The organism is Allobosea sp., from assembly GCF_017308075.1.
Taxonomy (GTDB): Bacteria; Pseudomonadota; Alphaproteobacteria; order Rhizobiales; family Beijerinckiaceae; genus Allobosea.
Genome location: NZ_JAFKFX010000030.1, coordinates 272,894 through 329,542, shown reverse-complemented (window position 1 = coordinate 329,542; position 56,649 = coordinate 272,894). Strand labels below are relative to the sequence as shown.

Here is a 56,649-nt window from a genome sequence, read left to right as displayed (position 1 = left end):
GCAGGCCTCCGACCTCAAGCCGGTTGCGCTGTCGATCGACCTGCGGGTCCAGCACCTGCTGCGCGACGAGCTGGTCAAGGGCATCGAGAAGTATCGGGCGATCGCCGCGGCCGGCGCGATCATGGACGTGAACACGGGCGAGATCATCGCCTCGGTCTCGCTGCCCGATTTCGACCCGAGCAACCCGGTCGATGCGCTCGAGAAGGACCGGATCAACCGGATCAATGTCGGCGTCTACGAGATGGGCTCGACCTTCAAGGCGCTGACCGTCGCGATGGCGCTCGATACCGGCAAGGCCAACATCAATTCGAGCTATTCGACCGCCGGCGGCATGATGCGCTTCGGTCGGCAGGTCATCCGTGAGTACCGGGGCGGCACCGGCCGCACGCTGACCGTGCCGGAAGTGTTCGTCCACTCGTCGAACATGGGCACGGTCAAGATGGCGCTCTCGGTCGGCGTCGAGGGACACAAGGCCTTCCTGCGCAAGATGGTCCAGCTCGACCGCTTGCAGACCGAGCTGCCGGAAAGCGCGGCCCCGATCGTGCCGCAGCGCTGGGGCGAGCTCAACACCGCCACGATCGCCTTCGGCCACGGCCTCGCCGTCGCCCCGATCCAGGCGCTGGCGGCCGTCGCGGCGCTGGTCAATGGCGGCAAGCTGATGACGCCGACCTTCATCAAGCGCTCGGTCGAGGAGGCGGAAGCGGTCAGCACCCGCGTCATCAAGCCCGAGACCTCGGAGGCGATGCGCTACATCATGCGCCTCAACGGCGAGCGCGGCTCGGCCCGCAAAGCCGATGTCGCCGGCTATTTCGTCGGCGGCAAGACCGGCACGGCCGAGAAGGTGATCAACGGCCGCTACGCCAAGAACAAGAATTTCACGACCTTCATGGCGATCGTTCCGGCCGACAAGCCGCGATATCTGTTCCTTTCGATTTATGACGAGCCTAAAGGCTATGCCGAAAGCGGCGGCTATTCGACGGCTGCCTGGAACGCCGGCATCACCACCGGCAAGGTCATCGAGCGGGCGGCGCCGATTCTCGGCCTGCCTCCGCGCTTCGAGCCGCCGGTCGCGCCCTTCCCCTTGATGGCGAGGCTCGGCGCCTGGGGCACACGCTAGAGCCGGATCCGATCAGATCGAAGCGGTCTGATCGGTGAATCCGTCTCTGAACATGAGTGAGAGACCGCTTTTACCGATCGGCTTGCGAAGCAAGCAGATCGGAACGGGCTCTAGGCGGAAAAAGAGATGGACAATACCGGTTTCAGCCTCGGCCAGCTCTTTCCCGGGGCGTTTCCGGACGATGCCGAGCGTCGCGTCACGGGCCTCGCCTTCGACAGCCGCAAGGTCGCGCCGGGCGAGGCTTTCGTCGCTCTCGCCGGCGCCAAGGCCGACGGCGCGCAGTTCATCGCCGACGCGGCGGCGCGCGGCGCGGCGGCGATCGTCTCCGGCCAGCCCCGGCCAGCGGGCCTCGCGCCCGGCATCGCCTTCGCCGAGGTCGCCGACCCGCGCCGGGCGCTGGCGCTCGCCGCGGCGAAAGTGCATCCGCGCCAGCCGGCGACCATCGTCGCTGTGACCGGCACCAGCGGCAAATCCTCGGTAGCGGAATTCACCCGCCAGATCTTCATGGCGCTGGGGCGCGAGGCGGCGAGCCTCGGCACGATCGGCATCGTCACCGCGGCGGGTGCCGATTATGGCTCGCTGACCACGCCCGATCCGCTCTCTCTGCATGCCTCGCTCGACCGGCTGGCCGGGCAGGGCGTCAGCCATGTCGCGATGGAAGCCTCCTCGCACGGGCTCGACCAGCGCCGGCTCGACGGCGTCCGGCTGACGGCCGGCGCCTTCCTCAATCTCGGGCGCGACCATCTCGACTACCACCCGAGCGTCGAGGACTATCTCGCCGCCAAGCTCCGGCTCTGGGAGCTGCTTCCTGCCGGGGCGCCGGTGGTGATCAACCGCGACGAGCCGTACGCGGCCGAGGCGGCGCAAGCCGCCGCCGGCAGCGGCCATCCGGTGATCGGGATCGGCCGGGGCGGGGACCGGCTCAGGCTGCTTTCGGTCGCGCGCGAGGGCTTCTCGCAACGCCTGCGCGTTGCCGTCGACGGACAGGATGTCGAGGTCGTGCTGCCCCTGGTCGGCGATTTCATGGCCGGCAATGCGCTGGTTGCCGCCGGGCTCGCCATCGCGGCGGGCGAGGAGCCGAAGGCGGCGGTCGCGGCGCTCTCCGGTCTCAAGGGCGTGCCGGGCCGGCTGGAGCGCGTGGCCGAGCAGAATGGCGGCCTCGTCGTCGTCGACTATGCCCATAAGCCCGATGCGCTGGCGGCGGTGCTGCGCACCCTGCGCCCCTATGCAAGCGGCCGGCTGATCTGCGTCTTCGGCTGCGGCGGCGACCGCGACCGCGGCAAGCGCCCGCTGATGGGCAGGATCGCGGCCGACGGCGCCGACATCGCCATCGTCACCGACGACAATCCGCGCAGCGAAGACCCGGCCGCGATCCGCGCCGAAATCCTCGCCGCGGCACCCGGCCTGCGCGAGATCGGCGACCGGGCGCGGGCGATCGCTGCGGGCGTCGCCGAGATGCGGCCGGGCGATCTTCTGGTCGTCGCCGGCAAGGGCCATGAAACCGGCCAGATCGTTGGCGACCGGACCCTGCCGTTCTCCGACCATGAGACGGTGCGCCAGGCGATCGCCGAGATCAGCGGAGGAAGATGAGCATGACGGCTGCGCCGCTCTGGACCGGGGGCCGCCTGATCGAGGCGATGAAGGCGCGGGCGCAAGGCCCGCAGCCAGCCGCGATCGGCGGGGCCTCGATCGATACCCGCACGCTCGAGCCGGGCGACGCCTTCTTCGCCATCCAGGGCGAGAAGCGTGACGGCCATGATTTCGTCGCCGCCGCGCTCGAGAAGGGCGCGGCGCTCGCCGTCGTCGACGAGGCGCATGCCGGAGACTTCCCGGCGGACGCGCCGCTGGCCGTGGTTCCGGACGTGCTGCGCGCCATGGAGCAGGCCGGCATGGCGCGGCGCGCCGAGCTGCATGCCGGCGTCGTCGCGGTTACCGGCTCGGTCGGCAAGACCGGGACGAAGGAGGCGCTGCGCCTCGTGCTCTCGCGCCAGGGCAAGACGCATGCGCCGGTCGCCTCCTACAACAACCATTGGGGCGTGCCGCTGACGCTGACCCGGACGCCGGCGGATGTGCGCTACGGCGTTTACGAGATCGGCATGAACAGCCCCGGCGAGATCCTGCCGCTGGCGAAAATGGTCTCGCCCGATGTGGCGATCGTCACCACGGTGCAGCCGGTGCATCTTGCCGCCTTCGAATCGATCGAGGGCATCGCCCGCGAGAAGGCTGCGATCTTCAGCGGGCTGAAGCCCGGCGGCACGGCGATCATCAATGCCGACATCGCCCAGGCCGGCCTGCTGCGCGAACTCGCCGAGGCGAGCCCGGCCGGTCGCATCATCAGCTTCGGCGAGAGCGCTTCGGCGGATGTCCGCCTGCTCGGCTGCTCGCTCAAGCCCGAGATCTCGACGGTCGAGGCCAATGTGCGCGGCCGGCCGGTGACCTACAAGCTCGGCAGTCCCGGCAAGCACATCGTGATGAATTCACTGGCGGTGCTCGCGGCGGTCGACGCGCTCGATGCCGATCTTGCCCTGGCGGCACTGGCGCTCGCCGAGCTGAAGCCCCCGGCCGGGCGGGGCGCGCGCCAGATGCTGCACGCGCCTTCCGGCCCGTTCATGCTGATCGACGAGAGCTATAACGGCAACCCCGCCTCGATGCGGGCGGCGATCGAGAATCTCGGGCGGATCGAGGCGCAAGGCCGCGGAAGGCGGATCGCCGTGCTCGGCGACATGCTGGAGCTCGGCGAAAGCGGCCCAGCGCTGCACAAGGGGCTGGCCGAGGCGGTCACCGGCAACGGGGTCGATCTCGTCTTCGCCTGCGGACCCCTGATGCGCTCTCTCTACGATGCCTTGCCTTCACGCCAGCGCGGTGCTTATGCCGCCCAGGCCAGCGGCCTCGAGCCGCTGCTGCTCGATGTGCTGCGTGCCGGCGACGTCGTCACGGTCAAGGGCTCGCTCGGATCGCGCATGGGCTCGATCGTGAAGGCGATGACCGCCCGTTTCCCGGTCGTCACGGCCGACGACTAGCGCGCCTTCCGTTCGACCGGAGCCGGTCGAACGGAAGGCGCGCGGACTCAATCTGTTGGCGCATGTTCCGCCTCGCAGAAGTGGTCTCCACTTCTGCAGAGCATGCGCCAGGACAAGGAACAGGTTTCAATGCTGGTCTGGCTAGCCGATTTCGCGGTTCACTTCCCGATCCTGAACGTCTTCCGCTACATCACCTTCCGGGCCGGCGGGGCGACCGCGACCGCGCTGCTCTTCGTCTTCTTCTTCGGCCCGGCGGCGATCTCCTGGCTCAGGATCAAACAGGGCAAAGGCCAGCCGATCCGGACCGACGGGCCGGAATCGCATCTCGCCAAGCGCGGCACGCCGACCATGGGCGGGCTGATGATCCTGACCGGGTTGTTCGTCGCGACCCTGCTTTGGGGCAATCTGCGCAATCCTTATGTCTGGATCGTGCTCGGCGTGACCGCGAGCTATGGCGCGATCGGCTTCTACGACGATTATCTCAAGGTGACGAAGCAGTCGCATAAGGGCTTCTCCAGCAAGGCGCGCCTCGGGCTCGAGATCGTCATCGCGCTTGCCGCCTGCACGGCGATCATGCTGGTCAGCCCGCCCTCGATCGCCAGTGGCTTCGCGCTGCCGTTCCTGAAGGAATGGATGATCCCGCTCGGCATCCTGTTCCCGATCGTCACCGCCTTCGTCGTGGTCGGCGCCGGCAATTCGGTGAACCTGACCGACGGGCTCGACGGGCTCGCCATCGTGCCGGTGATGATCGCGGCAGGCACTTTCGGCTTCATCGCCTATCTCGCGGGTAACGCGATCTTCGCCAACTACCTGCAGATCCACCATGTGCCCGGCGTCGGCGAGCTCGCCGTGATCTGCGGCGCGATGATGGGCGCGGGGCTCGGCTTCCTCTGGTTCAACGCGCCGCCGGCGCAGATCTTCATGGGCGACACCGGCTCGCTCGGTCTCGGCGGCATGCTCGGCACCATCGCGGTCGCGATCAAGCATGAGATCGTGCTCGCCATCGTCGGCGGCCTGTTCGTGGTCGAGGCGCTCTCGGTGATCATTCAGGTCGCGGTGTTCAAGCGCACCGGCAAGCGCGTCTTCCTGATGGCGCCGATCCACCATCATTTCGAGAAGCTGGGCTGGACCGAGCCGCAGGTGGTGATCCGCTTCTGGATCATCTCGGTGGTGCTTGCGCTGGTCGGCCTCGCCACGCTGAAGCTGCGTTGAGCCGATGACACCTGTCACTGTCTTCGCGGGCGAGACCCTCGCCCTGTTTGGCCTCGGCGGCTCCGGTCTCGCGACCGCCCGGGCGCTCCGCGCCGGTGGCACCGAAGTCGCCTGCTGGGACGACAACCAGGCGAGCCGCGACAAGGCGGCCGCCGAGGGGCTCGCCATCGTCGATCTCGCCAATGCCGACTGGTCGCGCTTCGCCGCCTTCGTGCTCTCGCCGGGCGTGCCGCTGACCCATCCCGCACCGCACTGGACGGTCGAGAAGGCCAAGGCCGCGAATGTCCCGGTGATCGGCGATATCGAGCTGTTCTTCCTCGAGCGCGCGAAGCTTGCCCCGGACGCGCCGGTGATCTGCATCACCGGCACCAACGGCAAGTCGACGACCACGGCCCTGATCGCCCATGTCCTGGCTGCTGCCGGCCGCGACGTGCAGATGGGCGGCAATATCGGCACCGCCGTGCTGGCGCTGGCCCCGCCGGCCAGGGACCGTATCCACGTCATCGAGTGCTCGACTTTCCAGATCGATCTGGCGCCTTCCTTGAAGCCGACGGTCGGCATCCAGATGAACCTGACGCCGGATCATCTCGACCGGCACGGCACCTTCGAAGCCTATGGCGCGATCAAGGAGCGGCTGGTCGCCGCCTCTGACCTCGCCGTGATCGGCGTCGACGACGAGCCCTCGAAGCAGATGGCGCGGCGGCGCGCCGCTTCGGGCAAGCCTCTGGTCAAGATCAGCGGCGAGCAGCCTCTCGACGAGGGCGTCTTCGCCGGCGTCACCGCCAATCAGGGCAAGCTCGATACGCGGATCGTCGAGGTCAGGGACGGCAAGCCCAGGGTTGTCGCCAATCTCGCGGGCATCGGTAGCCTGCGCGGTGCGCACAACGCCCAGAATGCCGCAGCCGCCTTCGCCGCCTGCTCCGCGGTCGGGCTCACGGCCGAGGAGATCGCAGCGGGATTCAAGAGCTATCCGGGCCTGAAGCACCGGATGGAGGAACTCGGGCGGATCGGCCGCGTCGTCTTCATCAACGATTCCAAGGCGACGAATGCCGACTCGACCGAGAAGGCGCTGACCTCCTTCCGCGCGATCTTCTGGATCCTCGGCGGCAAGGCCAAGGAGGGCGGGATCGAGTCGCTGCGGCGCTATTTCCCGAACATCGCCCATGCCTATCTGATCGGCGCGGCGAGCGATCTCTTCGCCGCGACCTTCGACGCCGACGGCCGAGTTTCCTATGAGCGCAGCGCTACGCTCGACGTCGCGGTCGCAGCCGCGACCGAGGCCGCGCTGGCGGCACCGGGGGAGGGCGAGATCGCGGTGCTGCTTTCGCCGGCCTGCGCTTCTTATGACCAGTTCCCGAACTTCGAGGTCCGCGGCGATGCCTTCCGGGCGTTGGTCGAGGCGTTGCCGGGGTTCGAGGCGGCAGGAGCCGCTTCCGCTTGAAGGAGCAATTCCCCGTTCCAGACCTCATCCTGGGAGCTGCGTCAGTGGCGTCTCGAACGATGAGGGCGGGCGGGAAGCCGGAGAGCTCGAACTGGAATCAATCGGTTAACCATTCATTGACAGAGTGATTTGCCGGAACGGGTGATCACGATCTGCCTGTTCGCTGACGGAGCCCACATAGATGACCTCGCGCGCAGAACCCAGCCTGAGCGGCCGCTGGTGGTGGTCGATCGACCGCGTCATCCTCTCGACCATGGTGGCGCTGATGGTCTCCGGCGTCGTGCTGCTGATGGCGGGAGGGCCGCCGGTCGCCGAGCGCCTCGGCCTGCCGACCTTCCATTTCGTCAACCGCCAGGCGGTCTATCTGCTGGCGGCGCTCGCCGTCTTCCTCGCCACTTCGCTGCTGACGCCGCGCCAGGTGCGCCGCGCGGCGCTGATCGTCTTCGCCGTCTCGCTGGCGGGCGTGGTCGGCACGCTCTATTTCGGGGTCGAGGTCAAGGGCGCCAGGCGCTGGCTGACGCTCGGTCCGCTCGGCTCGGTGCAGCCTTCGGAGTTCCTCAAGCCGGCCTTTGTGGTCATGGCCGCCTGGGCCTTCGCCGAGGGCGGGCGCCGGCCCGACCTGCCGGGCACGATCATCGCTTTCCTGCTCCTGCCGCTGACCATCGTGCCGCTCGTCCTGCAGCCTGATTTCGGCCAGACGGTGCTGGTGACGCTGGTCTGGGCCGGCTTGTTCTTCGTCGCTGGGCTGCACTGGTTCTGGGTGATGGGGCTCGGCGGCGCCGGAGCCTTCGGCCTGCTGATCGCCTACCAGCTCGTGCCGCATGTCCGCGGCCGCATCGAGCGCTTCATGGACAAGGGCTCGGGCGACACCTTCCAGGTCGACACCGCGCTGGAGAGCTTCGCGCAGGGTGGCTGGCTCGGCAAAGGGCCGGGCGAGGGGACGGTCAAGCGCATCCTGCCCGACGCCCATACCGACTTCATCTTCGCGGTGACGGCCGAGGAGTTCGGCGTCGTCGTCTGCATGGTCCTGGTCGCGATGTTCGCGATCATCGTGCTGCGCGCGCTCTTTGTGGCGCAGCGTGCCGAAGACCCGTTCTTGCGCCTAGCGGTGACCGGTCTCGCCTTGCTGTTCGGCATCCAGGCGGCGATCAACATGATGGTCAACCTGCACATGATGCCGGCCAAGGGCATGACCTTGCCCTTCATCTCCTATGGCGGCTCCTCGCTGATCTCGCTGGCGCTCGGCACCGGCTTCCTCCTGGCGCTGACACGCAAACGGCCAAGGGCCGAGAACTTCGGCCAGACGGGACGCCGGCAGTGACGGCGGGAGTGCAGGCGCCTCTCATCGTGCTCGCCGCGGGCGGCACGGGCGGGCATCTTTTTCCGGCCGAGGCGCTGAGCCATGCGCTGCATGCGCGCGGCCTGCGGGTCGCCCTGATCACCGATACCCGCGCCGCCGAATATGCCGGCAGCTTCCCGGCGGAATCGATCCATGCCGTGCCGGCGGCGACGCCGTCCGGCCGCTCGCCGCTGAAAATGCTGCAGGCGGCGCTGGTTCTGGCAAAAGGCGCCTTCGCGGCGCGCCGTGCGATCAAGGCCTTGCAGCCGGCACTCGTCGTCGGCTTCGGTGGCTACCCGACCGTGCCGCCGGTCTTCGCCGCGGCGCTGATGGGCGTGCCGACCTTGGTCCATGAGCAGAATGCCGTGGCCGGCCGGGCGAACCGCTTTCTCGCCGGACGGGTGAAGGTGATCGCCACCGGCTTCGCCGAAGTCGGCGGGCTCTCCGCGGCGCAGGCGGCGAAGTGCCGCCTGGTCGGCAATCCCGTGCGGCCGGCGGTCCTCCAGGCCGTCTCGCCCTATCCCTCGCTCGATGGCGGGGTGAACCTGCTCGTCTTCGGCGGCAGCCAGGGCGCGCGCGTCATGGCCGATATCGTGCCCCCCGCGATCCAGCTGCTCAGCCCCGAGGAACGGGCCAGGATCTCGGTCGTCCAGCAGGCGAGGGCCGAGGATGGCGAGCGGGTGCGCGGCATCTATGCCGGGCTCGGCGTCAAGGCCGAGATCGCGCCCTTCTTCAAGGACCTTCCGGCGCGGATGGCGGCCTCTCACCTCGTCGTCGCGCGCTCCGGTGCTTCGACCATCGCGGAGCTCTCCGTGGTCGGCCGGCCGGCGCTGCTGGTACCGTTGCCGGGCTCGCTCGACCAGGACCAGGCGGCCAATGCCGCCGTGCTCGAAAAGGCGGGCGGGGCCATCCGGATCATGCAGCCGGACTTCACGCCGCGCCGGCTCGCCGACGAGCTTTCGGGACTGCTCGCCGACCCCTCGCGCTTGACTGCGATGGCTGCGAGCGCCAAGAGCGCCGGAATCCCGGACGCCGCCAACCGGCTGGCGCGCCTGATCGCCGAAACCGCCCAGATCTGAATTTTCCAGAAGAGTACCGCACCATGAAGCTGCCGCCGAAGCTCGGCTCCATCCATTTCGTCGGTATCGGCGGCATCGGAATGTCGGGGATCGCCGAGGTGCTGCACAATCTCGGCTACAAGGTCCAGGGCTCGGATGCCTCGGACAACGCCAATGTCCGGCGCCTCGCCGAGAAGGGCATCAAGACCTTCGTCGGCCACGCCGCGGCCAATCTCGGCGAGGCCGAGGTCGTCGTCGTCTCGACCGCGATCAAGCGCGACAATCCGGAACTGATGGCGGCGCGCGAGAAGCGCCTGCCGGTGGTGCGGCGGGCCGAGATGCTGGCCGAGCTGATGCGGCTGAAGAGCTGCGTCGCCATCGCCGGTACCCATGGCAAGACCACCACGACCTCGTTGGTCGCGACGCTGCTGGACAAGGGCGGGCTCGATCCGACCGTGATCAATGGCGGCATCATCAACGCCTATGGCACCAATGCCCGCATGGGCGAGAGCGACTGGATGGTGGTCGAGGCCGACGAATCGGACGGCACCTTCCTGAAGCTGCCGGCCGATGTCGCGATCATCACCAATATCGACCCCGAGCATCTCGACCATTTCGGCACTTTCGACGCGATCAAGGGGGCTTTCCGCTCCTTCGTCGAGAACCTGCCCTTCTATGGCTTCGCGGTGATGTGCATCGACCACCCGACCGTGCAGGAGCTGGTCGGCCAGATCGAGGATCGCCGGGTCATCACCTATGGCGAGAACCCGCAGGCGGATTTCCGCCTCGTCGACATCGATCTCTCCGGCGGCCAGGCCCGCTTCACCCTCTTGATCCGCGACCGCAAGAACGGACGCGAGGAGGTGATCCGCGATCTCGTCATGCCGATGCCGGGCCATCACAACGCGCTTAACGCCACGGCCGCGATCGCAGTCGCCTATGATCTCGGCGTGCCGGTCGAGACGATCCGCCAGGGGCTCGCCGGCTTCGGCGGCGTCAAGCGCCGCTTCACCCGTACCGGCGAATGGAACGGTGCCCAGATATTCGACGATTACGGCCATCATCCGGTCGAGATCGCCGCCGTGCTCAGGGCGGCGCGCGCCTCGACCAAGGGCAAGGTCGTCGCCGTGGTGCAGCCGCACCGCTACACGCGGCTCGCCAGCCTGTTCAACGACTTCGCCTCCTGCTTCAACGACGCCGACACGGTGATCGTCGCCGAGACCTATGCGGCCGGCGAGCAGCCCATCCCCGGCGCCGATCGCGACGGGCTGGTCGCGGCGATCAAGGCGCGCGGCCATCGCCATGCGCTGCCACTGCCGTCCTCCGAGAAGCTCGCCGGCATGGTCGCGACGCTGGCGGGACCGGGCGACTATGTCGTCTGCCTCGGCGCCGGCAACATCACGCAATGGGCCTATGCCCTGCCGGGCGAACTGGCCTCCCTTCCTTCTCCCCTCGGGGGAGAAGGTGGCAGCGCGAAGCGCTGACGGATGAGGGCCGGTCGTGGAACGCAAGAACACGACCGCAACGCTCTCCTTCGCCCGGGGCCAGCGGCGCACGCCGACGCGGGCCGAGGCCATCTTCTGGCAGGCGGTGCGCGGTCGTCGCTTCGCTGACCTCAAGTTCAAGCGACAAATGGCGATCGGGCCTTTCGTCGCGGATTTCTGCTGCTACGAGCACCGCCTGATCGTCGAGCTCGATGGTGAGCCACATGCCAGTGAAGAAGCACGTGCCCGCGACGCGCGGCGCGATGCGTTTTTACGGCATGAGGGCTATCTGGTCTTGCGCTTTCCGAACGAGCGGGTTCTAGGAAATCTCGAATTCGTTCTGCGCGAGATATCCGATCGGCTTGGTCTCGCCGGACTTCCCTCATCCGACCCGGCTTTGCCGGGCCACCTTCTCCCCCGAGGGGAGAAGGTGACGCGCGGGTAAGCCTATGCCCTTCCCAGACATCACGCCCGCCCTCCATGCCGCCGCGCCCGAGCTGCGCGGGCGCCTCGTCGCCAATCAGGAGATGGCGGGGCTGACCTGGTTCCGCGTCGGCGGGCCGGCGCAGGTGCTGTTCACACCGGCCGACGAGGCCGATCTCGCCTATTTCCTGTCCAGGCTGCCGGCCGAGATCCCGGTGACGGTGGTGGGGCTCGGCTCCAACCTGATCGTGCGCGATGGCGGCATTCCCGGCGTGGTCATCCGCCTCGGTGGCAAGGCCTTCGGTGAGATCGTCCGCGAGGAAGGCGACAGGCTCCGCGCCGGTACCGCGACGCCCGACGTCAAGCTGGCCCGGGCGGCGGCCGATGCTTCGCTCGACGGGCTCGCCTTCTATCGTGGCATTCCCGGCTGCATCGGCGGCGCGCTGCGGATGAATGCCGGGGCGCATGGCGGCGAAACCACCGACGTGCTGGTCGAGGCGCGCGGCGTGACGCGGGCCGGCGAGATCGTCACCTTCTCCCATGCCGATATGGGCTTCAGCTACCGCAACTCGACGGTGCCGAGCGACGTCATCTTCACCTCGGCGCTGTTCCAGGGCCGGCCCGGTGATCAGGCCGCGATCCTCGCGGAGATGGACCGCGTCACCTCGGCACGCGAGGCGGCCCAGCCGATCAAGGAGCGCACCGGTGGCTCGACCTTCAAGAACCCCGAGGGCGGCAAGGCCTGGCAACTGATCGATGCTGCCGGCTGCCGCGGCCTGCGCATCGGCGGAGCCCAGGTCTCGGAGATGCACTGCAACTTCCTGATCAACACCGGCGGTGCCAGCGCCGCCGATATCGAGGGGCTGGGCGAAGAGGTTCGACGTCGGGTCAAGGACAATTCCGGCTACGAGCTGCACTGGGAGATCAAGCGCTTCGGCGTCGCCGCCTGAGCGGATCCGGCCGGGACGGGCTCCTCGGCCACGGCGTCGATGGCCAGCGTGACAGGCGCGCTTCGCCCGCGCTGGCCCGCCGACACGACAAGGTCCGGCTTACAGCCTTCGCAAGATCCAGTGGCGGCTCCCGCCTCGCCAGCCATGCTGGCAGGGCGAGCTCCGCGCATGTCCTCGAAACGATGCGCGCCCGTCGGCACGAGGCTCGCCGGACAGCTTTCGCCGGTGCCGGAAACAGGTGATGCGCCGCCGCCACAGCCGGCTCTGCATTAACCGGGAGCGCGACTTCTTAACGCGTCGTTAACCATATCTGGCCAGTTTCGCCGCAGGTGCGGAGCTTGGAGCCAGCATGAGCAAACATGTCGCAGTTCTGATGGGCGGATGGTCCGTGGAGCGCGAGGTCAGCCTGAATTCCGGTGCCGGCTGTGCCGCCGCGCTGGAGCAGGTCGGTTTCCGCGTCACCCGGGTCGACGTCCAGCGGGACGTCGCGGCGGTGCTCGACAAGCTCCGGCCCGACGTTGCCTTCAACGGGCTGCATGGCCGCTTCGGCGAGGATGGCACCATCCAGGGTCTGCTCGAGATCATGGGCATCCCCTATACCCATTCCGGCGTGCTCGCCTCGGCGCTCGCCATCCGTAAGGACAAGGCCAAGATGGTGGTCGCCGCGGCCGGTGTTCCGGTCGCGCATGGCGTCAACGTCTCGCGCTTCGAGGCCGCCAAACGCCATGTGCTTCAGCCGCCCTATGTGCTCAAGCCGATCGACGAGGGATCCTCGGTCGGGGTCGTGATCGTTAAGAAAGGCCGCGAGCATCCACCCCAGGAAATAGCCCGGCCGGACTGGCCCTGCGGGGACATGCTGCTGGCCGAAAATTTCATCGCCGGACGCGAGCTGACCTGTGCCGTGATGGACGGCAAGTCATTGGGGGTGACGGAGATTCGGGCGGCGACGGGTGAGTTTTACGACTACGACGCAAAATATGCGAAAGGCGGTTCGTTCCATATCTGCCCCGCTCAAATTTTACCGAATATTTACCAGCGGATCGAAGAGTGTGCGTTAACGGCGCATCAAGCAATCGGGTGCCGCGGCGTCAGTCGTTCCGACTTCCGATATGACGACGAGACCGACACTCTCGTCTGGCTGGAAGTGAACACGCAGCCCGGCATGACCGAAACCAGCCTGGTACCCGAACTGGCCGCCCACGCGGGCATGAATTTCAGTGAGCTCGTCACATGGATGGTGGAGGACGCCTCCTTAAATCGGTGAATGCGGTGCTGGCCGGTGCTGGTCCGATGAAGCCGATGCACGCTGCGGGGCCTCAGCTCCTCGTCGGCGAGCGCTCGCGCCGCTGGTTTCGCGGCTCGCGGCGCAGCGCCTTCGCGCTGCCCCTGGCGCAGCGCCTGCCGCGCGGCCTGGGCTCCTGGCTGGCGGTCGGTTTCCTGGCGCTCTCGGCGACGACGGGTGCTGCCCTCGGCGGCCATTTCGAGACGCTGCGCGAGACCTATGGCGAACCCAAGCATGCGCTGGCACGGCTGATCGGCCTCGGCATCGACCGCGTGACGATTTCCGGCCTGACCGAGCTTTCCGAGATCGAGGTGCTGGTCGCCGCCGGCATCGATCCGAAGATCTCGCTCGCCTTCTTCGACGCCGACGAGGCGCGTCGGCGGCTCGAATCGACGCCGCTGATCCGCGAGGCCTCGGTCCGCAAGCTCTATCCCGGGGAGATCGCGATCAACCTCGTCGAGCGCGAGCCTTTCGCGCTCTGGCAGTCGAAGGGCGATCTCTTCCTGATCGCGGCCGACGGCACGGTGATCGATCGCATGGATGACGGCCGCTTCGCCCATCTTCCGCTGGTCGTCGGGGTCGACGCCAATCTGCGCGCTCGCGACTATGTCGCCCTGCTCGCCGCGGCCGGCCCGTTCGCCTCGCGCATCCGCGCCGGCAGCCTGGTCGCCGGCCGCCGCTGGAATCTCAAGCTCGACACCGGCATCGACATCCGCTTGCCCGAAACCGAAACCGGCGCTGCGCTGAAGCGGCTGGTCGGCCTCGAGCAGGATTTTCGGATCAGCGAGAAGGACCTTATCGCCATCGACCTACGCCAGCCCGACCGCGTGACCATGCGCCTGACCGAGGAGGGCGCGGCCGCAAGGGCCGAGCTGCTCAAGAACAAGGGCAAGAAGAAGGGAGGCGAGGCATGAGCCTGACCTCCCAGGGCCTGACGCCGCGGATGCGGCCGCTTTCCTCGCGCAAGAGCGCGACGCTGTCGATCCTGGACATCGGCACGAGCAAGGTCGTCTGCCTGATCGCCGAGCTCAATCCGGCGGAAGCGAACGAGCGCCTGCGCGGCCGTACCCATGTCGCCCGCATCGTCGGCATCGGCCATCAGCGTTCGCTCGGCCTGAAGGGCGGTGCGATCATCGATCTCGACAGCGCCGAGCGCGCCATCCGGGCCGCGGTCGACGCTGCCGAGCGGATGGCCAAGGTCGAGGTGCAGTCGGTCATCGTCAATCTGACCGGCGGCCGGCTGAACTCGCAGCACTACCAGGCCAGCGTCGAGCTGCGCGGCGGTTCCGTCGGCGATTCCGACGTGAAGCGGGTGCTCGCGGCCGCGGCCAACCATGCGATCCGCCCGGGCAAGGCGGTGCTGCATGCCTTGCCGACGGGCTATGCCCTCGACGGTTCGCCCGGTGTGCTCGATCCGCGCGGCCTGATCGGTGGCTCGCTCTCGGTCGACATGCATGTCGTCGCCTCCGAGGCGGCCGCGGCGCGCAACGTCATGCTCGCGGTCGAGCGCTGCCATCTCGAGGTCGAAGCCGTGGTCGCGACGCCTTATGCGGCCGGGCTCTCCGTGCTGGTCGACGACGAGGCCGAGATGGGCGTCGTCGTGGTCGACATGGGCGGCGGCACGACCTCGCTCGGCGTCTTCGGCGGCGGTCACCTGACCCATGCCGACGCCATCGCGGTCGGCGGCAACCACATCACCATGGACGTGGCGCGCGGGCTTTCGACCCGGGTCTCGGCGGCCGAGCGTCTGAAGACGCTGCACGGCTCGGCGATATCGAGCCCGTCTGACGATCGCGACACCATCGCGGTGCCGCAGGTCGACGACGATGAGCGCGACATGCCCAACCATCTGGCGAAGTCGCATCTGGTGCGGATCATCAAGCCGCGCGTCGAGGAGATCCTCGAACTGGTGCGCGACCGGCTCAAGGCCGCAGGTTTCTCTGCCGAGGCCGGAAGGCGCGTCGTCCTGACCGGCGGCGCCTGCCAGCTCACCGGCATGCCGGAGGTCGCGCGGCGCGTGCTCGGCGGCCAGGTCCGTACCGGGCGGCCGCTCGGCATCCGCGGCTTGCCCGAAGCGGGCAAGGGCCCGTCCTTCGCCGCTGCGGTCGGCCTTCTGGTCTATCCGCAGGTCGCCCATGTCGAGCATTTCGAGCCGCGGGCCGGCGCATCCTACTTCGCCCATGCTGCCGACGGGTATTTCTCGCGCGTCGGCCGCTGGCTGAAGGAGAGTTTCTGAGTGTTGCGATCCGCATGGCCATCCGGCCGGGCGGAGCGGAGTGAGTTCTTGAGAAACGGGGCCGCGGCCCCTGGCGTGGAATACGGGACGGCGCCCGCCAGGGACCGGACGGAAATTTGAAAGAGGCAATCATGGCGATGAATCTGCAAGCCCCGGACATCCGGGAACTGAAGCCCCGAATCACCGTGTTCGGCGTCGGCGGCGCCGGCGGCAACGCGGTGAACAACATGATCGAGGCCGGCCTCGACGGGGTCGATTTCGTCTGTGCCAACACCGATGCCCAGGCCCTGGCGCTGTCGCGCGCTCCGCGCATCATCCAGATGGGCCTGCAGGTCACCGAAGGCCTCGGCGCCGGCTCGCAGCCGGAGGTCGGGCGCGCGGCGGCCGAGGAGGTCGCCGACGAGATCCGCGATCACCTCGCCGGCGCCCATATGGTCTTCATCACCGCCGGCATGGGCGGCGGTACCGGCACCGGCGCGGCCCCGGCCATCGCCCGTGTCGCCCGCGATATGGGGATCCTCACCGTTGGCGTCGTCACCAAGCCGTTCCAGTTCGAAGGTCACCGCCGCATGCGCATGGCGGAGGCCGGCATCGGCGAGCTCAACGAAGCCGTCGACACGCTGATCGTCATCCCGAACCAGAACCTGTTCCGTGTCGCCAACGAGAACACCGGTTTTGCCGACGCCTTCGGCATGGCCGACCAGGTGCTCTATTCGGGCGTCGCCTGCATCACCGACCTGATGGTCCGTCCCGGCCTGATCAATCTCGACTTCGCCGACGTCCGCGCCGTGATGCGCGGCATGGGCAAGGCGATGATGGGTACCGGCGAGGCCCAGGGCGAGAAGCGCGCGCTGTCCGCCGCCCAGGCCGCGATCAACAACCCGCTGCTCGACGATGTCTCGATGAAGGGCGCGCGGGGCCTGCTGATCTCGATCACCGGCGGCCGCGACATGAAGCTCTACGAGGTCGACGAGGCCGCCACCCGCATCCGCGAGGAGGTCGATTCCGAGGCCAACATCATCGTCGGCGCGACTTTCGACGAGGCGCTCGAAGGCACCGTCCGCGTCTCGGTCGTCGCGACCGGGATCGACAAGCCGGTGAGCTCGCAGGCCGAGGTCGACGCGACCGAGGCGCGCATCGCCGAAGTGGCCGAGCGGCTGAAGGCCGAGGCGCGCCTGCGCTCTGCGGTTCCCAATATCCGCACGAACGCCGTCCCGATGCCGGCCGCCGTGCCGCAGCCGGAGCCGGCCCCGGAACTTCGCCTGCCGCTGGCGCCGGAACCGGTTCGTCAGGCCGCGCCGAGCTTCGCTGCCGATGTCCGCATCGAGCCGGTGCAGCCGCGCCAGGCTGTGGTCGCGCCGCCCATGCCCGCCCCGGCGCCGATCGAGGCCGAGTTGCCGCATCTGGAAGACAGCTTCATTCCGCCCGCGCCGGAGCGCGCCGTGATCCGGCCGACCCGCATGCCGCGGATCGAGGACCTGCCGCTGCCGGCGCAGAATCAGATCGCGCAGACCCGCGCCGCCGTGGCCGCGCCGCCGCCGGCCGTCTCCGCCGACCAGAAGCGGATGTCGCTGATGCAGCGCCTGGCCTCCGTCGGCTTCGGCCGCAAGGAGGAGGAGGTCGCCGAGGCTCCGGCGCCAGCACCGCGTCCGGTGCCGCCGGCGCCGGTGGCGCCGCCGAGCGCGGCTCATGCCGAGTTCATGCGCCGTCCGGCCGCGCCGCAGGCCTCTCGCCCGGCTCAGGGCCAGCTCGATCCGCTCGGCCGCGCCGCTCCGAGCCGTCCCGCCGAGGACGATCATCTGGAGATCCCGGCCTTCCTGCGTCGCCAGTCGAGCTGAGCTCGCGCTGGTCTCGGGTCCGGTTTTAAACAACGAGCCCGGCGCAAGCTTGCGCCGGGCTTTTTTTAACGTCAAAAAAACCATGTACATCAATTGGATGGTTAGGTTTTTCGCGCTCCTTGAATCCTGTTACAGAGCGAAAGAAAGCGTGATTTTGAAGCCCCGCCTCCTGCGCTTATCTTGCAGGGCAACACCGGGGAAGACGGATTCGGGGCCATGCTCTGGATCCCTCGTTTCAAGGGAACCGCGATCGATCACCAGATTGATGGCGCCGCCAGGCGCCGGGCCTGATCGTCGCGCTAAGGATCGGATAAGAGTATGATGGCTGACCGGCAGACGACCCTTCGCTCGCCCGTGACCCTTGAGGGCATCGGCGTTCATTCGGGAGCTCCCGCCTGCCTGTGCCTGCGCCCCTCTGCCGCCAATACCGGTGTCGTCTTCCTCCGCAAGGGGCTCGAAGGCGGCCATGAGCAGTTGATCCACGCCCGCCACAACAAGGTCAGCGCCACCGAACTCTGCACCGTGGTCGGCGAGCAGGCTTCCGGTTCTGTCGCCACCATCGAGCATCTGATGTCGGCCTGCGCCGGTCTGGGGCTGGACAATGTCCTGGTCGAGATCGACGGTCCGGAAATGCCGATCATGGACGGCAGCGCTTCCGAGTTCGTCAAGGCGATCGAGGCGGCCGGAATCGTCGCGCTCGGCGCTGCCCGCCGCTATCTCAAGGTGCTGCGTACGGTCCGCGTCGAGAACGGCCGCGCCTTCGCCGAGCTGTCGCCCGCCGAATCGGGTTTCCGGCTCGATGTCGAGATCGATTTCGACACCACCGCCATCGGCCGTCAGCGCAAGATCTTCGATCTCGATCCGCAGGCCTATGCCAGCGAGATCTCCCGCGCCCGCACCTTCGGCTTCATGCGTGATGTCGAGCAGCTCTGGAAGGCCGGCTTCGCGCTCGGCGCCTCGCTCGACAACACCGTCGCCATCGGCGACGACAAGGTGATCAATCCTGAAGGCCTGCGCTATGCCGACGAGTTCGTGCGCCACAAGGTGCTCGACGCGGTGGGCGATCTCTCTTTGGCCGGCTACCCGATGCTCGGCGAGTTCCGCTCCTATTGCGGCGGTCACCGGATGAACATCCGTATCCTCGAGGCACTCTTTGCCGATCGCGCCAATTACGCGATCGTCGAGGCCGAGCCGGTCTACGCGCCGCGCGCCGTCCAGATGGCGGCCAGCGTGCCGATGCCGGCGGCTCTTGCGCCCGATCTGCACTGAAAATCGGCGACTGAACGACGCCACGCCTTGCATTCGCCGGTTTCCTGTCGGAAGCACGGCGCCGATTGCATTGCATGAAGCGCCCTTCATGGTTGGCGAAATGGCGACTTCTGGAGTAAAGCCATTTTCGCCCGCCCTCGAAAGCGGCGCTGAAGGACGGATGAAGTGAGCGTCATGCGGCTGAAGACATTCAATACCGGCGAAATGGCGGGCGGCGGCAAGCGGCTCGCGCTCGTGTTCTCGCTGGCGGCCGCGCTCGGCGGCTGCGACACGCTGAGCTCGATCAATCCGTTCGACCGCCCGGAAGTCTACAAGCCCGAAGTGCTGCCGACGGTGCCGGCCGACAAACTCTACAATGAGGGCCTGGCGCGACTCCAGAACGGCGACAGCGAAGGCGCGAGCAAGAAGTTCGAGGAGATCGACAAGCAGGCGCCGTTCTCGCCCTATTCGCGCAAGGGTCTGATTCTCACCGCCTATTCGAACTATCAGGCGAGCCGCTGGGACGACGCGATCACCGCTTCCAAGCGCTTCCTGGCGCAGAACCCGGCGAGCCCGGACGCGGCTTACGCGCAGTACATCCTGGCGATGTCCTATTTCAACCAGATCCCGGACGCGACGCGTGACCAGGAGCGGACGGAGCAGGCGCTGCGGGCGATGCAGGAGTTGCTCGACCGCTATCCGAAGTCCGAATACGTCGTCGACGTGCGCGAGAAGATGCTGGTCGCGCGCGACCAGCTCGCCGGCAAGGAGATGAATGTCGGCCGCTTCTATCTCGAGAAGCGCAATTATGCCGGCGCCGTGAACCGTTTCCGCGACGTCATCACCAAGTACCAGACGACGCGCCATGTCGAGGAGGCGCTGATGCGCCTGACCGAAGCCTATATGGCGCTCGGCATCACCAATGAGGCGCAGACGGCTGCGGCGGTTCTGGGGCATAATTTCCCCGACAGCCCCTGGTACAAGGACGCCTATTCGCTCCTCGAAAGCGGCGGATTGCAGCCGCGCGAAGATCGCGGCTCCTATATCAGCCGGCTGTTCAGCGGTTTCAGCCGCACCGTCACCGGCCTGATCCGCTGAACCCGCGGGCGCGCGGAAACGGCCTTGCCGTGCACGCCCCGTCCGCTCGGCTTTCGCTACGGTCCGCTTCCGGCGGCCGCGCCCCGCATCTGCGCACCGGCTGAGTCCGCATCATGCTCGCCCAGCTCTCGATCCGCGACATCGTTCTGATCGACCGGCTCGATCTGGCCTTTCATGACGGGCTCAGCGTGCTCACCGGCGAGACCGGCGCTGGCAAATCGATCCTGCTCGACGGTTTCTCGCTCGCCCTCGGCGGGCGCGGCGATGGCGGCCTCGTCCGCCACGGCGAGACGCAGGGCCAGGTCAGTGCCGTCTTCGATCTGCCGCTCAGTCATCCCGCGCGGGCGCTGGCGCAGGCGCAGGAGATCGACACCGATGGCGATCTGATCCTGCGCCGGGTGCAATATGCCGACGGGCGGACCCGGGCTTTCATCAATGACCAGCCGGTCAGCGTCCAGATTTTGCGCATGGTCGGCGCGGCATTGGTCGAGATTCATGGCCAGCATGACGACCGGGCGCTGACCGACCCGGCCCAGCACCGATCGATCCTCGACGGTTTCGGCGAGCTGACGCGGCAGGCCGGCGAGGTCGCGCAGGCCTGCGACGTGCTGAAGCGTGCCCGCCAGGCCCTGCAGAGTCAGCGCATGCGGGTCGAGACCGCGCGCAAGGAAGCGGATTTCCTGCGCCACGCCGTCGCCGAGCTCGGAAAGCTTGCGCCAGAGCCGGGCGAGGAGGAGGCCCTGGCGGCTCAGCGGCAGGGCATGATGCAGGCCGAGAAGGTCGCGCGCGATATCGCCGAGGCTTATGAAGCGGTCGGCGGTGGCGCCTCGCCGGTTCCGGGCTTGTCCGGCGTGCTGCGCCGACTCGAGCGCCGCGCCGTGCAGGCGCCGGGCCTGATCGATCCCTCGACGGCAGCGCTGAACACCGCGATCGTGGCGCTGGAAGAGGCGGGCGAGGCGCTCGCGGTGGCGATGCGCGCGGCCGAATATGATCCGCGCGTGCTCGAACGGGTCGAAGAGCGCTTGTTCGCCCTGCGCGCCGCGGCGCGGAAATTCGACGTGCCGGTCGATGCCTTGCCGGCGCTGGCCGAGACCATGGCGGCCGATCTTGCGGCCCTCGACGAGAGCGAGGGCTCGCTGAAGCGGCTCGAGGCGGAACTGGCCGAAGCGGAAGCCGCCTATATCGCCGGTGCGACCGCGTTGTCTGCCGGCCGGGTTCGTGCCGCCTCCGCACTCGATGCAGCCGTCAAAATCGAGCTGCCGCCGCTGAAGCTGGAGCGAGCCCGCTTCATCACCCAGATCGACAGCGATCCCGAAGCGCGCGGGCCGGAAGGTTTCGACCGCGTCGAGTTCTGGGTCGAGACCAATCCGGGCACGCGGCCGGGCCCGATGATGAAGCTCGCCTCCGGCGGCGAGCTCTCGCGCTTCATGCTGGCGCTGAAGGTCGTGCTGGCCGAACGCGGCTCGGCGCCGACTCTGGTCTTCGACGAGATCGATACGGGGGTCGGTGGGGCCGTCGCCGATGCGATCGGCGAAAGGCTGGCGCGGCTGGCGGCCCGGGTGCAGGTGGTCTCGGTGACGCATGCGCCGCAGGTCGCGGCCAAGGCAGGACGACATTTCCTGATCGCCAAATCGGCGCAGGCGGGCGAGGACGCCAAGGAGCGCACGGTCACCCGCGTCACGCCGCTGGAAGTGGAGACGCGCCGCGAGGAGATCGCCCGCATGCTCGCCGGGGCGTCGATCACCGAGGAGGCGAGGGCGGCGGCGGCAAGGCTGCTCGCCGCTGCCGGGATACGCGGCTGAGGTCTTCAGGCCGGGACCAAGTCGTATCCGGGCTTCTTTTCGACGACACGCCTGAAACCTTCGATATGACCGCCTGAGACAATCCAGGCTTCGCGCGCGGCGCGTGCGAGGATCGCGCCGCGGGAGGCACGGGCAGTGGCGGCGTCGAAGTCGTAGATGAAGCCGATATCTGGATCGCTGGCCTGCAGATCGGAGAGATGCAGCGCATCGCCCCAGAGCAGCAGGCTCTCCTCGCCCTCGATCAGATAGCCGCTATGGCCGGCGGTGTGGCCGGGGAGAGGGATCAGCGTGATGCCGGGCCGCATGCTGCCTGCCGGGACGGAATGGATGCGGTCGCCATAGTGCCTCTTCACCGCTGCGGTGATTGCAAAGCCTCCCTGCCGGTTCTGTGGTGTCTGCGCGCGATTGCCTTCGTCTCCGAAGAAGACGAAATCCGCCTCGGGCACGATGATCTCGGCTTTCGGAAAACGGGCGCGTTCGCCGTCGAACAGGCCGAGCGCATGGTCGCCGTGAAGATGCGTGATCAGGACACGCTCGACCTGTTCGGGAGCGATGCCTGCCTTGGCCACGGCGGCGGGCGCATGACCCATCGCCTCGCCCCAGGAAGGGCCGGTGCCGGCATCGATCAGCGTGATGCCGTCGGCGCCCTTCAGGGCGAAGCAGTTGACGGGGATGCGGACCTTCGGCTTGGCCCAGCGCGTCACAGCCCCGTCGCGAGCAGCTTCGCCTCCGGCATGAATCAGGACATCGAGCGGCGCCTCGAAGACGCCATCGTCCAGGATGAGCACATCATAGGGTCCGAAACGCCGCCAAGTCTCACTCATGTTCACTGGCCCCCTCCGATGCATTCTGCTTAGATCACGTGGCTCTCGCCGCCGACAGCGGCGCTGTCGGCATGGCCGGTCTCCGCGGCCGCATACGGGATGAGCCGATGCTGCATTCCCTTTTCCCGCGATTTCCTCTATGTGCAGCGCAATATCGCGGTGCCGCGTCCGGCGCCGCCCCTCGTTCTGCGTGCTGCCCACCCGCCAGCTGCAATCTAAGGCCTGACATCGATGTCCTTCATCTCCACGAGTGCGCCCCTCGCGCGTGCGCTCGCCGAACGCAATTACAGCGAGCCGACGCCGGTCCAGAACGCGGTTCTCGAAGCCGCGGCGGCCGGGCGCGACCTGCTCGTCTCCTCGCAGACCGGCTCGGGCAAGACCGTGGCCTATGGGCTCGCCATCGGCGAGACGCTGCTTGAGGGCGCCGAGACGCTCGGCCGCGCCGGCAAGCCGCTGGCACTGATCATCGCGCCGACGCGCGAGCTGGCGCTCCAGGTCCAGCGTGAGCTGAACTGGCTCTACCAGCAGGCCAATGCCCGCGTGATCTCCTGCGTCGGCGGCATGGATCCGCGCCGCGAGGCCGCCTTGCTCGACGAGGGGGCTCATATCGTGGTCGGCACGCCCGGCCGCCTGCGCGATCATATCGAGCGGGGGCGGCTCGACGTCTCCGAGCTGCGCGCGGTCGTGCTCGACGAGGCCGACGAGATGCTCGATCTCGGCTTCCGCGATGATCTCGAATTCATCCTGAAGACCGCTCCCGAGGACCGGCGCAGCCTGCTGTTCTCGGCGACGCTGCCCAAGGCGATCATCGCGCTCGCCAAGAGCTATCAGCGCGACGCTCTGCGCATCGAGGTCGCCGGAGCCGATCGTGGCCATGCCGACATCGAATACAAGGCGGTCCGGGTCTATCCGAAGGAGGCCGAGCTCGCGGTCGTCAACCTGCTGCGCTTCCATGACGCTGCCTGCGCGCTGGTGTTCTGCAACACCCGCAATGCGGTGCGCCATCTCGAGGCCGCATTGCTCGAGCGCGGCTTTGCGGCGGTCTCGCTTTCGGGCGAACTCGGCCAGAGCGAACGCAACTCGGCGCTGCAGGCGCTGCGCGATGGGCGTGCCCGCGTCTGCGTCGCGACCGACGTCGCGGCGCGCGGCATCGACCTGCCGGGGCTGACCCTGGTGATCCATGCCGAGCTGCCGAACGATCCCGAGGTGATGCAGCACCGCAGCGGCCGCACGGGGCGTGCCGGGCGCAAGGGCACGAGCGTGCTGCTGGTGCCGCCTTCGCGCCGTCGCAAGGCCGAGATGCTGCTCGGTGCCGCTGGGGTGCAGGCTCTCTGGGGCGGCCCGCCGAGCCAGGACGAGATCCGTGCGCTCGACCAGGAGCGCCTGCTGCAGGATCCGCTGCTCTCCGGCGAGCCGGGTGAGGATGATGCAGGCATGATTGAGGCGCTGCTTGCCCGCCGCTCGGCGAACGAACTCGCTGCGGCGCTGGTTCGCGTCTATCGCTCGCGCCTGCCGGCGACGGAAGAGGTCGGCGATCCCGGCTTCGGCCGCGACGACCGGGCGAGCCGCGCCCCGCGCAGCCCCGAGGACTATGCCAGGCCGCGCGACCGGGCCGGGCCGCGTTTCGACAATGCCGACCCGGATGCCCCGCGCAAGGCCGGGCCGCGTGGCGACACGGTCTGGTTCCGCCTCAATGTCGGCCGCAAGGACGGCGCCGATCCGCGCCAGCTCCTGCCAATGCTGTGCCGGCGCGGCAAGATCACCCGCGACGAGGTCGGCGCGATCCGGATCTTCGACAAGGAGACCAAGGTCGAGATCGATGCCGATGTCGCTGAGCGTTTCGCCTCGCTGACGAGCGCTCCCGACCGCGACAGGGTCGTGATCGAGCTGGTCACGGGCGAAGAAGAGCGCCGGCCGGCAAAGCCTTTCGCCGAGAAGGCGCACCATGGCAAGGCGCCGCGGCGCGAGGATGCGCCGGCTGAGCGCGGCTTCCGAAAGCCTTATGAAGGCAAGGGCAAGCCGTTCGGCCGGGAGAATACTCGCGAAACCTACGATCCGGTCAGTCGCGACCGCGAGCCGCCGGCCGATGCGGCGGAGTTCCCGCGCGGCGGCAAGCCGTTCGCCGGCAAGCCGAAGCATGGCGAGCGGGATTTCGGCGGCGCGAAGCCGTTCGGAGCCAAGAAGGCGTTTGGCGAGAAGAAGCCCTTCGCCGACAAGAAGCCCTTCGGCGCGAAAAAGCCGTTCGCGGGCAAGAAGCCGCGTCGCGACGATCGTTGAGCCGTTTCGTCCTAGTCCTTCCCAGCCTCCAGATCGCCGAGCGTCCTATCGGACGCGCGCGGGCGATCTAGAGGCCGCAGGAAGCGGATTCCACTTTCGGTCCGGTGCTCAGCGCAGGCCGAGGAAGGACAGGATCGCGAGGACGACGACGACAAGACCGACGATGTAGATGATGTTGTTCATGGCGGAACCCCCCGTTGGTTGCGTTAAGCCGCTCCGTCGCGGCATCAGGCTGCGGCGTGCCTGCCGCAGCCGTTAGAGAACGCGCTTTCGCGCGCCATTGTTCCCCGCCCGTAGAGCGAGCGCGCCTCGCCTGATGCAATTTGTCGCCGTGCTTTCGTCACCCGATGGCTCGAAGTTCGTGGCGGAGTGGCCGCTCGTTGGTTGCTCCGCTGTCCTTCGCGCAGGAGATGTCGATGCGAACTCAATCCATGGCCGCGGGCGCGCTGCTCGCCTTTGCTCTCGCGGTCGGTCCGGCCGTCGCCGCCCCTCCTTCGAACGCCAAGCCCCTGTCCCAGATCGTCGCCGGCATCGAGGCCGTCAGCGGTTTTGCGAGCATCAAGGAGGTGGATTGGGACAGCAACGGCTACTGGGAGATCGAGTACTTCAAGACCGACGGCTCGAAGGTCGAGGTCAAGATCGACCCCGTGACCGGTTCGCCGCGGAGATGACCGGCTGAGCGTCGGCCGCCGAACTTCTTTTGCAAATAAGAGGCGGCCGTCGCCCCGGCGCACGCTCTCGAAGGACCGGGTTCCGATCCTTCCCGATTGCCTGCGCGCTCGGGGACGACGCTAGCGCGGCACGACCTTGCGGTAGATGTGCCAGCTCGCATGGCCGAGGATCGGCATCACCACCATCAGCCCGACCAGTACCGGCAAGGTGCCGAGCACCAGCAGCGCGGTGATCGTCAGGCCCCAGCACATCATTGCGCGCGGGCTCGCCTCGACCGCAGCGATCGATGTCCGCACGGCGGTGCCGATGTCGACATGCCGGTCCAGCATCAGCGGGAAGGAGACGACGGTCAGCGAGAAGGCGGTGATGGCGAAGAGCAGGCCGAGCGCATTGCCGACGATGATCAGCGTCCAGCCGTTCACGGTGGTGAAGAGCGGCACCAGGAAGCTCTCGGCCGAGGTCAGCGGCACGCTGCCCATCAGCCAGCGATAGAGCAGCCAGGCGCTGAGCAGCCAGGCGATGAACAGTCCGGTCAGCAGGCCGCCGAGCGTCGCGATCGGCCGGATCGCCGGGGATTTCAGCACCGCGAAGGCATGTAGCCAGGACGAGTTGATGTGGAGCTCGCGGCGGCGGCTGATTTCATAGAGACCGACCGCGGCGAAGGGCCCGAGCAGGGCGAAGCCGCCGAGCAGCGGGAAGAGCAGCGGGAAGATGTTGTAGCTCACCGTCAGCCGGGCAATGACGATGCCGGCCACCGGATAGATCAGGGCGAGGAAGAGCAGATGGCTCGGCTGCGCCATGAAGTCGGCATAGCCGCGCCGCAACGCGTCGCCGATGTCGCCGAGCGTCAGGGCACGGACGGGCAAAGCCTCGGCGGGCCCGGTGGCGTGCATGGAACTCATATTGGGGTGCGGGTGGGTGCTGTTGATATCGGCCATGGCGATCATTCCGGTTCCAGCCCGGTTCGCCTCGGTGGCCCTGACGTAATCCCTGGTTCGAGAGCCTTGAGGCGTCGAGCATCCAATTGTCAGCGCGGCAAGCTTACACCCGGTGGGCTCCTGTCACAAATCGACGAGCGGAAACGTGACAAGGGGAGCTTCGCAGGGGCTGGCCCCTGCTCTAGAACAGCGCCATGGCTGCCAATGTTCCCACCCCCGTCGAAGACCTGACGCCCGAAGCGGCGCGTGCCGAGCACAAGCTGCTCGCCGCCGAGATCGCCGCGGCCGATCGCGCCTATTTCCAGGACGATGCCCCGATCCTGGACGACGCCGTCTATGACGAGAAGCGCCGGCGGCTCGATGCGCTGGAAGGTGCCTTTCCCGAGCTGAAGGGTGCCGAGGCGCTCTCGGACAAGGTCGGTGCCAGGCCGTCGGGCAAGTTCGCCAAGATCCGCCATCGCGTGCCGATGCTCTCGCTCGGCAATGCCTTCTCCGACGAGGACGTCAGTGATTTCGTCACGCGGGTGCGCAGCTTCCTCGGCCGCAAGGACGACCAGCCGATCGCCTTCACCGCCGAGCCCAAGATCGACGGGCTTTCGCTCTCCCTGCGCTACGAGAAGGGCGAGCTCGTCAGCGCTGCGACGCGCGGCGATGGCGAGGAGGGCGAAGACGTCACGGCGAACGCCCGCACGATCGTCGAGATTCCGCAGCGGCTGAAGGGCAACGAGGTTCCGGAAGTCGCCGAAGTGCGCGGCGAGGTCTATCTCGGCCATGCCGACTTCGCCGCGATCAACCAGCGCCAGCGCGAGAAGGAGGAACGGGAGTTCGCCAATCCGCGCAATGCCGCCGCCGGCTCTCTTCGCCAGCTCGATGTCTCGATCACCGCCTCGCGCCCCTTGCGCTTCTTCGCCTATGCCTGGGGCGAGATGCCGGTCCTGCCGGCGGAGACCCAGCTCGGCATGGTCGGGACCTTCGCGCGCTGGGGATTTCGCACCAACCCGTTGATGGTCCGCTGCGGGAGCGTGGACGAGCTGCTGGCGCATTACCGGCTGATCGAGGCGCAGCGGGCGACGCTCGGCTACGATATCGACGGCGTGGTCTACAAGGTCGACGAACTGGCACTGCAGGCGCGGCTCGGCTTCGTCGCGCGCGCGCCGCGCTGGGCGATCGCGCACAAGTTTCCGGCCGAACTCGCGACCACGGTGCTGGAAGCCATCGACATCCAGGTCGGCCGGACCGGGGCGCTTTCGCCGGTGGCGCGGCTGAAGCCGGTCACGGTCGGCGGCGTCGTGGTCACCAATGCGACGCTGCACAACGAGGACTACATCCGCGGCTTCGATTCGAAGGGCGAGACGATCCGCGGCGGCAGCGATATCCGCATCGGCGACACCGTCACGGTGAAGCGGGCTGGCGACGTGATCCCGCGCGTCGAGGCGGTCGATCTTTCGAAGCGTCCGGCCGATGCGAAGCCTTATGAGTTTCCGACGAGCTGCCCGGTCTGCGGCTCGGATGCGGTGCGCGAGCATAATCCGCGCTCGGGCAAGGAGGATGCGGTGCGCCGCTGCACCGGTGGGCTGATCTGCGCTGCGCAGGCGGTCGAGCGCCTGAAGCATTTCGTCTCGCGCGACGCGCTCGACATCGACGGGCTCGGCGACAAGCAGATCGAGTTCTTCCATGCCGATCCCGATCTGCCGGTGAAGGAGCCAGCCGACATCTTCACATTGGCGCAGCGCGATCAGGTCAACCTCAAGAAACTCAAGGACAAGGAAGGTTTCGGCGCGACCAGCACGAAGAAGCTGTTCGAGGCGATCGAGGACCGGCGCAAGCCACCGCTCAACCGCTTCATCTTCGGGCTCGGCATCCGCCATATCGGCGAGACCAATGCGCGGCTTCTGGCGCGAAATTACGGTTCCTTCGAAGCCCTGCAGGCCGCCTGCCTTGCCGCCGAGGCCCCCGAAAGCGAGGAGCGCGCGGCACTCGACGCGATCGACGGCGTCGGCCCGACCGTGGTCGAGGCGCTGCTGCAATTCTTCGCCGAAGCCCATAATCAGGAGATGCTGGCGCGGCTCCTGACGCAGGTCGCGCCGCAGCCGCTGGAAGAGGTCGCCTCCTCGAGCCCGGTCGCCGGCCAGATCGTCGTCTTCACCGGGGCGCTGGAGCGGATGACCCGCGACGAGGCCAAGGCGATGGCCGAGCGGCTCGGCGCCAAAGTCGCCGGCTCGGTCTCCTCGAAGACGAATTTGCTGGTGGCGGGGCCGGGCGCCGGCTCGAAGCTCAAGGATGCCGCCAAGCACGGGGTCAAGGTGATCGACGAGGCCGGCTGGTTCGAGCTGGTGGGAGGGTAAAGCGGCCGTCATGCTCGCCCTCGTGGCGAGCATCTACGTCTTGAACACCGCGCTGCCCGAATGAAGACGTGGATGGTCGGGACAAGCCCGACCATGACGGGAAATGCCGCCTAACCGCGCCCCGCCGCCAGCGAGCAGATCATCCGCGCGACCTCGTAGGACTTCTCGAAGGCCGGGACCGGCAGAAATTCGTAGCGCGAGTGGAAATTATAGGCGCCGGTGAAGAAGTTCGGCGTCGGCAGGCCGCGCGCCGAGAGCGCGGCGCCATCGGTGCCGCCGCGCATCGGGATCTGCTTCTTCCGGATCTGCAACGCCTCCAGCGCGGAAAATAGCAGCGCGACCGGGCGCTCGTCCTGCCCGAGGCTGTCATGGATGTTGCCATAGGTGTCGGTGATCAGGCACTCGACGCGGCCGGTCGGATAGAGTGCGGCGATTTCGGCCGCGACCGTGCCGATCCGGCGCTTGCGTGCCGCGAAGCCCTCCTTGTCGAAGTCGCGGATCAGCGCGCCCAGCTTCGCCTCGCTCGGATTGGCGGTGATGCTGTTGAACCAGACATAGCCCTCGCGCCCCTGCGTGTTCTCCGGTGTCTCAGCCCGGTCGAAACGGGCGATGAAGTCCTGCGCCATCAGCACTGGGTTCACCAGCACGCCCTTGGCCGACATCGGATGGGCGCTGACGCCGGTGAGGGTGATCTCGGCGGCGGCGGCGTTGAAATTCTCGATCACGACCTCGCCGAGCTCGCAGCTGTCGATCGTATAGGCGAAGTCGCAGGCGAAACGCGACAGGTCGAGCGCCTTGGCGCCGCGCAGGCCGATCTCCTCGTCGGGCACGAAGGCGACGAAGATGTCGCCATGGGCGTCCTGCGGGCCAAGATTGGCGAGCAGGGTCATGATCACCGCGATCGCCGCCTTGTTGTCGGCGCCGAGCACGCTGGTGCCGTCGCCGGTGATGATCTCCGCGCCGACCCAGTCGCGCAATTGCGGGTGCTCGGCGACGCGCAGCCGGATGTCCTGCTCGCGGTTGAGGCAGAGGTCCTCGCCTTCGAAGCGCAGGATCTGCGGCCGGATCTCGGGCGAGAGCCCGGCATCGAAGGTGTCGAGATGGGCGATGAAGCCGATCTTCGGCGCATCGGCTACGGTACCGGGCTTTCGCGCCGTGACGGTGGCGTGCCGGTCGAGCACGACGTCTTCGAGGCCGAGCGTTCGCAATTCGTCGGCGAGCAGCTCGGCGAGGCGCTGCTGGCCTGGCGTGCTCGGCAGCGTCACCGCCTTGGCGTCGCTCTGGCTCGCGACGGAGAGATAGCGGAAGAAGCGCTCGATCAGCTGCTGGCGAATGCTCATGGTCGTCGGTACTCGTTCGCGGATCTTCGGATCATGTCCGTCATTGCGAGCGTAAGCGAAGCGATCCGGGAGCGGCAGTGCTCTATGCTTCCCTGGACTGCTCCGTCGCTTCGCTCTTCGCAATGACGGGCAACCCTCCGGCAGGGGAGGCTTCGATCGGCCGGGTCGCGGGGATCGGAGGCTCGGCATGGCGGAAATGGCTCGGCGGCTTGCCGATGACCCGCTTGAAGGCGCGGCTGAACGAGGCTTCCGAATCATAGCCGAGACGGCGAGCGACCACCGCGATCTTCATTCGGTCGCGCACCAGCCATTGCCTCGCCTGATGCATCCTGACCTGGGCGACATAACGGCCCGGCGTCTCGCCGACGATCGCAGCGAAACGCTCGGCGAAGGCCGAGCGCGAGGCGTGCATCACTTTGGCCAGCGCATCGACCGTCCAGTCCTCGCTCGGATTGAGATGGATCGCGGCGAGGACGCGCCCGATATCGGGATCGCGGGCGGCGGCGACCCAGCCGGTGGCGCTGCCGCAGCCGCGCTCGACCCAGGAGCGGATCAGCGCCGCGGCGACGACATCGGCAAGGCGCGTCAGGATGCCGCCGGCGCCGACCCGCTCGAGCGTGAGCTCGCAGGCCATGGTGGTCAGGAGCGGCGGGATGGCCGGCTCGTGCACCGCCATTTCGTGCACCCACATCAGCTCCGGCATCATCCTGAGCATCGGGTGCTGGGCGTCGACGTTGAAGCAGAGGCTGGCGCTGAAGAACAGCGTCGCTTCGCTGTCGGCGCTTGCTTCTGCGCCGCCGCCCCGCGCCTCGGCGATCTCGCCGCAGCATGGCCGGAAGGTGCAGTGTCCAAGCGGCGTCGCCGAGGCCCCGGGGGCGCTGGCGAGCACATGCTCGGCGCCGCGGGGCATCAGCACGGCGTCGCCCTGCTCGAGCCTGACCCAGTCGCCCTCGGGCGTGCGCAGCCAGCAGCCATGCTCGGCCATGAAATGGAAGCGCGCCGCGGCCTGTGCGGGAAACAGCAGGCACCAGGGGGTGGTCATCTGGTAGCGGGCGTAGTCGACACCTTCGAGCCGCAAGCCGCGCAGCATCTCGGTCAACGGATCGGCCGATAGGGTTCTGGACGAATGGTCAAGCATTGTGGATTTCCTAACATGGAAGCTCCAGGTCGTCACGCCTAACTCCGGTGTCCGATCTTTCCGGAGCGACCCATGTCGGATTCCTTGTCAGCCACAGCCGATCCCCAACTCGTCGGCATCGCGCCCGATGAACGCAGCATTGCCGCCTGGCCCGCGGTCTTCGCGCTCGGCATGGGCGTCTTCGCCCTGGTCAGCGCCGAGTTCCTGCCGGCCAGCGTCCTGACCTCGATTGCGGCCGATCTGTCGATCAGCATCGGCGCAGCCGGGCAGACCGTCACGGTGACCTCGCTGGTCGGCGTCGTCGCCGCGATCTTCACGCCGATCGTCACCAGCCGTTTCGACCGGCGCCTCGTCCTGTGGGCGCTGATGTTCCTTTTGGCGCTGTCCAGCCTGACCACCGCCTTGGCCAATGGCTATGCGATGCTGCTGGCGGCGCGCTTTCTGCTCGGCCTCAGCCTCGGCGGATTCTGGTCGATGGCTCCGGCGCTGTCGCTGCGACTCGTGCCGGCGAAGTCGGTGCCGCGGGCGCTGGCGATCATCTCTGCCGGCGTCTCAGCCGCCTTCATCGGGGCAGGGCCGCTCGGGGCCTATCTCGACGCGCTGCTCGGCTGGCGGATGGTGTTCGTGCTTTCTGCCGGACTTGCCGGCGTCGCGCTGCTGGCGCTGCTGACGACCATGCCGCGGCTGCCGTCGCAGACGGTGCCGCGGCTGGAGACGCTGGCGGTGCTGCTCGCGCGGCCGAGCGTGCGCCTGATGCTGATCTCCGTCCTGGTGACGATCTCGGGTCAGTTCACCGGCTTCACCTATATCCGGCCGTTCCTCGAACAGGTTCCACAGCTCGGCGTCACGGCGATCACCTTCGTCCTGCTCGGCTATGGCTTCGGCAACGTCATCGGCAATTTCGCGGGCGGGGCGGTCGTGGCGCGGGGCGTCAAGCTTGCCATCGTCTCCTTCGCGCTGGCGACGGCTGTCCTGGCGCTGGCCATGCTCCTGTTCGGATCTTCGCCCATCATCGCGGGCATCGCGGTGGCTCTCTGGGGCTTCGCCTTCGGCTTCGCGCCGGTCGGCTTCCAGAGCTGGATGGTGCGCACGGCGGCCGACCATGCCGAAGCGGCGAGCGGGCTCCTGACCGCCGCCTTCCTGGTCGCGATCGCGAGCGGCGCCGTCCTCGGCGGACTGCTGGTCGACCATGTCGGCGGCTGGGGGCCGATCGGCTACATGGCGGCCGCGACGCTCGCCGGTGCGGTGCTGGTGCTCGTCGCGGGCAAGGAGCCGCCGCGTCCCTGAACAACCGGCGAGGCAAAGCGAGGATGGCGACGCTCGCGTGATCGTCGCCATCACTTTTCTTCAAGACACGGAAGCCGGCATACGCTCTATCTTGCGGCATGGATCTGATCACACAGGGCGAGGCGCTGGAACAGAGCCCGCTCCAGGCGGGGGAGCGGGCGCATCTGTTCACGGCGCGTCGCTTCGACGGGCTGGAGTTCCTGTCGGCGACCTTCCGCACCCACGCCTATGCCCCGCATGTCCACGACACCTATGCGATCGGCACGATCGAGATCGGCTGCGAGATCTGGCACGCGCGCGGCCGCAAGCTCTATGCCGGCCCTGGCGACATCGTCTTCAACCAGCCGCTCGACGTCCATGACGGCTCTCCCAGCGAGGGCGGCTATCGCTACCGGATGAGCTATCCGACGGTCGAGCTGATGCGCGAGGTCGCGGCCTCGCTGACCGGCCGCAACGATATCGGCACGCCGTTCTTTCCCGAGCCGACCGTGTGGGACCCGGAAGGGGCGGCGCTCTTCGGCGCCGCTCACCGCGTGCTGGAAGAAGGCGGCGACGCGCTCGCCGGCGAGGAAGGGCTGCTGCGCGCCTATGGCTGGTGCCTCGCTCGCCATGCCGATCTGACGGTGCGCGGGGTCGGGCGGGAGAGCGGGCCGATCGCGCAGGCGCGGGAGATGCTGGAGCAGCGTTATGACGAAGACCTCTCGCTGGCCGAGCTGGCGAGACGCTCGGGCCTGCCGCGCCATCACCTGATCCGTGCCTTCCGCCGCGAGACCGGGCTGACGCCGCATGCCTATCTCGTCGACATCCGCGTCCGGCGCGCCCGCGAGCGCTTGCGCCGCGGCGATGCGCCGGGAGCGGTTGCCGCCGCCACCGGATTCTGCGACCAGGCCCATCTGACGCGCGCCTTCAAGGCGCGGCTCGGCGTGACGCCGGGCGCCTTCCGCGCCGCCCATCTCGCCTGAACGGTTTCCAAAGCAATGTCCTGGACCGATGAAGCTCGCGCAGGGCTCAGCGATATCTGGCCGGCGGCGCTGGCCGCGGTGCCGATCGGCTTCCTGTTCGGCGCGCTCGCGGCCGGCAAGGGCCTGTCGCCGCTCGAGGTCTTCGCGATGAGCGCGCTGGTCTTCGCCGGCGGCGCCCAGTTCGCCGCGGTCGAGCTCTGGGCGAGCCCGGCGCCGATCCTGGCGCTGGTGTTCTCGACGGCGCTGATCAATGCCCGTCATATCCTGATGAGCGCGTCGCTGGCGCCAAAACTCTCCGGCTTCTCGCGGACGCAGACCTTTATCGGGCTCTACTACATGGCCGACGAGAACTGGGCGCTGGCCGAGAAGCGGGCGCGCAGCCACCCGATCACGCCGGTCTACTGGTTCGCGATGGCGATCCCCTTCGTCTGCCTGTGGCTGCTGACCTCGACCGCCGGGGCGATCATCGGCGCGGCGCTCGGCGATCCCAAGCGCTACGGCGCCGATTTCGCCTTCACCGCGCTGTTCATCGCGCTGGTCGCCGCCTTCTGGAAGGGGCGGGTGACAGCCTGGACGGTGGCTTCGGCCGGCATCGCCTCGGCGCTGGCCTATCGCTTCGCCGGTCCGCCCTGGCATGTGCTGGCTGGCGCGCTCAGCGGCCTTGCTGCCGCCTGGATCGCCGCCGGCAGCGAAAGCGCTGCACAACCCGTCGAAAGCCCGGCCGAATGAGCCTCGACCCGATCAATCTCGCCGCCTTTCTCGGCATGGCGCTGGTGACCTATCTCACCCGCATCGCCGGGCTCGCTTTGGTCGGCCGGCTCAACCTGACGCCGCGAGCTCAGGCCGCTTTCGACGCGATTCCGCCGGCCGTACTGATCGCGGTGATCGCGCCGAGCGCGCTGGCGACCGGCTGGGTCGAGACGGTCGCGGCGCTGGTCTCGGGCCTCGCTGCGACGCGGCTGCCGCTGCTCGGCGTCGTCGCCGTGGGCGTCGCGACCGTGGTGGGCTTAAGGGCGTTGTTCTGAGGCAGGCCGTCAGAGCGGCCGGCAGGCCTGCTCCAGCCAGGTCTTGGTCTCGCCTTCGACCAGCGGGCCGATCCTCGTCCAGACCTGGTCGTGATAGGCGTCGATCCAGGCGCGCTCGCCTGCGTCGAGCAGCGCCGGCTCGATCAGGGCGCGCTCATAGGGGCACCAGGTGATCGTCTCGAAGCCGTAGATGGTGCGGTCGCCGCCGGGGATGGCGCGCTCCTCGACCACGATCAGGTTCTCGATCCGGATGCCGTAAGCGCCCTCCTTGTAGTAGCCGGGCTCGTTCGAGAGGATCATGCCGGGCTCGAGCGGCGTGGTGCCGAGCTTGGAGAGGCGCTGCGGGCCTTCGTGCACCGAGAGATAGCTGCCGACGCCATGGCCGGTGCCATGGTCGAAATCGAGCCCGACCTGCCAGAGCGGCAGGCGTGCGAGCGCGTCGAGCTGCGCACCCGAAGTGCCTTTGACGAAGACCGCGCGCGAGATCGCGACATGGCCCTTGAGCACGCGGGTGTAGCGGTCGCGCATTTCCGGGCTGGGCTCGCCGACCGCCATGGTGCGGGTGATATCGGTGGTGCCGTCCTCGTATTGGCCCCCTGAATCGACCAGGAAGATGCCGGGCTCGATCGCCCGGTTGCTCGAATCGGTGACGCGGTAATGCGGCAGGGCGGCGTTCGGGCCCGCGCCGGCGATGGTGGTGAAGGAGACGTCCTTGAGCAGGCCGGTGCCGCGGCGCTCGGCCTCCAGTGCCGCGACCGCGTCGATCTCGGTGAGGCCGCCCTTCGGCGCCTCGCGTGCGAGCCAGAAGAGGAAGCGGGCCATGGCGGCGCCGTCGCGCAGATGCGCCGCGCGGGCGCCGTCGAGCTCCGCCTCGTTCTTGCGGGCCTTCATCAGCGCGACCGGATCGGCACCGGCTTCCGGCGCGCCGCCGGCCTCGCGGATCAGAGTCGCAAGCGCCGCCGCGGCCGTCGCCGCATCGAGCCTGACCTTGGCCTTGCCCGCGCCGAGCGCCTTGAGCTGCTCCTCCAGCGCCTGGGGCGGGGCGATCTCGCCGAGCGCGCCGATGGCGTCGCCGGCCTCGTTGGTGATCTTCTCCGGCGAAAGGAAAACGGTCGGCCGGCCCTCGCGCGGCACGATGGCGTAGCCGAGCGGCAGCGGCGTGTGCTCGACATCGCCGCCGCGGATGTTGAAGGTCCAGGCCAGCGCGTGCGGATCCGAGAGGACGAGCGCATCGACCTTGTCCTTGCCGAGCGCCTCCTGGATGCGGGCGAGCTTGCTCGCGGCGCTCTCGCCGGCATAAGCGGCGGGGTGAGCCTTCACCGGCGCCGAGGGCGGGGCAGGGCGGTCGCTCCAGAGCGAATCGATCGGATTCGGTGTCACCGCGACGAGTTCGCCGCCGGCGGCCGCCACCACCTTTTCCAGTTTCGCGACGCCATCGACCGTGTGCAGCCACGGGTCATAGCCGAGCCTGCCGCCGGCAGGCAGGTTCGCCGCGACCCATTTGTCGAGCGGTGTCTCCTCCATCCTGACCGGGGTGATCACGGCGGTGTCGGTCTGCTCGGCAGACTGGATGGTGTAGCGGCCATCGACGATCAGCGCGGCCTTGTCGGCCAGAACCACCACATTGCCGGCCGAGCCGGTGAAGCCGCTAAGCCAGGCGAGGCGCGCCATATGGGCAGGAACGTACTCGCCCTGGTGTTCGTCGGCGCGCGGCACGACGAAGCCCGCCAGCCCCTGGCGCGCGAGGGCCGCACGCAGGGCCGCGACCCGGGGCGCGACCTGCGAGGGATCGCTCGGCTCGGAAAAGGACTGGAAGTGGGGAGCGGAGGACTTGGCGGGGATCGAGGCGGTCATGTCGGGTCCGGAAGCTGCGATATCCGGCCATGCTGGCGCGCCAGCAAGTCAAAAGCCAGTGCAAATCCGGCATTTTCGCCGCGCCCATGCGGCAGGCTCCGGCTGACTTCCGATTGGGCGCTCTGTCGGTTCGTTATGCAATATTTTGCAATGATTAACGGCTCTCGGATTTTGTTATGCGCTTTTTGCATGTTGTGCATATGCGAACATATCTTCTCGCAAGTGCGAATAAGGCCCATCTTGCAGTCATAAGAGAACGAGGAAGCGACCGGGACTGTCCTTCGTTTTGCTGAGGAGATGGACCCTATGACCTATGTGCTGAACACCACCACGGACCTGCCGGTAGCCACGCGCACCGAGGCGACCAAGAAGGCCGCCGGCCCGAGCTTCTGGCAGCGCCTCTATGCCGCCATGATCGAAAGCCGCCGCCGCTCGGCGATGCGCGAGCTGCGCGCCTATTCGTACCTCGCCCGCGAGTCCGAGCTGATCCTTGGCGGCTATCCGAAAGCTTCGCTGCAGAACGACGCAGAGCTGCCGTTCAACCGCTGAAGTTCCATCCGCTGAATCCTGGCGCGCAGGCTGCGATACGCGCCGCGCCCTGATCGAGGAGAAGGACCATGATCGCTGTGATCAAGTACGTTTACGAGAGCATTGCCGATGCCGCCAAGTTCGCGGCCGCCGTCTGGCACGATGCGCGTGTCATGCAGGCGCAGGCGGAAGAGAAGTACGGCCATATCGACTTCTGAGCGCGACAGCGCTCGAAGCAGACGGCCTAACGGAGGCGGCGTGGCCTGGCGGCTGCGCCGCCTCTTTTCATGACCAGTGTCGCCCAGCCCTCGCGCGATGAGCGCCGGGCGAGGGCGATGCCCTGGTGGCGATAGGCCGAAACCACGCCGGCGACATCCATTTCGAGCAGGCCCGAGAGGATGACGACGCCGTCATCGGAAAGAACCGTGGCGATCGAGGGCGCGAGCTTGCGCAGCGGCCCGGCCAGGATGTTGGCGAAGACCAGATCGAAGCGCCGGGACCGGTTCGCCTTGGCATGGCGCAGCCCGGGCGCGACATAAAGGTCGAGCGCCTGCGGGGCATTGTTGAGACGTGCATTGCGCGCCGCGACCTCGACGGCGACGGCGTCGATATCGCCGGCGACAACCTTGCGCTTGATCTGCTTGGCCAGCGCCAGTGCCAGGATGCCGGTGCCGGTACCGACATCGATGGCGTTTCGCGGGCGCCGCTTCCTCAATTCGGCATCGAGGGCGAGCAGGCAGCCCGAGGTAGTGCCGTGATGGCCGGTACCGAAGGCGAGTGCGGCCTCGATCTCGATCGCGACATCGTTGATGCGCACGGTGTCGCGATCATGGGCGCCGTGGACCAGGACGCGGCCGGCACGTACCGGCTTCAGCCCTTCGAGGCTGTTGGCGACCCAGTCCTGCTGGCTGACGGTGGTGAACGGGGTGCCGTCGATGACCGTGCCGACGATCGGTCGCAGCAGGTCGCGCACTGCTTCTTCATCCGGATGGCTGGAGAAATAGATCTCGACCTTCCAGGGCTCGTTCAGCGACAGGGTGGTGACGCCGCTCTCGACCTCGAAGGCGGAGATCGCGGTCTCCGTCGGGTCGAAGATCTCGCCGAGCAGTTCGGTCAGGGCGCGCGCCTGCTCGCCGCTGGTCGAGAGTTCGAGAACGGTCGTGACCGTCGAGGGGAGGAGGCCTTCACGCATGGCGCGGGCTTATAGCATCGGACCGAAAAGTGGAATCCACTTTTCGGAAAACTCCGATGCGATAACAAAAAGATAGATCGCCGTAACCGGGTCCGTACGGACGCGCGGCGATCTCGCAGCCCATCGGCGGCTTGTCATGCAGCCGCGCACTCGGAGACGTGTCAGGCGCCTCGCTTGGTCGCCAGCAGCAGGAAGCCGGCGAGCCCGGCTGCGGCGCAGACGAGGAAGCCGAGGTCGAAGCGGCCGGTCGCGGCGACGAGCAGCGCGAAGGAGGAGGGACCCACGACATAGCCGAGGAAGACGACGATCGTCGCGCCCGAGGCCGCTTCGCGGATCAGCCCGCTCGGCGAGCGCCGGGCGATCTCGGCGATCTGTACGCCGTTCCAGCTGGAGACCGTGACGCCCGCCACTGCCGCCAGCGCATAGAGCAGCCAGGACGGCCAGGCGGGTGTCGCCAGCATCAGCAGGAGCGAGGTTGCGCCGGAAGCGAGGCAGACGATGGCGAGCAGGCGCGTCGCGTCGCGCATCCGGTCGGCGATCCAGCCGAGCAGCACGCGGCCGAACACCCCGGTCGCCTGCATAACGGCGAAGGCGAGGCCGGCGGCGCGCAGGTCGTAGCCGAGCTCGGACACCGCGAAGGTGATGAGATAGGCGAACCAGATGCCCTGGCCGAGGGCGAGGCAGGCGCCGACAGCGGCGATCCGCATCACCGAGGTCGAGCCGCGCAGCGCCCGCAGCGGTTCCAGCACATTGCCGAGCGAGAAGAAGGCGCGCGGCGCCAGTGACTGCCCCAGATCGCGTCCGGCATCGAGACGGCGGCGCATCGGCTGCACGACCAGGATGACGGCCACCACCAGTGCGGCCGAGAACAGCAGCGAGGCGCGCCAGCCATAGGCGGTGACCAGCGGCGGCAAAGCGAGGCCGGCGACGATGCCGCCGGCCGGAACCCCAGCCTGCTTCAGCGAGAAGATCAGGCTGCGATGCCGGGGCGGGGCGATGCGGTGGAGGACGTCGCTGCCAGCCGGCGAGGATGGGCCATAGCCGAGCCCGATCAGGAAGGCCCCCGCCATTGCCACCGGCAGCAAGGGCGGCAGCAGGAAGCAGAGCCCGAAAATGCCGAGGGCGAGGCCGAGCTGCAAGGCGCGGATCGAGCCGAAGCGCCTCATGATCGGCGCGCCCATTACCAGAAAGGCGATCGAGCCGACCGTGCTGATGCTAGAGAGATAGCCGATCACGGCGTCGGACCAGCCGAGCTCCGCCGACATGGCTGGCGCGATGGTCGGCGTGACCCGCGTCAGGAAGGCGGTCGCCATCTGCACGACGATCATCGCCGTGAGGGCGCTGACCCAGCCCGGTGTCGCTGGAGGCTCCTTCATGGTCGCGTCATGTCTGCCGGGTCTTGTCTGTCGAACCTTGGCGGCCTCACGGCGACGCGGCCGGCAGGACCTTGCCGGGGTTGAGGATGTTGTCGGGGTCGAGGCTCTGCTTGATCCGGCGCATCACCGCGACGGCCTCGTCGCCATATTCCCGGCGCAGGAATTTCGACTTGCCATAGCCGACGCCGTGTTCGCCGGTGCAGGTGCCGCCGAGATCGATGGCGCGGTTGACCAGAAGGGCGTTGAACCGCTCGGCCTCGGCAATCTCTGCGGGGGAATCCATCCTGATCAGGAAGCCCATATGGAAATTGCCGTCGCCGACATGGCCGAGCGCCGGCACCGGGAAGGGCGCGTCCTTGGTATGCGCCCTCATCTCGGTGATGCAGGTGGCGAGCTCGGAGATCGGTACGCAGGCATCTGTGCCCCAGCTGCTGGCGCCGGGGCGCAGAGCGAGCAGGGCGTAGTGGAGATTGTGGCGGGCCTGCCAGAGCTTGGTCCGCTCCTCGGCGCTGGCGGCATGGCGCCAGCCGCTGCCGCCATGGCCCTGCGCAATCGCGTGCATCGCCGTCGATTGCTGCTCGACGCCGGCCTGCGTGCCGTGGAATTCGATGAACAGCGTCGCGGTCTCGGGATAGCTCAGCCCGTTATGCAGGTTGATGGCGCGCATGCAGGTCTCGTCGAGCAGCTCGACGCGGGCGACCTGGATGCCGCTCTGGATGGTCTCGATGGCGCAGGACACGGCGGCGCCGACATCCGGGAAGGAGCAGACCGCGACCGAGCTCGCTTCGGGGATGCCGTAGAGCTTCAGGGTGATCTCGGTGATCACGCCGAGCGTGCCCTCCGAGCCGACGAAGAGCCGCGTCAGATCGTAGCCAGCCGAGGATTTGCGGGCGCGCCCGCCGGTCTTCAGCACGCTGCCGTCGGCGAGCACCACGGTGAGCGCCAGGACATTGTCCTTCATCGTGCCGTAGCGCACGGCATTGGTGCCCGAGGCGCGCGTCGCCGTCATGCCGCCGAGCGTCGCATCGGCGCCGGGGTCGACCGGGAAGAACAGGCCTGTATCGCGCAAATGCTCGTTGAGCTGCTTGCGGGTCACCCCCGGCTCGATGACGCAGTCGAGATCCTCGGTGTTGACCGCGATGATGCGCTGCATGCGCGAGAGGTCGAGGCAGACGCCGCCATGCAGCGCGACGACATGGCCCTCCAGTGAGGTGCCGGCGCCGAAAGGAATGACCGGCACCTTCGCTTGATGGCAGAGGGCAAGGATGCGGCTGACCTCTTCCGTGGTCTGGGCATAACAGACGACGTCCGGCGCCTTGGTCGGGTGATAGGATTCGCCATGGCCATGATGCTCGCGCTCCGATTCCGAGGTCGAGCAGCGCGGGCCGAGGAGTTCGCGCAGGGCGGCGGTCAGCCCCTCGAGTTCCGGATGGCGCGAGGAGGCGGTCTCGGCGGCAGGGGCGTTCATATTGTCCTCGACTTCCGAGCCTGTTGCCGGCGTGGCGCTGCAGCAATTTCGACCGGCTTTTCACGTTCGGCCACAGTCGATGCAGCATGAGCGCTCTGCATCGGGAGGGGAAGTGTCCGACTACAATCGGTCTGCTTCCCTCGGCCCTTATCCTGAGGGGCCGCGCAGCGGCGTCTCGAAGGATGGACCAGCGGTCTCCGAACCTCCTTGAGCATCCTTCGAGATGCGCTCCTTCTGAGCGCTCCTCAGGATGAGGGGCGGGTGGGTGAGTGGCGTCAGCCCGACTGGTCGCGCCCGGCCAGGCCGAGCAGATATTGCCCGTAGCCGCTCTTCGCCAGCGCCTGGCCGAGCGCGCGCAATTGCTCGCGGTCGATCCAGCCATTCTCGAAGGCGATCTCCTCCGGGCAGGCGATGCGGAAGCCCTGGCGGCGCTCCAGCGTGCGCACGAATTCCGAGGCCTCGACCAGCGAATCCGGGGTGCCTGTGTCGAGCCAGGCGTAGCCGCGCCCGAGCCGTTCGACATTGAGCGCGCCGCGCTCGAGATAGGCGAGGTTGACGTCGGTGATCTCGAGCTCGCCGCGGGCCGAGGGCTTCAGCCGGCGGGCGATCTCGACCACCTGCTCGTCGTAGAAATAGAGGCCGGTCACCGCCCAGTGCGAGCGCGGCATCTTCGGCTTCTCCTCGATCGATAGCGCCTTGCCGGTGGCATCGAAGGAGACGACGCCATAGCGCTCGGGATCGCTGACGCGATAGGCGAAGACGGTGGCGCCCTGCCGGCGCGCGGCGGCGCGGCGCAGCACTTCGGTCAGCCCGTCGCCGTAATAGAGGTTGTCGCCGAGGATCAGGGCGGAAGGGCCGCCGGCGACGAAATCGGCGCCGATCTGGTAGGCCTGCGCCAGCCCTTCCGGCTTCGGCTGCACGGCATAGGAGAGCTTCAGCCCCCAGCGTTCGCCGGTGCCGAACAGCGCCTCGAAGCGCGGCGCGTCCTCGGGGGTCGCGATGATCAGGATCTCCCGGATGCCGGCGAGCATCAGCGTCGACAGCGGATAGTAGATCATCGGCTTGTCGTAGATCGGCAGGAGCTGCTTCGACGTCACCATGGTCATCGGGTGAAGCCTGGTGCCGCTGCCGCCGGCTAGGATGATGCCTTTCACGCGCGTTTCCTTCAGCATTCGGAGCCGGTGAGCAGCCGGGCCACGCAGTCCTCGACGGAGACCTGCCAGGGCGGCAGGCGCAAGCCGTAGCGCGTTGCGAGCAGGCCGCAATCGAGCCGGGAATTGGCGGGCCGGCGGGCCGGGGTCGGGTATTCGGCTGTCGCGATCGGCCTGACCCGCGCGGAAGGGCCGCCGAGCCTCGCCGAGGCCGCGAAGACCGCCTCGGCGAGGCCCGCCCAGCTCGTCTCGCCGCTGCCGGCGACATGGAAGACGCCGCGCAGCCCGGCATCCCGGGGTTCGGCGGCAAGACGGCGTGCAATCGCGATCACGGCGTCGGCAAGGGCCGGTGCATAGGTCGGCGTGCCCAACTGGTCGGCGACGATGCCGAGCTCCTCGCGGCTTTCGGCGAGCCTCAGCATGGTCTTCACGAAATTCCCGCCATAGGGGCTGTGGACCCAGGCCGTGCGCAGGATGGCGTGGTTGTCGCCTGCCGCCGCGACGGCCTGTTCGCCGGCGAGCTTGGAACGGCCATAGGCGCCGAGCGGGCCGGTTGCGTCATCCTCGCGCCAGGGACGGGAGAGGGCGCCGTCGAAGACATAGTCGGTGGAGATCTGGACCAGCGGTAGTCGGAGCACCGCCGCCGCCGCGGCGACGGCACCCGCACCGGCGGCGTTGATCGCCATGGCCAGCTCCGGCTCGCTCTCGGCCTTGTCGACTGCGGTATAGGCGGCGGCATTGACGATGCAGTCGGGCCGGGCTTGCTCGAGAGCCTTGTGCATCTCGTCGGGGCGCGTCAGGTCGAGCTTGGGCCGGCCGATGGCGACGACCTCGACCTTCGCCGAAGGGGCCATGGCGATCAGGGATCGAACGAGCTGTCCGGTGGTGCCGGTCACGGCAATGCGCATCGTGCCTTCGCCATCTGGAGTGCCGGGCGGCTTCGTTTAGAGCAAGGCTCGGCCGGCCTCAACCGCCGGCCTCCGCCTCGAAGCGGGCCGCTTCCGCGCGCAGCCAGCCGACCAGCGCCTCGATGCCGGGGCCGGGCTGGCCGCGCGGATTGAGGGTCATCCAGCAGCCGACGGCGCTGTCGAAGCCGAGACCGAGCGGATTGACGAGCGCGCCGGACGCCAGCTCTTCCGCGACATAGCAGCGTGGCGCCAGTGCGACGCCAAGCCCGGCCACTGCGGCGCGGATGATCACCGAATAATAGCCATAGCGCACGGTGTGGGCCGGGACCGCGCCGCGCAGCCCATGCGCCTCGGTGAACTCGGCCCAGAAGGCCGGCATCTGAAAATGCTGCAGCAGGGTCATTTTCTGGATATCCGCCGCACGGCTGAAGCCGCCCATCCGCTCCAGCAGGGCCGGGGCTGCGACGAGCGCGACCTGCCGGCCGAACAGATAATGCGCCTCGCGATCCGGCCAGGGCCCGGCGCCGTGAACGATGTCGATATCGGGGTCTTCGGTCTCGTTCTCGCTGACGAAATTGGTGAACTGCACGTCGATCTCGGGATGGGCCTGGGCGAAGCTCGGAAAACGCTCCATCAGCCAGCGCTCGCCGGCGATGGCGACGAGATGCAGCCGGATCGGGCGTCCGAGCGCGGTTCGCTCGGCGAGGCGCCGGGCGCCGCGCGCCATCTGCTCGATCGCCGCTTCGGCATAGGGCCGGTAGATCGTGCCGGCCTCCGTGGCCTTCAGCCCGGCTGGGCTACGCTCGAAAAGCGCGATGCCGAGATGCTCCTCCAGCGCCTGGATCTGCTTGGAGACCGCGCTCTGGGTCAGGTGCACGGCTGAAGCGGCCTTCGCCGTCGATCCCAGCCGCGCCACAGCAAGGAAGACCCGAAGCGCCGTGGTCGAGGGCGGGAGATTCGGGCTGGCCAATCAGATATTCCTTTTGCGACTATCCTGCCGGAGATCGTTTCGTTTGCGGGGTTCGCGGTCAAGGGGACAGTGTCGCCTCAAGGGGAGACCATCAGCATGAATCAGACCACGCGCCTCTGGGGTGGCCGCTTCCGCAAGCCGCCGGACCCGCGGATGATGCGGCTATCCAGCGCGGCCGGCGCCTATTCGCGCCTCGCGCCCCAGGATATCGCCGGCGGCAAGGCCCATGCGGCCGAGCTGGAGCGGGCCGGGCTGCTGAGCTCCGACGAGACGAAGCTGATCGTGGCGACGCTCGACGCTATCGCCGGCGAATTCGCCGCCGGGACGCTGGTACCCGGGCCCGAGGACGAGGATATCCACACCTTCATCGAGCGCGTGCTGACGGCGCGGATCGGCGCGACCGGCGCCAAGCTCAGGGCCGGGCGCTCGCGCAACGACCAGGCCGCCAACAACCTCAAGCTCTATCTGCGCGAGCAGTCGCGGCTGATCGGCGCGATGCTGGCCGAATTGCTGGAGGCGCTGGCCGGCCAGGCCGAGCGGCATTCCGCGTCCGTCTGCCCCGGCTTCACCCATCTGCAGAGCGCCCAGCCGGTGACCTTCGGCCATTGGCTGATGGCGCATGGTCAGGCGCTGTCGCGCGATGCGACGCGGCTCCAGGACTGGGACAGGCGCTCGACCCAGTCGCCGCTCGGGGCGGCGGCGCTGGCCGGCTCGGCGATCGCGCTGACCCCCGAAATGAGCGCGCAGGCGCTCGGCTATGACGGTCCCTGCGAGAACTCGGTCGACGCCGTCGGCGCGCGCGACCATGTCGCGGAGTTCCTGTTCGTCGCCGCCATGCTGGCGACCAATCTCTCCCGGCTGGCGGAGGAGGTGACGCTCTGGACCTCGCGCCAGTTCGGCTGGGTCGTGCTCGACGATGCCTTTGCCACCGGCTCCTCGATCATGCCGCAGAAGAAGAACCCGGATATCGCCGAGCTCTCGCGCGGCCGGGCGGCACGGCTCACCGGCGATCTCGTCGCCATGCTGGGCGCGCTGAAGGGGCTGCCGCTGGCCTATAATCGCGATCTCGCCGAAGATAAGCGCTCCGCCTTCGACGCGGTCGACGTGCTTGGTGAGGTGCTGCCGGCCTTCGCCGGCATGATCGAGACGATGGAAGCGCGGCCGGAGGTGATGCGGGCCCAGGCCGGCGCCGGCTTCGCGCTCGCCACCGAGGTTGCCGATTATCTGGCGCGCAAGGGCGTGCCCTTCGCCGAGGCACACGAGATCTCCGGATCGCTGGTGCGCTATTGCGAGGAAATGGGCCGCGAGCTGGAGCAACTCGAGGCGGTCGAGCTCAGCGCCATTGATCCACGCCTTACGGAGGATGTAAGGGCCTGTCTCACCCTTGATGCTGCGGTGGCCGCCCGCAGCGGTTTCGGCGGTACGGCGCCGGTGCGCGTGGCCGAGCAGATCGCCCGTTTCCGCCTCTGGCTCGCAGCTTTTGAAGATTGGACGCGCGGAGCGCAGAAATGACCAGCGCAGTCGGAATTGGAATAGGGCGGGATCTCGCCGGAATCGCCGGCCTGAAGCTCGTGCCGCGCCGCTATTACGGACGCTGGGTCGCGGCCGCGCTAATCATCCTGGTGCTGGCCTGGATCATCAAGGCCTTCGCCGAAGGGCAGATCGACTGGAAGGTGGTCGGGCAGTTCTTCACGGCGCCCGCCATTCTCAGCGGCCTCGTCAACACCATCATCATGACGGTTTGCGCCATGGCGCTGGGCATCGCGCTCGGCGTGATCTTCGCGATCATGTACATGTCGCCGAACCCGGTGCTGCGCGGCGTCGCGCTGTTCTACATCTGGTTCTTCCGGGGCACGCCGCTGCTGCTGCAGCTCCTGCTCTGGTTCAACCTGGCGCTGGTCTTCCCGACGATCGGTATTCCCGGCGTCATCGAATGGCGCACCATCGACGTGATCGGGCCGTTCATGGCGACCTTGCTCGGGCTCGGCATGAACCAGGGCGCCTATACGGCGGAAGTCGTGCGCGGCGGCATCCTCTCGGTCGATGTCGGCCAGACGGAGGCGGCCAAGTCGATCGGCATGACCCGTTTGACGACGCTGCGCCGGATCGTGCTGCCGCAGGCGATGCGGGTGATCATCCCGCCGGTCGGCAACGAGGTGATCAGCATGGTCAAGCTGACCTCGATCGCCAGCGTGATCCAGTTCTCCGAGATCCTGCGCAATGCGCAGACGATCTATTATGCCAATGCCCGTGTCATCGAATTGCTGATCGTCGCTGCCGGCTGGTATCTGATCGTCGTCACGCTCCTGCAGATCGGCCAGTTCTTCCTGGAGCGCCATTTCTCCAAGGGCCGCGGTGGCCGCCGTGCCAAAGCCCAGGTTGCCGAGGAGGCCGGGGCATGAGCGCTGCCGCCAAGGAGGCCATCGTCACCGCCGCCAACGTCACCAAGCGCTTCGGCGAGTTGCGGGCGCTGAACGATGTCTCGCTGACCATCGCGCCGGGCGCCGTGCAGTGCATCATCGGGCCGTCGGGCTCCGGCAAGAGCACGCTGCTGCGCTGCATCAACCAGCTCGAGAGGATCGACCAGGGCGCGATCTGGGTCGATGGCGAGCTGATCGGCTACCGGATCAAGGGCAATGAGCTGCACGAGCTGAGCGACGCCGAGATCGCGCGCCAGCGTCTTACGACCGGCATGGTCTTCCAGCGCTTCAACCTGTTCAACCATATGACGGTGCTCGAGAACATCATTGAGGGCCCGGTCACGGTGTTGAAGCGGCCGAGGCAGGAAGCGGTGGCGGAGGCCGAGAAGCTGCTCGCCCGCGTCGGCCTCTCGGAGAAGCGCAATTCCTACCCGATCGAGCTTTCGGGCGGCCAGCAGCAGCGCATCGCGATCGCAAGGGCGCTCGCCATGAAGCCGAAGCTGATGCTGTTCGACGAGCCGACCTCGGCGCTCGATCCGGAGCTCGTCGGCGAGGTGCTCGCGGTGATGCGCGATCTTGCCGCCAGCGGCATGACGATGATCGTCGTCACCCATGAGCTCGGCTTCGCCCGCGAGGTCGCCAGCGACGTCGTCTTCATGGACAAGGGCGAGATCGTCGAGCGTGGCCATCCGCAGCAGGTACTGGTTGCGCCGAGCCAGGCCAGAACCCGCGACTTCATCGCCGCCGTCCTCAAGTGAGTTCAAGCCAGGCCAGTTCGGCCTGAAAAAACAGGGAGATCACCATGCTTCGCCTTTCTCTCGCTGCCGCGCTCCTCGCCGGCACCGCGCTCGCCGCCCAGGCCCAGGCCCTGCCGGACCGCATCAAGAACGCCGGCAAGATCGTCATCGCGACGCAGCCGAATTACGCGCCGATCGTCTACAAAGACCCGGCGACCAACACGATGACCGGCTTCGACTACGAACTCGGCGAGGCGATCGCCAAGGAGCTCGGGGTCAAGGCCGAGTGGCAGGAGACTGCCTTCGCCCAGATGCTGCCCTCGCTGCAGACCGGCCGCGTCGACATGGTGATGGCCGGCATGAGCGACCTGCCGGCCCGTCGCGAGACCGCCGATTTCGTCAACTACCTCGTCTCGGGCGCGCAGTTCTACACCGTCACCGCGCTCGCCGGCTCGATCAAGACGCCCGAGGATCTCTGCGGCAAGACCGTCGGCGCCAGCCGCTCGACCAACTGGCCCCGCCAGATCGGCGAGTGGAGCGAGGCCAACTGCGTCGCCAAGGGCAAGCCGGCGATCAACGTGGTCGGCACGGAAGGCTCGGTCGATGCCCGCACCCAGCTCAAGACGCAGCGCCTGCAGGGCGGCGTCCAGGGCAGCGAGACGATGAGCCACAACCAGAAGCTCGAGCCCAACACCTATGTGGTGCTCGGCACGCCCTTCACCCGTTCGCTCGCCGGCATTCCGTTCCCAAAGACGGCTGAGGGCGGCCAGCTGCGCGACGCGGTCAAGGGCGCGCTGGAGCGGCTGCAGGCGAACGGCGCCTATGACGCGCTGATCGCCAAATACGGCCTGCCCGACAACGCCCTGAAGCCGATTTCGGTCAACAAGGGCGAGTGAGCTTACGGCATCGGCGGGGCCGAGTTCGGCCGCCCGCCTGCACGGAATGACGGAGCGGCGCTGACGGGCGCCGCTCTTTCTGTTATACGGTCTGTATAACGCGAGCCCCGGAGCAGGCGATGAACAAGCCCGAAAAGCCCGCCGGCGCGCAGGCCATGGTCCTGCAGGTCCGCAAGATCGGCAACTCGGTCGGCATCATCCTGCCGAAGGAATTGCTGGCGCGGCTGAAGCTGGCGGAGGGCGACAAGCTGACGGTGGTCGAGCAGCCGGAGCTCGGCCTGAAACTGACGCGCTATGACGATACCCATGCGCGCGGGCTTGAGATCGCCCGCCGTTCGTTCAAGACCTACGCGAATACCTATCGCGCTTTGGCGAAATGACCGAGCCCATCTGGGTCAGCGTCGAGCTGGTGGTCGATATTCACGCCGAGCAGCTCGCGCTGTTCGGCGGGCCGGCTGGAATTCGCGATCACGGGCTTCTGGAATCGGCGCTGGCGCGGGCTCCGAACAAATATTCCTATGGCGAGCATGAGCTTGCTACCTTAGCTGCAACTTATGCATTCGGCGTCGCACGCAACCATCCCTTCGTCGATGGCAACAAGCGGGCCGCCTTCGCGAGCATGATCGTTTTCCTCGGTCTCAACGGCATCGATTTCCTGGTGCCTGAGCCGGAAGCCACCGCGGCGATCCTCGCCCTCGCCGCCGGCGAGGTCGACGAAGACGGTCTGACGCGCTGGATTCGCGACAACTGGCCAAAGGACGCGCCCGTATGAAGACGCCGATCTGGGTCGAGGCCGCGATCAACGGTCCCTGGGGCAAGGAGCGCCAGCCCGGCATCCCGATTGCGATCGAGGAGATCGTCGCTGACGGGATCGCGGTCGTCGAGGCCGGGGCGGCGATCGTCCATCTGCATGTCTACGACGTTGAGACCGGCCGCCAGCGCGACGACTGGGAGCTCTATGCCCGGGCGATAGAGGGGATCAGGGCGAAGGTCGACGCCATCGTCTATCCGACCATCCCGATCCTGGGCTCCGGCTATGCCGGCGACATGCATGGCTCCGGGCGCTACACGCATCTCGAGGAGCTGGCGAAGCGCGGCCTCGTCGAATGGGGTGTGCTCGATCCCGGCTCCTGCAACTGGATGACCTATGCCGGCATGCCCGAGGGCGAGGCCGGCTTCATCTACCAGAATCCGGGCGAGCATATCCGCGAGGGTATGGAGGTGGCGCAGCGCCACAAGGTCCATCCGAGCTTCGCGATCTACGAGCCGGGCTTCACCCGGCTCGGAGCGGGGCTGGCCAAAGCCTATCCGGGCATGCCGATGCCGATCTACCGGCTGATGTTCTCCGATGCCTTCGCCTGGGGCTTTCCGCCGAAGCTCTTTGGACTCGAGGCACATCTTGCCTTGCTCGACGAATGCGCGCCCGGTGCTCCGGTGATGATCGCGGGGCTCGGCGTCGAGCTCGGCGAGCTGATCCCGCACGCGGTCGCGCGCGGCGTCCATGTCCGCGCCGGGCTGGAGGATGCGCATTTCGGCGAGACGTGCAGCAATCGCGCGTTGATCACCGAGCTGGTCGCCCGTGTCGAGGCGGCCGGGGGCCGGCCGGCGAGCACTGCCGAGGTGCGCGCCGACCTCAAGGCGCGCGGCTGAACGCCTCGACAAGTTCGGCCAGGATCGCGACGCCGCGCTCGATCTCCTGTGGCTCGACGCTGGCATAACCGATGACGAGGCCGGCCATGTCCGGCCGGGCGGCGGTGTTCGGAGACATGTAGAGCGGCCCGATCGGGTAGACGCCGATGCCGCGTGCGCGGCCCTGCGCGATGAACTTGGCTTCGTCGGCCGCCGCGACGTCGCGGAACCAGAGGACGACATGCAGGCCGGCATCGGCGCCGGAGACGACGATGCGGTCACCGAGCCGGCGGGAGAGCGCAGCGAGTAGCGTCGCGCGCCGCTCGGCATTGCGCCGCCGGCTGCGGCGGATATGGCGCTCATAGGCCCCGCTTTCGAGCAGGATCGTCAGCGCCTGCTGTTCTAGTCCGGGCGCGTGACGATCGGCCAACGCCTTGGCGGTGGTGAAGATGGGGGCGAGGGTCGGCGGCAGGACGAGATAGCCGAGCCGGATCGTCGGCGAGAGCGCCTTGGAGACGGTGCCGAGATAGATGATCTCGCTGCCCTCGGCGAGCGCGTGGAGCGGCGGAACCGGGGCGATGTCGTAACGGTATTCGCTGTCGTAATCGTCCTCGACGATACAGGCGCCGCAGCGGCGAGCCCAGGCGAGCAGTTCGAGCCGGCGGGCGACCGGCATGACCCCGCCGAGCGGATACTGGTGCGACGGCGTGACATAGGCGAGCCGGGCGGAAAGTGAGGCGAGCCGGTCGGTCCGGAGCCCGTCCTGATCGGCCTCGACCGGGATCGCGACGCCCCCCGCCGCGGCGAAGACCTGCCGCGCCATGCCATAGCAGGGATCCTCGACGACGAAGCTCTCGCCGGGTTCGAGCAGAAGCCGGGCGCAAAGGTCGAGCCCCTGCTGCGAGCCGTTGACGATGACGATCTGCTCCATCTCGCAGCGCAGGCTGCGGGCCCGCCAGAGATAGCCCTGAAGGGCCTGGCGCAGTTCTTCCGCGCCCGCCGGGGCGTCATAGCTCAGCCGCTGTGGCCGACGGCTCGCCGCCATGGCGACGGCCCGTTTCCAGATATCGGCCGGGAAATCGGTGGAGGCGAGGTCGCCATAGCGGAAATCGGCGACGAGCCCGGCCGACCCTGGTGGGCGCGCTGGCAGGGCCATCGCCGCGATGCGTTCGCCGAAGCGGGAGAGGGCCGGCCTTGCCGCGTTCACGCCATCGTCGGGCGTTTCCGGCTTGGCTGCTGCGGGCATGGCTGCGACACGGGCGCGAGCGCCCTGGCGGCCGGTGATGAAGCCTTCCGAATGGAGCTGCTCATAGGCGGCCGTCACGGTGGTACGGGATACGCCGAGCTCGGCGGCGAGCGTGCGGGTCGAGGGCAGGGCGGCGTCAGGACGATAGACGCCGGTGCCGATCTGCGCCTTCAGCGCGGCGTAAATGTCCCGCGCGCGCTGGGGCCGAGCCGAGATCACATCGCCACCTTGTCAACTGGACCAGATAAAAATCTATAAACTGGACGTTTCATGCGGTCCAGTATCTTCCTATCCTGCGCCTATTCGACAGGACCAGTCATGTACACACCGCCAGCCTTCCGCGAAGACGATTCCGCCGCCCTGCACGCTCTGATGCGCGCCGCCCGCCTGTGCAATTTTGTCACGGCGACGGCGGAGGGGCCGATGGCGACGCCGTTGCCGCTGTTTCTCGACGAGAGCGAGGGGGCATTCGGCACGCTTTATGGACATATCGCCAGGCCTAACCCGCAATGGCAGGTGCCGGTTCTGGGTGAGGCGATGGCGATCTTCATGGGGCCGGACGCCTATGTCACGCCGAGCTGGTATGCGGCCAAGCGCGAGCACGGCAAGGTCGTGCCGACCTGGAATTACATCGCGGTGCAGGCCTCGGGACCGGTCGAGTTCTTCGAGGATCCGGAGCGGCTGCGCGCGGCGGTCACGCGCCTGACGAATCTGTACGAGCGGCCCCGGATCGAAGCCTGGGCGGTGTCGGATGCGCCGGAGTCCTTCATCGCGGCGCAGCTGCGCGGCATCGTCGGGCTGCGCATGCCGATCACGAGGCTCGTGGGCAAGCGCAAGATGAGCCAGAACCGCAGCGCCGAGGACCGCTCCGGCGTCGTCGCCGGCCTGCGCCAGGGCGAGCGCGCCAGCGACCATGTCGTGGCCGAGCTGGTGGCTGAAGGAGGCGTGGCATGAACATCGTCGCATCGGTTTCGGGGGAGCTCGAAGCCCGCTTCGGCTCTGATCCCGAGACCATGTTCAGGCAGAATCTCGCCGCTGTCCGCGAGCGCATTGCCGCGGCCTGCCGGCGCGCCGGGCGCGATCCCGATTCGGTGCGGTTGCTGCCGATCAGCAAGACGGTGCCGGCACAGATGCTGCGCCACGCCTTCGCCGCCGGCATCGACCGGTTCGGCGAGAACAAGATCCAGGAGGCGCAGGGCAAGCAGGAGGCGCTCGCCGACCTGCCGGTGGCGTGGAGCATCGTCGGTCATCTGCAGAGCAACAAGGTCCGCAACCTGACCCGTTTCGCCGTCGAGTTCCATGCGCTGGACAGCCTGAAGCTCGCGGCGCTGCTCGATGCTCGGCTGGCGGCGGAAGGGCGCAGCCTCGACGTCTATGTCCAGGTCAACACCTCCGGCGAGGAGAGCAAATACGGGTTGCATCCCGATGCCTTGCGCGATTTCGTCGCGGCGCTGCCGGACTTCCCCAGGCTCAGGCCGCGCGGGTTGATGACCTTGGCGCTGTTCAGCGACGAGATGGAGCGGGTACGACCCTGTTTTCGCCTGCTGCGCCGGCTCCGCGACGAGGCGGTGCAGCTGCATCCGGGCCTCGGCGAGCTCTCCATGGGCATGTCCGGCGATTTCGAAGCGGCGATCGAGGAAGGCGCCGACGTGGTCCGGGTCGGGCAGGCGATCTTCGGCAAGCGCCCGACGGCGAACGGGCATTATTGGCCGGGGCTGGCGCCGGGCTGAGCCGGTTCTGGGGGCGGCGAGGGCTGGAGCTTGGCCGGGGCGCCACCTACATTGGCCGGACAAGCCCGCTCAGGCCCAGCGAGACCCGATGTCCGAACGCGATAGCGAAGCCAACCGATTTTCCGCCCGGGCCGCGCGCTATGCCCGCGTCGGCGCCAATGTCGGCGGGGTCGCGGCGCGGATCGCCGGCACGAAGCTGTTCGGGCTCGAAGGCCGCAACGCGACCAATGCCGAGGCGCTGGCCAAGGCGCTCGGCGGCCTGAAGGGCCCGCTGATGAAGGTCGCGCAGCTCGTCGCCACCATTCCCGATGTTGTTCCGCCGGAATACGCCGCCGAGCTGCAGAAGCTGCAATCGGAGGCGCCCCCAATGGGCGCGGCCTTCGTCAAGCGCCGCATGCAGGCCGAACTCGGGGCTAACTGGCGCGAGCGCTTCGGCGCGTTCGAGCTGAAGCCGGCGGCGGCAGCCTCGCTCGGCCAGGTGCACCGCGCCACCTCGCTCGACGGCGCGCCTCTGGCCTGCAAGCTGCAGTATCCCGACATGGAATCGGCGGTCGAGGCCGATATCGCCCAGCTCGAAATCCTGTTCGGCCTGCACCGGCGCATGGGCGCGGTGATCGACACCAGCGAGATCGCCAAGGAGATCAGTGCCCGCGTTCGCGAGGAACTCGACTACCGGCGCGAGGCCAGGCACGTCGCCCTCTACCAGCGCATGCTCGCCGAAACGCCGGAGGTGCGGGTGCCGGGCGTGGTCGCCGAATTGTCGACGCGGCGGCTGCTGACCATGCACTGGCTCGATGGCGACAAGATCCTCGCCCACAAGCAGGCCAGCCAGGAGATCCGGGACCGGATCTCGACCGCGATGTTCCGGGCCTGGTGGCGACCCTTCAGCCACCACGGTGTCATCCATGGCGACCCGCATCTCGGCAACTACACCGTCTTCCAGGAAGGCGGCGAGCCTGAAGGCATCAACCTGCTCGATTATGGCTGCATCCGGATCTTCCCGCCGAGCTTCGTCGGCGGCGTCGTCGACCTCTATCGCGGCCTGCTCGAAGGTGACGAGGCGCGTGTCGTGCATGCCTACGAGGTCTGGGGCTTCAAGGGCCTGACCAAGGAGCTGATCGACACGCTGAACATCTGGGCGCGCTTCATCTATGGGCCGCTGCTGGAGGATCGCACGCGCCGGATCGCCGAGGGCGTCAGCCCGGCCGAATATGGCCGCAAGCAGGCCTTCCAGGTCCACAGCGCGCTGAAGGCGCGCGGGCCGGTGACGGTGCCGCGCGAATTCGTCTTCATGGACCGCGCCGCGATCGGGCTCGGCGGCGTCTTCCTGCATCTCGACGCCGAGCTGAATTTCCACCGGCTGTTCGAGCAGGAGATCGAGAATTTCAGCGTGGCGCGGGTCGCCGGCGTGCAGGGCGCGGCCCTTTCCGCGGCGGGGCTGGCCGGATCCTGAGCGCCTGCGCCATATTGCCTCATGCCGGCACAAGGCTCGTGCAGTGCGGCGGGGGGCGGACATGGCCAGGCAGGGCACGGAGGCCGAGGCGAAGACGGGCGGCGAGCGCCGCCGCTACGAATTGTTCGTGCGGCGCGGCCCGGGCGGTTTCGTGCTGAAGCAGAGCGATGAAGGCGTCGGGCTGGACGGAGATCTCCTGTTCTGGAGCACGCCGCAGGGCGAGGTCGCCAGACCGTTCTCCGAGATCTCCGGCGTGCATCTGTCGACGGTGCATATCGCCCGGCAGGGCGATTTCGGCACCTGTTCGATCGCGTTCTCGGGGGCACCGCCGCTGATCGTCAGCTCCAATACCGCCTATGGCTATGCCGACGAGGAGCGCAACCAGACCTACCGCGCCTTCCTGGAGGATCTGCACACGACGCTCGCCATGCGCATGCCCGGCAAGGTCCGCTATTCCTCCGGGGTCAGCGAGGCGCGCATCGCCTTCATCCAGGTGATGCTGATCGTCATGGGGCTGCTGATGGTCGCTCTGCCGCTCGTGCTGCTGGCGATGACCGGCGAATTGAGCATGCTCTGGGTCGTCTTCGTCGGCTTCGCCTTCGTCTCGGGCTATTTCCGCTGGGTCCAGAGGAACGCGCCCCGGACCTATGAGCCGGCCAGGATTCCTGCCGATCTGCTGCCTTGAAGCAAGGCGCGGCGGAGCTTTCCGGCGGCACCCCCTGACGCGACGTCGCTTTCCCCGGTGATTGCCTAGGGATGAGGCAAGCGGCATGGTGTCATGCGTTGCCATCGGCTGCGCCAGTGCGCTACAGGGCAACAGGATTTTCATCGAGCAGGGACCATTTTTCATGGCCGACCACGGACAGCACGCCGCCGACATTCCGCAGATGGACTATGCGGAGCACGAGGGCACCTATCATGGCTTCGTGCGCTTCGCCGAGATCGCCACGATCGCCTGCCTGGCCATCGTTACGGCGCTGGCCGTCGGCGGCACCAAGCACGCCTGGGGCACCGCGATCATCGGCACGCTGCTGACGCTGATCAGCACCGGTATCGGCATCGCCGCGCCGTCGGTGGGCTGGCGCGCGCCTGCCGTTCCGTTCGGTCTGATGCTGCTCGCGCTCCTCCTCCTGTAAAGCCTGAAAGGCCCGGCCTCCCATGCGCATTGCTGTCCCCGCGGAAACGCAAGGGGCGGAGACCCGCGTCGCCGCGACGCCGGAAACCGTCCGTAAGTTCATCGGCCTCGGTGCCGAGGTCGTGGTCGAGAAAGGTGCCGGCGCTGCTTCCGGCATCAGCGATGCGGACTATGAGGCGGCTGGCGCAAAAACCGCGGCAGGCGCGGCCGAAACGCTCGCCGGCGCGACGATCGTGCTGAAGGTGCGCCGTCCGGCCGAGGCCGAGATCGCCGGGCTACCCGCCGGTGCGCTGGTGGTCGGCATCATGGATCCCTATGGCAGCGAGGCGCAGGTCGAGGCTCTGGCCAAGGCCAATGTCGCCGCCTTCGCCATGGAGTTCATGCCGCGCATCACGCGTGCGCAGGTGATGGACGTTCTGTCCTCGCAGGCGAACCTCGCCGGCTACCGCGCCGTCGTCGACGCCGCGGCCGAATATGGCCGGGCGCTGCCGATGATGATGACCGCTGCGGGTACCGTGCCGGCGGCGAAGATCTTCATCATGGGCGTCGGCGTCGCCGGCCTGCAGGCGATCGCCACCGCGCGCCGCATGGGCGCGATCGTTACCGCGACCGACGTCCGGCCGGCGACCAAGGAGCAGGTCGAATCGCTCGGCGCCAAGTTCCTCGCGGTCGAGGACGAGGAGTTCAAGCAGGCACAGACTGCCGGCGGCTACGCCAAGGAAATGTCCAAGGAGTATCAGGCCAAGCAGGCCGAGCTGACGGCGAGCCACATCGCCAAGCAGGACATCGTCATCACCACCGCGCTGATTCCCGGACGGCCGGCGCCGAAGCTGATCTCGGCCGCAATGGTCGAGAGCATGAAGGCGGGCTCGGTGATCGTCGACCTCGCGGTCGAGCGCGGCGGCAATTGCGAGCTCGCCAAGCCCGGCGAGACGGTGACGACCGCCAATGGCGTCAAGATCGTCGGCCATCTCAACGTGCCGGGCCGGCTGCCGGCGACCTCGTCCAGCCTCTACGCCAAGAACCTCTTCGCCTTCGTCGAGACCCTGATCGACAAGAAGGAGAGGAAGCTCGCGGTGAACTGGGATGACGAACTCGTCAAGGCGACCTGCCTGACCAGGGACGGCGCCGTCATCCATCCGAATTTCGCGGCCAAGGCCTGAGCGGTCGACGAGGGAGTGTCAAACCATGGCTAATCCGACCCCCGAACAGGCGCTCGAACAGGCCCGCTCGGCCGCTGCGCTTGCCAAGCAGGCCGCCGAGCTCGCCGAGAAGTACGCCGAGCAGGCGGCGCATGCCGCCGGCGCCGCGACCGGTGTCGACCCGACGGTCTTCCGCCTCGCCATCTTCGTCCTCGCCGTCTTCGTCGGCTACTACGTGGTCTGGTCGGTGACCCCGGCCCTGCACACGCCGCTGATGTCGGTCACCAACGCGATCTCCTCGGTCATCGTCGTCGGCGCGCTGCTCGCGGTCGGCGTCCAGGCTGCGCCCGCTCTGGGCGACGGCCCGCTCTGGGCCAAGGTGTTCGGCTTCGTCGCCCTCGTGCTCGCCTCCGTGAACATCTTCGGCGGCTTCCTCGTCACAGAGCGTATGCTCGCGA

The 56,649-nt window shown here is 67.9% G+C and carries 52 protein-coding genes (2 of these 52 only partly in view); 40 read left to right on the top strand and 12 right to left on the bottom strand.

The genetic code is table 11. From position 1 onward, the window contains the following. From J0J10_RS13300 to recN, 17 genes are all read left to right on the top strand, one after another. A protein-coding gene (locus tag J0J10_RS13300) for a peptidoglycan D,D-transpeptidase FtsI family protein (protein ID WP_291646991.1) crosses the window boundary here: on the top strand, positions 1–1,117 show its 3' portion. Its footprint begins 662 nt before the window's first position; only the last 1,117 of its 1,779 coding nucleotides appear in the window; its start codon lies beyond the left edge, outside the window; it ends in the stop codon at positions 1,115–1,117. Between the two features lie 126 nt (positions 1,118–1,243). Beyond that, positions 1,244–2,707: a UDP-N-acetylmuramoyl-L-alanyl-D-glutamate--2,6-diaminopimelate ligase gene (locus J0J10_RS13295; protein WP_291646990.1), complete on the top strand. Its 1,464-nt coding sequence runs from the start codon at positions 1,244–1,246 to the stop codon at positions 2,705–2,707. Positions 2,708–2,709: 2 nt separating this feature from the next. Continuing rightward, entirely contained in the window at positions 2,710–4,137 is a 1,428-nt protein-coding gene (locus J0J10_RS13290; RefSeq protein ID WP_291646989.1) for a UDP-N-acetylmuramoylalanyl-D-glutamyl-2,6-diaminopimelate--D-alanyl-D-alanine ligase, read from the top strand. Positions 4,138–4,266: 129 nt separating this feature from the next. Beyond that, on the top strand, positions 4,267–5,349 hold the full coding sequence (gene mraY / locus J0J10_RS13285; RefSeq protein ID WP_291646988.1) for a phospho-N-acetylmuramoyl-pentapeptide-transferase: 1,083 nt from the start codon (positions 4,267–4,269) through the stop codon (positions 5,347–5,349). Between the two features lie 4 nt (positions 5,350–5,353). Then, positions 5,354–6,790 (top strand): UDP-N-acetylmuramoyl-L-alanine--D-glutamate ligase, encoded by a 1,437-nt coding sequence (gene murD, locus J0J10_RS13280; protein ID WP_291646987.1) that lies wholly within the window; start codon positions 5,354–5,356, stop codon positions 6,788–6,790. A gap of 181 nt (positions 6,791–6,971) precedes the next feature. Beyond that, the gene (locus J0J10_RS13275) at positions 6,972–8,111 is read left to right on the top strand and encodes an FtsW/RodA/SpoVE family cell cycle protein (RefSeq protein ID WP_291646986.1); all 1,140 of its coding nucleotides are present in this window, start codon (positions 6,972–6,974) and stop codon (positions 8,109–8,111) included. 8 nt (positions 8,112–8,119) lie between these two features. Continuing rightward, positions 8,120–9,208: an undecaprenyldiphospho-muramoylpentapeptide beta-N-acetylglucosaminyltransferase gene (gene murG, locus J0J10_RS13270; RefSeq protein WP_291646985.1), complete on the top strand. Its 1,089-nt coding sequence runs from the start codon at positions 8,120–8,122 to the stop codon at positions 9,206–9,208. Between the two features lie 23 nt (positions 9,209–9,231). Continuing rightward, positions 9,232–10,671 carry a UDP-N-acetylmuramate--L-alanine ligase gene (gene murC / locus J0J10_RS13265; RefSeq protein WP_291646984.1) on the top strand — a complete coding sequence of 480 codons (1,440 nt, stop codon included), beginning with the start codon at positions 9,232–9,234 and terminating at the stop codon, positions 10,669–10,671. 16 nt (positions 10,672–10,687) lie between these two features. Further along, positions 10,688–11,116, top strand: a complete 429-nt coding sequence (locus tag J0J10_RS13260; RefSeq protein ID WP_291636800.1) for an endonuclease domain-containing protein — start codon at positions 10,688–10,690, stop codon at positions 11,114–11,116. A 4-nt stretch (positions 11,117–11,120) separates the two neighbouring features. Continuing rightward, complete coding sequence (gene murB, locus J0J10_RS13255; protein WP_291646983.1) at positions 11,121–12,044, top strand: UDP-N-acetylmuramate dehydrogenase; 924 nt, start codon at positions 11,121–11,123, stop codon at positions 12,042–12,044. Positions 12,045–12,393: 349 nt separating this feature from the next. Next, complete coding sequence (locus J0J10_RS13250) at positions 12,394–13,308, top strand: D-alanine--D-alanine ligase (RefSeq protein ID WP_291646982.1); 915 nt, start codon at positions 12,394–12,396, stop codon at positions 13,306–13,308. Between the two features lie 26 nt (positions 13,309–13,334). Next, positions 13,335–14,240, top strand: a complete 906-nt coding sequence (locus J0J10_RS13245) for a cell division protein FtsQ/DivIB (protein WP_291636804.1) — start codon at positions 13,335–13,337, stop codon at positions 14,238–14,240. Beyond that, a complete protein-coding gene (gene ftsA, locus J0J10_RS13240) occupies positions 14,237–15,562 on the top strand; it encodes a cell division protein FtsA (RefSeq protein ID WP_291636805.1) in 1,326 nt (441 codons plus the stop codon). The genes J0J10_RS13245 and ftsA overlap by 4 nt, the downstream gene beginning before the upstream one ends. 131 nt (positions 15,563–15,693) lie before the next feature. Continuing rightward, complete coding sequence (gene ftsZ / locus J0J10_RS13235; protein ID WP_291646981.1) at positions 15,694–17,400, top strand: cell division protein FtsZ; 1,707 nt, start codon at positions 15,694–15,696, stop codon at positions 17,398–17,400. Between the two features lie 318 nt (positions 17,401–17,718). Further along, positions 17,719–18,669 (top strand): UDP-3-O-acyl-N-acetylglucosamine deacetylase, encoded by a 951-nt coding sequence (gene lpxC / locus J0J10_RS13230; protein WP_291636808.1) that lies wholly within the window; start codon positions 17,719–17,721, stop codon positions 18,667–18,669. A 174-nt stretch (positions 18,670–18,843) separates the two neighbouring features. Further along, positions 18,844–19,746: an outer membrane protein assembly factor BamD gene (locus J0J10_RS13225; protein ID WP_291636810.1), complete on the top strand. Its 903-nt coding sequence runs from the start codon at positions 18,844–18,846 to the stop codon at positions 19,744–19,746. 113 nt (positions 19,747–19,859) lie between these two features. Continuing rightward, a complete protein-coding gene (recN, locus tag J0J10_RS13220) occupies positions 19,860–21,548 on the top strand; it encodes a DNA repair protein RecN (protein WP_291646980.1) in 1,689 nt (562 codons plus the stop codon). Between the two features lie 5 nt (positions 21,549–21,553). On the opposite strand, the gene aidB is transcribed toward recN, so the two are convergent. Then, positions 21,554–22,372, bottom strand: a complete 819-nt coding sequence (gene aidB, locus J0J10_RS13215) for an AidB family quorum-quenching N-acyl homoserine lactonase (RefSeq protein ID WP_291646979.1) — start codon at positions 22,370–22,372, stop codon at positions 21,554–21,556. Positions 22,373–22,603: 231 nt separating this feature from the next. On the opposite strand from aidB, the gene J0J10_RS13210 reads away from it, so the two are divergent. Together J0J10_RS13210 and J0J10_RS13205 are read left to right on the top strand one after the other, a co-directional pair. After that, positions 22,604–24,649 carry a DEAD/DEAH box helicase gene (locus tag J0J10_RS13210; RefSeq protein WP_291646978.1) on the top strand — a complete coding sequence of 682 codons (2,046 nt, stop codon included), beginning with the start codon at positions 22,604–22,606 and terminating at the stop codon, positions 24,647–24,649. 416 nt (positions 24,650–25,065) lie between these two features. Further along, complete coding sequence (locus J0J10_RS13205; RefSeq protein ID WP_291636819.1) at positions 25,066–25,320, top strand: PepSY domain-containing protein; 255 nt, start codon at positions 25,066–25,068, stop codon at positions 25,318–25,320. Positions 25,321–25,440: 120 nt separating this feature from the next. Here J0J10_RS13205 and J0J10_RS13200 read toward each other — a convergent pair whose 3' ends face one another. Next, positions 25,441–26,259 (bottom strand): DUF2189 domain-containing protein, encoded by an 819-nt coding sequence (locus tag J0J10_RS13200; RefSeq protein WP_366825437.1) that lies wholly within the window; start codon positions 26,257–26,259, stop codon positions 25,441–25,443. Between the two features lie 194 nt (positions 26,260–26,453). Between J0J10_RS13200 and ligA the strand changes: the two genes are divergently transcribed. Beyond that, positions 26,454–28,604 (top strand): NAD-dependent DNA ligase LigA, encoded by a 2,151-nt coding sequence (gene ligA, locus J0J10_RS13195; protein ID WP_291646977.1) that lies wholly within the window; start codon positions 26,454–26,456, stop codon positions 28,602–28,604. Positions 28,605–28,714: 110 nt separating this feature from the next. On the opposite strand, the gene pepT is transcribed toward ligA, so the two are convergent. Both pepT and J0J10_RS13185 read right to left on the bottom strand, forming a co-directional pair. Continuing rightward, positions 28,715–29,944 (bottom strand): peptidase T, encoded by a 1,230-nt coding sequence (pepT, locus tag J0J10_RS13190; RefSeq protein ID WP_291646976.1) that lies wholly within the window; start codon positions 29,942–29,944, stop codon positions 28,715–28,717. 82 nt (positions 29,945–30,026) lie between these two features. Next, a complete protein-coding gene (locus J0J10_RS13185) occupies positions 30,027–31,082 on the bottom strand; it encodes an AraC family transcriptional regulator (RefSeq protein ID WP_291646975.1) in 1,056 nt (351 codons plus the stop codon). 72 nt (positions 31,083–31,154) lie between these two features. On the opposite strand from J0J10_RS13185, the gene J0J10_RS13180 reads away from it, so the two are divergent. The 4 genes from J0J10_RS13180 (at position 31,155) to J0J10_RS13165 (ending at position 34,356) form a co-directional block, all read left to right on the top strand. Next, complete coding sequence (locus tag J0J10_RS13180) at positions 31,155–32,369, top strand: MFS transporter (RefSeq protein WP_291646974.1); 1,215 nt, start codon at positions 31,155–31,157, stop codon at positions 32,367–32,369. Between the two features lie 98 nt (positions 32,370–32,467). Continuing rightward, positions 32,468–33,331, top strand: coding sequence for an AraC family transcriptional regulator (locus tag J0J10_RS13175; protein WP_291636829.1), 864 nt, complete (start codon positions 32,468–32,470; stop codon positions 33,329–33,331). 15 nt (positions 33,332–33,346) lie between these two features. Continuing rightward, entirely contained in the window at positions 33,347–34,060 is a 714-nt protein-coding gene (locus J0J10_RS13170; protein WP_291646973.1) for an AzlC family ABC transporter permease, read from the top strand. Beyond that, positions 34,057–34,356, top strand: a complete 300-nt coding sequence (locus J0J10_RS13165) for an AzlD family protein (RefSeq protein ID WP_291646972.1) — start codon at positions 34,057–34,059, stop codon at positions 34,354–34,356. Before J0J10_RS13170 ends, J0J10_RS13165 begins: the two co-directional genes overlap by 4 nt. A gap of 9 nt (positions 34,357–34,365) precedes the next feature. Here J0J10_RS13165 and J0J10_RS13160 read toward each other — a convergent pair whose 3' ends face one another. Next, on the bottom strand, positions 34,366–36,210 hold the full coding sequence (locus J0J10_RS13160) for an aminopeptidase P family protein (protein WP_291646971.1): 1,845 nt from the start codon (positions 36,208–36,210) through the stop codon (positions 34,366–34,368). Positions 36,211–36,516: 306 nt separating this feature from the next. Here J0J10_RS13160 and J0J10_RS13155 point away from each other — a divergent pair, with 306 nt between their 5' ends. Beyond that, positions 36,517–36,759 carry a hypothetical protein gene (locus J0J10_RS13155; RefSeq protein WP_291646970.1) on the top strand — a complete coding sequence of 81 codons (243 nt, stop codon included), beginning with the start codon at positions 36,517–36,519 and terminating at the stop codon, positions 36,757–36,759. A 68-nt stretch (positions 36,760–36,827) separates the two neighbouring features. After that, positions 36,828–36,956, top strand: coding sequence for a hypothetical protein (locus J0J10_RS13150; RefSeq protein WP_291636837.1), 129 nt, complete (start codon positions 36,828–36,830; stop codon positions 36,954–36,956). A gap of 26 nt (positions 36,957–36,982) precedes the next feature. Here the strand turns inward: J0J10_RS13150 and J0J10_RS13145 are convergent, their stop codons facing one another. From J0J10_RS13145 to J0J10_RS13120, 6 genes are all read right to left on the bottom strand, one after another. Next, complete coding sequence (locus J0J10_RS13145) at positions 36,983–37,930, bottom strand: 50S ribosomal protein L11 methyltransferase (protein WP_291646969.1); 948 nt, start codon at positions 37,928–37,930, stop codon at positions 36,983–36,985. Between the two features lie 161 nt (positions 37,931–38,091). After that, on the bottom strand, positions 38,092–39,306 hold the full coding sequence (locus tag J0J10_RS13140; RefSeq protein ID WP_291646968.1) for an MFS transporter: 1,215 nt from the start codon (positions 39,304–39,306) through the stop codon (positions 38,092–38,094). Between the two features lie 46 nt (positions 39,307–39,352). Continuing rightward, positions 39,353–40,774 (bottom strand): FAD-binding oxidoreductase, encoded by a 1,422-nt coding sequence (locus tag J0J10_RS13135; protein WP_291646967.1) that lies wholly within the window; start codon positions 40,772–40,774, stop codon positions 39,353–39,355. 275 nt (positions 40,775–41,049) lie between these two features. Continuing rightward, entirely contained in the window at positions 41,050–41,928 is an 879-nt protein-coding gene (gene rfbA / locus J0J10_RS13130) for a glucose-1-phosphate thymidylyltransferase RfbA (RefSeq protein WP_291646966.1), read from the bottom strand. A gap of 11 nt (positions 41,929–41,939) precedes the next feature. After that, positions 41,940–42,833, bottom strand: a complete 894-nt coding sequence (rfbD, locus tag J0J10_RS13125; RefSeq protein ID WP_291646965.1) for a dTDP-4-dehydrorhamnose reductase — start codon at positions 42,831–42,833, stop codon at positions 41,940–41,942. Positions 42,834–42,891: 58 nt separating this feature from the next. After that, positions 42,892–43,803 carry a LysR substrate-binding domain-containing protein gene (locus tag J0J10_RS13120; protein WP_291646964.1) on the bottom strand — a complete coding sequence of 304 codons (912 nt, stop codon included), beginning with the start codon at positions 43,801–43,803 and terminating at the stop codon, positions 42,892–42,894. A 96-nt stretch (positions 43,804–43,899) separates the two neighbouring features. On the opposite strand from J0J10_RS13120, the gene argH reads away from it, so the two are divergent. The 7 genes from argH to J0J10_RS13085 all read left to right on the top strand — a co-directional run bounded on the left by argH (position 43,900) and on the right by J0J10_RS13085 (position 49,506). Beyond that, a complete protein-coding gene (gene argH, locus J0J10_RS13115; RefSeq protein WP_291646963.1) occupies positions 43,900–45,315 on the top strand; it encodes an argininosuccinate lyase in 1,416 nt (471 codons plus the stop codon). Further along, positions 45,312–46,205, top strand: coding sequence for an amino acid ABC transporter permease (locus J0J10_RS13110; RefSeq protein WP_291646962.1), 894 nt, complete (start codon positions 45,312–45,314; stop codon positions 46,203–46,205). The genes argH and J0J10_RS13110 overlap by 4 nt, the downstream gene beginning before the upstream one ends. Next, positions 46,202–46,981 carry an amino acid ABC transporter ATP-binding protein gene (locus J0J10_RS13105; protein WP_291646961.1) on the top strand — a complete coding sequence of 260 codons (780 nt, stop codon included), beginning with the start codon at positions 46,202–46,204 and terminating at the stop codon, positions 46,979–46,981. The genes J0J10_RS13110 and J0J10_RS13105 overlap by 4 nt, the downstream gene beginning before the upstream one ends. Before the next feature lie 44 nt (positions 46,982–47,025). Continuing rightward, positions 47,026–47,856 (top strand): ABC transporter substrate-binding protein, encoded by an 831-nt coding sequence (locus J0J10_RS13100; RefSeq protein ID WP_291646960.1) that lies wholly within the window; start codon positions 47,026–47,028, stop codon positions 47,854–47,856. A 119-nt stretch (positions 47,857–47,975) separates the two neighbouring features. Continuing rightward, on the top strand, positions 47,976–48,236 hold the full coding sequence (locus J0J10_RS13095) for an AbrB/MazE/SpoVT family DNA-binding domain-containing protein (protein WP_291646959.1): 261 nt from the start codon (positions 47,976–47,978) through the stop codon (positions 48,234–48,236). Then, entirely contained in the window at positions 48,233–48,628 is a 396-nt protein-coding gene (locus tag J0J10_RS13090) for a type II toxin-antitoxin system death-on-curing family toxin (RefSeq protein ID WP_291646958.1), read from the top strand. The genes J0J10_RS13095 and J0J10_RS13090 overlap by 4 nt, the downstream gene beginning before the upstream one ends. Then, positions 48,625–49,506 carry a beta-keto acid cleavage family enzyme gene (locus J0J10_RS13085; protein ID WP_291646957.1) on the top strand — a complete coding sequence of 294 codons (882 nt, stop codon included), beginning with the start codon at positions 48,625–48,627 and terminating at the stop codon, positions 49,504–49,506. The genes J0J10_RS13090 and J0J10_RS13085 overlap by 4 nt, the downstream gene beginning before the upstream one ends. Here the strand turns inward: J0J10_RS13085 and pdxR are convergent. Next, positions 49,490–50,950, bottom strand: coding sequence for a MocR-like pyridoxine biosynthesis transcription factor PdxR (pdxR, locus tag J0J10_RS13080; protein WP_291646956.1), 1,461 nt, complete (start codon positions 50,948–50,950; stop codon positions 49,490–49,492). The two genes, J0J10_RS13085 and pdxR, sit on opposite strands and share 17 nt — an antisense overlap. A 99-nt stretch (positions 50,951–51,049) precedes the next feature. Between pdxR and J0J10_RS13075 the strand changes: the two genes are divergently transcribed. The 7 genes from J0J10_RS13075 to J0J10_RS13045 form a co-directional block, all read left to right on the top strand. Continuing rightward, positions 51,050–51,685, top strand: a complete 636-nt coding sequence (locus J0J10_RS13075; RefSeq protein WP_291646955.1) for an FMN-binding negative transcriptional regulator — start codon at positions 51,050–51,052, stop codon at positions 51,683–51,685. Then, positions 51,682–52,461: a YggS family pyridoxal phosphate-dependent enzyme gene (locus J0J10_RS13070; RefSeq protein WP_291636885.1), complete on the top strand. Its 780-nt coding sequence runs from the start codon at positions 51,682–51,684 to the stop codon at positions 52,459–52,461. Before J0J10_RS13075 ends, J0J10_RS13070 begins: the two co-directional genes overlap by 4 nt. Before the next feature lie 88 nt (positions 52,462–52,549). Then, entirely contained in the window at positions 52,550–53,914 is a 1,365-nt protein-coding gene (locus J0J10_RS13065) for an ABC1 kinase family protein (RefSeq protein WP_291646954.1), read from the top strand. Positions 53,915–53,975: 61 nt separating this feature from the next. Then, positions 53,976–54,599, top strand: a complete 624-nt coding sequence (locus J0J10_RS13060) for a hypothetical protein (RefSeq protein ID WP_291646953.1) — start codon at positions 53,976–53,978, stop codon at positions 54,597–54,599. 163 nt (positions 54,600–54,762) lie between these two features. Further along, positions 54,763–55,050 carry an aa3-type cytochrome c oxidase subunit IV gene (locus J0J10_RS13055; RefSeq protein ID WP_291636890.1) on the top strand — a complete coding sequence of 96 codons (288 nt, stop codon included), beginning with the start codon at positions 54,763–54,765 and terminating at the stop codon, positions 55,048–55,050. A gap of 22 nt (positions 55,051–55,072) precedes the next feature. Further along, on the top strand, positions 55,073–56,212 hold the full coding sequence (locus tag J0J10_RS13050; RefSeq protein ID WP_291646952.1) for a Re/Si-specific NAD(P)(+) transhydrogenase subunit alpha: 1,140 nt from the start codon (positions 55,073–55,075) through the stop codon (positions 56,210–56,212). 25 nt (positions 56,213–56,237) lie between these two features. Next, on the top strand, positions 56,238–56,649 hold the 5' portion of the coding sequence (locus tag J0J10_RS13045; RefSeq protein WP_291636894.1) for an NAD(P) transhydrogenase subunit alpha part 2. 20 nt of this gene lie beyond the right edge of the window; 412 of the gene's 432 nt are visible here — the first part of the coding sequence; it begins with the start codon at positions 56,238–56,240; the stop codon falls past the right edge of the window.

Coding starts and splice junctions, on each gene's coding strand:
- J0J10_RS13295 (WP_291646990.1), top strand. CDS start 1,244: ATGGACAATACCGGTTTCAGCCTCGGCCAGCTCTTTCCCGGGGCGTTT.
- J0J10_RS13290 (WP_291646989.1), top strand. CDS start 2,710: ATGACGGCTGCGCCGCTCTGGACCGGGGGCCGCCTGATCGAGGCGATG.
- mraY (WP_291646988.1), top strand. CDS start 4,267: ATGCTGGTCTGGCTAGCCGATTTCGCGGTTCACTTCCCGATCCTGAAC.
- murD (WP_291646987.1), top strand. CDS start 5,354: ATGACACCTGTCACTGTCTTCGCGGGCGAGACCCTCGCCCTGTTTGGC.
- J0J10_RS13275 (WP_291646986.1), top strand. CDS start 6,972: ATGACCTCGCGCGCAGAACCCAGCCTGAGCGGCCGCTGGTGGTGGTCG.
- murC (WP_291646984.1), top strand. CDS start 9,232: ATGAAGCTGCCGCCGAAGCTCGGCTCCATCCATTTCGTCGGTATCGGC.
- murB (WP_291646983.1), top strand. CDS start 11,121: ATGCCCTTCCCAGACATCACGCCCGCCCTCCATGCCGCCGCGCCCGAG.
- J0J10_RS13250 (WP_291646982.1), top strand. CDS start 12,394: ATGAGCAAACATGTCGCAGTTCTGATGGGCGGATGGTCCGTGGAGCGC.
- J0J10_RS13245 (WP_291636804.1), top strand. CDS start 13,335: ATGAAGCCGATGCACGCTGCGGGGCCTCAGCTCCTCGTCGGCGAGCGC.
- ftsA (WP_291636805.1), top strand. CDS start 14,237: ATGAGCCTGACCTCCCAGGGCCTGACGCCGCGGATGCGGCCGCTTTCC.
- ftsZ (WP_291646981.1), top strand. CDS start 15,694: ATGGCGATGAATCTGCAAGCCCCGGACATCCGGGAACTGAAGCCCCGA.
- lpxC (WP_291636808.1), top strand. CDS start 17,719: ATGATGGCTGACCGGCAGACGACCCTTCGCTCGCCCGTGACCCTTGAG.
- J0J10_RS13225 (WP_291636810.1), top strand. CDS start 18,844: ATGCGGCTGAAGACATTCAATACCGGCGAAATGGCGGGCGGCGGCAAG.
- recN (WP_291646980.1), top strand. CDS start 19,860: ATGCTCGCCCAGCTCTCGATCCGCGACATCGTTCTGATCGACCGGCTC.
- aidB (WP_291646979.1), bottom strand. CDS start 22,372: ATGAGTGAGACTTGGCGGCGTTTCGGACCCTATGATGTGCTCATCCTG.
- J0J10_RS13210 (WP_291646978.1), top strand. CDS start 22,604: ATGTCCTTCATCTCCACGAGTGCGCCCCTCGCGCGTGCGCTCGCCGAA.
- J0J10_RS13205 (WP_291636819.1), top strand. CDS start 25,066: ATGCGAACTCAATCCATGGCCGCGGGCGCGCTGCTCGCCTTTGCTCTC.
- J0J10_RS13200 (WP_366825437.1), bottom strand. CDS start 26,259: ATGGCCGATATCAACAGCACCCACCCGCACCCCAATATGAGTTCCATG.
- ligA (WP_291646977.1), top strand. CDS start 26,454: ATGGCTGCCAATGTTCCCACCCCCGTCGAAGACCTGACGCCCGAAGCG.
- pepT (WP_291646976.1), bottom strand. CDS start 29,944: ATGAGCATTCGCCAGCAGCTGATCGAGCGCTTCTTCCGCTATCTCTCC.
- J0J10_RS13185 (WP_291646975.1), bottom strand. CDS start 31,082: ATGCTTGACCATTCGTCCAGAACCCTATCGGCCGATCCGTTGACCGAG.
- J0J10_RS13180 (WP_291646974.1), top strand. CDS start 31,155: ATGTCGGATTCCTTGTCAGCCACAGCCGATCCCCAACTCGTCGGCATC.
- J0J10_RS13175 (WP_291636829.1), top strand. CDS start 32,468: ATGGATCTGATCACACAGGGCGAGGCGCTGGAACAGAGCCCGCTCCAG.
- J0J10_RS13170 (WP_291646973.1), top strand. CDS start 33,347: ATGTCCTGGACCGATGAAGCTCGCGCAGGGCTCAGCGATATCTGGCCG.
- J0J10_RS13165 (WP_291646972.1), top strand. CDS start 34,057: ATGAGCCTCGACCCGATCAATCTCGCCGCCTTTCTCGGCATGGCGCTG.
- J0J10_RS13160 (WP_291646971.1), bottom strand. CDS start 36,210: ATGACCGCCTCGATCCCCGCCAAGTCCTCCGCTCCCCACTTCCAGTCC.
- J0J10_RS13155 (WP_291646970.1), top strand. CDS start 36,517: ATGACCTATGTGCTGAACACCACCACGGACCTGCCGGTAGCCACGCGC.
- J0J10_RS13150 (WP_291636837.1), top strand. CDS start 36,828: ATGATCGCTGTGATCAAGTACGTTTACGAGAGCATTGCCGATGCCGCC.
- J0J10_RS13145 (WP_291646969.1), bottom strand. CDS start 37,930: ATGCGTGAAGGCCTCCTCCCCTCGACGGTCACGACCGTTCTCGAACTC.
- J0J10_RS13140 (WP_291646968.1), bottom strand. CDS start 39,306: ATGAAGGAGCCTCCAGCGACACCGGGCTGGGTCAGCGCCCTCACGGCG.
- J0J10_RS13135 (WP_291646967.1), bottom strand. CDS start 40,774: ATGAACGCCCCTGCCGCCGAGACCGCCTCCTCGCGCCATCCGGAACTC.
- rfbD (WP_291646965.1), bottom strand. CDS start 42,833: ATGCGCATTGCCGTGACCGGCACCACCGGACAGCTCGTTCGATCCCTG.
- argH (WP_291646963.1), top strand. CDS start 43,900: ATGAATCAGACCACGCGCCTCTGGGGTGGCCGCTTCCGCAAGCCGCCG.
- J0J10_RS13110 (WP_291646962.1), top strand. CDS start 45,312: ATGACCAGCGCAGTCGGAATTGGAATAGGGCGGGATCTCGCCGGAATC.
- J0J10_RS13105 (WP_291646961.1), top strand. CDS start 46,202: ATGAGCGCTGCCGCCAAGGAGGCCATCGTCACCGCCGCCAACGTCACC.
- J0J10_RS13100 (WP_291646960.1), top strand. CDS start 47,026: ATGCTTCGCCTTTCTCTCGCTGCCGCGCTCCTCGCCGGCACCGCGCTC.
- J0J10_RS13095 (WP_291646959.1), top strand. CDS start 47,976: ATGAACAAGCCCGAAAAGCCCGCCGGCGCGCAGGCCATGGTCCTGCAG.
- J0J10_RS13090 (WP_291646958.1), top strand. CDS start 48,233: ATGACCGAGCCCATCTGGGTCAGCGTCGAGCTGGTGGTCGATATTCAC.
- J0J10_RS13085 (WP_291646957.1), top strand. CDS start 48,625: ATGAAGACGCCGATCTGGGTCGAGGCCGCGATCAACGGTCCCTGGGGC.
- J0J10_RS13075 (WP_291646955.1), top strand. CDS start 51,050: ATGTACACACCGCCAGCCTTCCGCGAAGACGATTCCGCCGCCCTGCAC.
- J0J10_RS13070 (WP_291636885.1), top strand. CDS start 51,682: ATGAACATCGTCGCATCGGTTTCGGGGGAGCTCGAAGCCCGCTTCGGC.
- J0J10_RS13065 (WP_291646954.1), top strand. CDS start 52,550: ATGTCCGAACGCGATAGCGAAGCCAACCGATTTTCCGCCCGGGCCGCG.
- J0J10_RS13060 (WP_291646953.1), top strand. CDS start 53,976: ATGGCCAGGCAGGGCACGGAGGCCGAGGCGAAGACGGGCGGCGAGCGC.
- J0J10_RS13055 (WP_291636890.1), top strand. CDS start 54,763: ATGGCCGACCACGGACAGCACGCCGCCGACATTCCGCAGATGGACTAT.
- J0J10_RS13050 (WP_291646952.1), top strand. CDS start 55,073: ATGCGCATTGCTGTCCCCGCGGAAACGCAAGGGGCGGAGACCCGCGTC.